General features: G+C 63.2%; 52 protein-coding genes, 1 pseudogene and 1 riboswitch (1 of these 54 running past the window's edge). Of the genes and pseudogenes, 25 read left to right on the forward strand and 28 right to left on the reverse strand.

What is annotated here, in order from left to right:
- Window positions 1–108 precede the first annotated feature (108 nt).
- Both FJ960_RS26660 and FJ960_RS26665 read right to left on the reverse strand, forming a co-directional pair.
- Window positions 109–558 carry an isoprenylcysteine carboxylmethyltransferase family protein gene (locus FJ960_RS26660; protein ID WP_140718046.1) on the reverse strand — a complete coding sequence of 150 codons (450 nt, stop codon included), beginning with the start codon at window positions 556–558 and terminating at the stop codon, window positions 109–111.
- Between the two features lie 16 nt (window positions 559–574).
- Window positions 575–1,573 (reverse strand): DUF1624 domain-containing protein, encoded by a 999-nt coding sequence (locus FJ960_RS26665; protein WP_140718048.1) that lies wholly within the window; start codon window positions 1,571–1,573, stop codon window positions 575–577.
- 234 nt (window positions 1,574–1,807) lie between these two features.
- On the opposite strand from FJ960_RS26665, the gene FJ960_RS26670 reads away from it, so the two are divergent.
- On the forward strand, window positions 1,808–3,007 hold the full coding sequence (locus FJ960_RS26670; RefSeq protein ID WP_140718050.1) for an MFS transporter: 1,200 nt from the start codon (window positions 1,808–1,810) through the stop codon (window positions 3,005–3,007).
- A gap of 4 nt (window positions 3,008–3,011) precedes the next feature.
- On the opposite strand, the gene FJ960_RS26675 is transcribed toward FJ960_RS26670, so the two are convergent.
- Complete coding sequence (locus FJ960_RS26675) at window positions 3,012–4,181, reverse strand: aromatic ring-hydroxylating dioxygenase subunit alpha (protein ID WP_140718051.1); 1,170 nt, start codon at window positions 4,179–4,181, stop codon at window positions 3,012–3,014.
- A 142-nt stretch (window positions 4,182–4,323) separates the two neighbouring features.
- Window positions 4,324–4,522, forward strand: a riboswitch (cobalamin riboswitch).
- Between the two features lie 35 nt (window positions 4,523–4,557).
- Here FJ960_RS26675 and FJ960_RS26680 point away from each other — a divergent pair.
- The 4 genes from FJ960_RS26680 to cobO are packed head-to-tail and all read left to right on the forward strand — an operon-like array spanning window position 4,558 to window position 6,680.
- Complete coding sequence (locus FJ960_RS26680) at window positions 4,558–4,737, forward strand: CbtB domain-containing protein (RefSeq protein ID WP_140502595.1); 180 nt, start codon at window positions 4,558–4,560, stop codon at window positions 4,735–4,737.
- A gap of 15 nt (window positions 4,738–4,752) precedes the next feature.
- Window positions 4,753–5,556 carry a CbtA family protein gene (locus tag FJ960_RS26685; RefSeq protein WP_140718053.1) on the forward strand — a complete coding sequence of 268 codons (804 nt, stop codon included), beginning with the start codon at window positions 4,753–4,755 and terminating at the stop codon, window positions 5,554–5,556.
- Entirely contained in the window at window positions 5,549–6,064 is a 516-nt protein-coding gene (gene cobU / locus FJ960_RS26690) for a bifunctional adenosylcobinamide kinase/adenosylcobinamide-phosphate guanylyltransferase (protein ID WP_140718055.1), read from the forward strand. Before FJ960_RS26685 ends, cobU begins: the two co-directional genes overlap by 8 nt.
- Before the next feature lies 1 nt (window position 6,065).
- Window positions 6,066–6,680 carry a cob(I)yrinic acid a,c-diamide adenosyltransferase gene (gene cobO, locus FJ960_RS26695; protein ID WP_140502599.1) on the forward strand — a complete coding sequence of 205 codons (615 nt, stop codon included), beginning with the start codon at window positions 6,066–6,068 and terminating at the stop codon, window positions 6,678–6,680.
- Here cobO and cbiB read toward each other — a convergent pair.
- Window positions 6,677–7,651: an adenosylcobinamide-phosphate synthase CbiB gene (gene cbiB, locus FJ960_RS26700; RefSeq protein WP_140502600.1), complete on the reverse strand. Its 975-nt coding sequence runs from the start codon at window positions 7,649–7,651 to the stop codon at window positions 6,677–6,679. The genes cobO and cbiB overlap by 4 nt on opposite strands.
- On the opposite strand from cbiB, the gene cobD reads away from it, so the two are divergent.
- A complete protein-coding gene (gene cobD, locus FJ960_RS26705; RefSeq protein ID WP_140718057.1) occupies window positions 7,650–8,696 on the forward strand; it encodes a threonine-phosphate decarboxylase CobD in 1,047 nt (348 codons plus the stop codon). The genes cbiB and cobD overlap by 2 nt on opposite strands.
- Complete coding sequence (locus FJ960_RS26710; protein ID WP_140718059.1) at window positions 8,693–9,202, forward strand: tyrosine phosphatase family protein; 510 nt, start codon at window positions 8,693–8,695, stop codon at window positions 9,200–9,202. Before cobD ends, FJ960_RS26710 begins: the two co-directional genes overlap by 4 nt.
- Window positions 9,203–9,206: 4 nt before the next feature.
- Here FJ960_RS26710 and FJ960_RS26715 read toward each other — a convergent pair whose 3' ends face one another.
- Both FJ960_RS26715 and FJ960_RS26720 read right to left on the reverse strand, forming a co-directional pair.
- Complete coding sequence (locus tag FJ960_RS26715) at window positions 9,207–10,010, reverse strand: creatininase family protein (protein ID WP_140718061.1); 804 nt, start codon at window positions 10,008–10,010, stop codon at window positions 9,207–9,209.
- A 56-nt stretch (window positions 10,011–10,066) separates the two neighbouring features.
- Window positions 10,067–10,450 (reverse strand): RidA family protein, encoded by a 384-nt coding sequence (locus FJ960_RS26720; protein WP_140718063.1) that lies wholly within the window; start codon window positions 10,448–10,450, stop codon window positions 10,067–10,069.
- A 268-nt stretch (window positions 10,451–10,718) separates the two neighbouring features.
- Here FJ960_RS26720 and FJ960_RS26725 point away from each other — a divergent pair, with 268 nt between their 5' ends.
- The 7 genes from FJ960_RS26725 (at window position 10,719) to FJ960_RS26760 (ending at window position 17,483) form a co-directional block, all read left to right on the forward strand.
- Window positions 10,719–11,723 carry an ABC transporter substrate-binding protein gene (locus tag FJ960_RS26725; RefSeq protein ID WP_140718065.1) on the forward strand — a complete coding sequence of 335 codons (1,005 nt, stop codon included), beginning with the start codon at window positions 10,719–10,721 and terminating at the stop codon, window positions 11,721–11,723.
- A gap of 11 nt (window positions 11,724–11,734) precedes the next feature.
- Complete coding sequence (locus FJ960_RS26730) at window positions 11,735–12,559, forward strand: ABC transporter ATP-binding protein (protein WP_140718067.1); 825 nt, start codon at window positions 11,735–11,737, stop codon at window positions 12,557–12,559.
- On the forward strand, window positions 12,546–13,394 hold the full coding sequence (locus tag FJ960_RS26735; protein ID WP_140502608.1) for an ABC transporter permease: 849 nt from the start codon (window positions 12,546–12,548) through the stop codon (window positions 13,392–13,394). Before FJ960_RS26730 ends, FJ960_RS26735 begins: the two co-directional genes overlap by 14 nt.
- Before the next feature lie 4 nt (window positions 13,395–13,398).
- Window positions 13,399–14,703 carry a cytosine deaminase gene (locus FJ960_RS26740; RefSeq protein WP_140718069.1) on the forward strand — a complete coding sequence of 435 codons (1,305 nt, stop codon included), beginning with the start codon at window positions 13,399–13,401 and terminating at the stop codon, window positions 14,701–14,703.
- Complete coding sequence (locus tag FJ960_RS26745) at window positions 14,703–16,106, forward strand: FAD-binding oxidoreductase (protein WP_140718120.1); 1,404 nt, start codon at window positions 14,703–14,705, stop codon at window positions 16,104–16,106. The genes FJ960_RS26740 and FJ960_RS26745 overlap by 1 nt, the downstream gene beginning before the upstream one ends.
- A 208-nt stretch (window positions 16,107–16,314) precedes the next feature.
- The gene (locus FJ960_RS26755; RefSeq protein ID WP_140718071.1) at window positions 16,315–16,896 is read left to right on the forward strand and encodes an NAD(P)H-dependent oxidoreductase; all 582 of its coding nucleotides are present in this window, start codon (window positions 16,315–16,317) and stop codon (window positions 16,894–16,896) included.
- Entirely contained in the window at window positions 16,896–17,483 is a 588-nt protein-coding gene (locus tag FJ960_RS26760; protein WP_140718073.1) for an NAD(P)H-dependent oxidoreductase, read from the forward strand. Before FJ960_RS26755 ends, FJ960_RS26760 begins: the two co-directional genes overlap by 1 nt.
- A gap of 203 nt (window positions 17,484–17,686) precedes the next feature.
- Here FJ960_RS26760 and FJ960_RS26765 read toward each other — a convergent pair whose 3' ends face one another.
- The 5 genes from FJ960_RS26765 to FJ960_RS26785 all read right to left on the reverse strand — a co-directional run bounded on the left by FJ960_RS26765 (window position 17,687) and on the right by FJ960_RS26785 (window position 25,346).
- Entirely contained in the window at window positions 17,687–20,137 is a 2,451-nt protein-coding gene (locus FJ960_RS26765) for an FAD-dependent oxidoreductase (protein WP_140718075.1), read from the reverse strand.
- Window positions 20,134–21,315 (reverse strand): pyridoxal phosphate-dependent aminotransferase, encoded by a 1,182-nt coding sequence (locus FJ960_RS26770; RefSeq protein ID WP_140718077.1) that lies wholly within the window; start codon window positions 21,313–21,315, stop codon window positions 20,134–20,136. The genes FJ960_RS26765 and FJ960_RS26770 overlap by 4 nt, the downstream gene beginning before the upstream one ends.
- Window positions 21,308–22,213 (reverse strand): homocysteine S-methyltransferase family protein, encoded by a 906-nt coding sequence (locus FJ960_RS26775; RefSeq protein WP_140718079.1) that lies wholly within the window; start codon window positions 22,211–22,213, stop codon window positions 21,308–21,310. The genes FJ960_RS26770 and FJ960_RS26775 overlap by 8 nt, the downstream gene beginning before the upstream one ends.
- Window positions 22,210–24,663 carry an FAD-dependent oxidoreductase gene (locus FJ960_RS26780; protein ID WP_140718124.1) on the reverse strand — a complete coding sequence of 818 codons (2,454 nt, stop codon included), beginning with the start codon at window positions 24,661–24,663 and terminating at the stop codon, window positions 22,210–22,212. Before FJ960_RS26780 ends, FJ960_RS26775 begins: the two co-directional genes overlap by 4 nt.
- Before the next feature lie 95 nt (window positions 24,664–24,758).
- A complete protein-coding gene (locus tag FJ960_RS26785; RefSeq protein WP_140718080.1) occupies window positions 24,759–25,346 on the reverse strand; it encodes an XRE family transcriptional regulator in 588 nt (195 codons plus the stop codon).
- Between the two features lie 180 nt (window positions 25,347–25,526).
- Here FJ960_RS26785 and FJ960_RS26790 point away from each other — a divergent pair, with 180 nt between their 5' ends.
- On the forward strand, window positions 25,527–26,231 hold the full coding sequence (locus FJ960_RS26790) for a nitroreductase (protein ID WP_027145870.1): 705 nt from the start codon (window positions 25,527–25,529) through the stop codon (window positions 26,229–26,231).
- A 21-nt stretch (window positions 26,232–26,252) separates the two neighbouring features.
- Here the strand turns inward: FJ960_RS26790 and FJ960_RS26795 are convergent, their stop codons facing one another.
- The 5 genes from FJ960_RS26795 to FJ960_RS26815 all read right to left on the reverse strand — a co-directional run bounded on the left by FJ960_RS26795 (window position 26,253) and on the right by FJ960_RS26815 (window position 32,993).
- Complete coding sequence (locus FJ960_RS26795; RefSeq protein WP_140718084.1) at window positions 26,253–27,695, reverse strand: MFS transporter; 1,443 nt, start codon at window positions 27,693–27,695, stop codon at window positions 26,253–26,255.
- Between the two features lie 162 nt (window positions 27,696–27,857).
- On the reverse strand, window positions 27,858–28,445 hold the full coding sequence (locus tag FJ960_RS26800; protein WP_140502622.1) for a sarcosine oxidase subunit gamma: 588 nt from the start codon (window positions 28,443–28,445) through the stop codon (window positions 27,858–27,860).
- The gene (locus FJ960_RS26805; protein WP_140718086.1) at window positions 28,438–31,431 is read right to left on the reverse strand and encodes a sarcosine oxidase subunit alpha; all 2,994 of its coding nucleotides are present in this window, start codon (window positions 31,429–31,431) and stop codon (window positions 28,438–28,440) included. The genes FJ960_RS26800 and FJ960_RS26805 overlap by 8 nt, the downstream gene beginning before the upstream one ends.
- On the reverse strand, window positions 31,428–31,724 hold the full coding sequence (locus FJ960_RS26810; RefSeq protein WP_140718088.1) for a sarcosine oxidase subunit delta: 297 nt from the start codon (window positions 31,722–31,724) through the stop codon (window positions 31,428–31,430). The genes FJ960_RS26805 and FJ960_RS26810 overlap by 4 nt, the downstream gene beginning before the upstream one ends.
- Before the next feature lie 9 nt (window positions 31,725–31,733).
- The gene (locus tag FJ960_RS26815; RefSeq protein ID WP_140718090.1) at window positions 31,734–32,993 is read right to left on the reverse strand and encodes a sarcosine oxidase subunit beta; all 1,260 of its coding nucleotides are present in this window, start codon (window positions 32,991–32,993) and stop codon (window positions 31,734–31,736) included.
- Between the two features lie 196 nt (window positions 32,994–33,189).
- Here FJ960_RS26815 and FJ960_RS26820 point away from each other — a divergent pair, with 196 nt between their 5' ends.
- The 8 genes and pseudogenes from FJ960_RS26820 (at window position 33,190) to FJ960_RS26855 (ending at window position 42,692) form a co-directional block, all read left to right on the forward strand.
- Window positions 33,190–35,679 (forward strand): mechanosensitive ion channel family protein, encoded by a 2,490-nt coding sequence (locus tag FJ960_RS26820; RefSeq protein WP_140718092.1) that lies wholly within the window; start codon window positions 33,190–33,192, stop codon window positions 35,677–35,679.
- Between the two features lie 146 nt (window positions 35,680–35,825).
- Window positions 35,826–36,089, forward strand: coding sequence for a hypothetical protein (locus tag FJ960_RS26825; RefSeq protein WP_027145877.1), 264 nt, complete (start codon window positions 35,826–35,828; stop codon window positions 36,087–36,089).
- 104 nt (window positions 36,090–36,193) lie between these two features.
- A pseudogene (locus FJ960_RS30315) lies at window positions 36,194–36,351 on the forward strand (FkbM family methyltransferase); the annotation flags it as partial.
- Window positions 36,352–36,502: 151 nt separating this feature from the next.
- A complete protein-coding gene (locus FJ960_RS26835) occupies window positions 36,503–39,064 on the forward strand; it encodes an FAD-dependent oxidoreductase (RefSeq protein ID WP_140718094.1) in 2,562 nt (853 codons plus the stop codon).
- Window positions 39,065–39,154: 90 nt separating this feature from the next.
- On the forward strand, window positions 39,155–40,003 hold the full coding sequence (locus tag FJ960_RS26840; protein WP_140718096.1) for a DUF1194 domain-containing protein: 849 nt from the start codon (window positions 39,155–39,157) through the stop codon (window positions 40,001–40,003).
- A 114-nt stretch (window positions 40,004–40,117) separates the two neighbouring features.
- Window positions 40,118–41,068, forward strand: coding sequence for an ABC transporter substrate-binding protein (locus FJ960_RS26845; protein WP_140718098.1), 951 nt, complete (start codon window positions 40,118–40,120; stop codon window positions 41,066–41,068).
- 68 nt (window positions 41,069–41,136) lie between these two features.
- Window positions 41,137–41,910, forward strand: coding sequence for an ABC transporter permease (locus tag FJ960_RS26850; protein ID WP_140502780.1), 774 nt, complete (start codon window positions 41,137–41,139; stop codon window positions 41,908–41,910).
- The gene (locus FJ960_RS26855) at window positions 41,907–42,692 is read left to right on the forward strand and encodes an ABC transporter ATP-binding protein (protein ID WP_140502631.1); all 786 of its coding nucleotides are present in this window, start codon (window positions 41,907–41,909) and stop codon (window positions 42,690–42,692) included. The genes FJ960_RS26850 and FJ960_RS26855 overlap by 4 nt, the downstream gene beginning before the upstream one ends.
- A gap of 32 nt (window positions 42,693–42,724) precedes the next feature.
- Here FJ960_RS26855 and FJ960_RS26860 read toward each other — a convergent pair whose 3' ends face one another.
- The 3 genes from FJ960_RS26860 to FJ960_RS26870 form a co-directional block, all read right to left on the reverse strand.
- Window positions 42,725–43,738, reverse strand: coding sequence for a GlxA family transcriptional regulator (locus FJ960_RS26860; protein ID WP_348642373.1), 1,014 nt, complete (start codon window positions 43,736–43,738; stop codon window positions 42,725–42,727).
- Window positions 43,739–44,002: 264 nt separating this feature from the next.
- On the reverse strand, window positions 44,003–44,137 hold the full coding sequence (locus tag FJ960_RS30225; RefSeq protein ID WP_013894968.1) for a hypothetical protein: 135 nt from the start codon (window positions 44,135–44,137) through the stop codon (window positions 44,003–44,005).
- 350 nt (window positions 44,138–44,487) lie between these two features.
- Window positions 44,488–44,673, reverse strand: a complete 186-nt coding sequence (locus FJ960_RS26870) for a hypothetical protein (protein WP_140718100.1) — start codon at window positions 44,671–44,673, stop codon at window positions 44,488–44,490.
- A gap of 217 nt (window positions 44,674–44,890) precedes the next feature.
- On the opposite strand from FJ960_RS26870, the gene FJ960_RS26875 reads away from it, so the two are divergent.
- Complete coding sequence (locus FJ960_RS26875; protein WP_015317416.1) at window positions 44,891–45,790, forward strand: LysR substrate-binding domain-containing protein; 900 nt, start codon at window positions 44,891–44,893, stop codon at window positions 45,788–45,790.
- Here the strand turns inward: FJ960_RS26875 and FJ960_RS26880 are convergent, their stop codons facing one another.
- Both FJ960_RS26880 and FJ960_RS26885 read right to left on the reverse strand, forming a co-directional pair.
- Complete coding sequence (locus FJ960_RS26880; RefSeq protein ID WP_140718102.1) at window positions 45,791–46,744, reverse strand: alpha/beta hydrolase; 954 nt, start codon at window positions 46,742–46,744, stop codon at window positions 45,791–45,793.
- Window positions 46,745–46,960: 216 nt separating this feature from the next.
- Window positions 46,961–47,146 (reverse strand): hypothetical protein, encoded by a 186-nt coding sequence (locus FJ960_RS26885; protein WP_140502635.1) that lies wholly within the window; start codon window positions 47,144–47,146, stop codon window positions 46,961–46,963.
- Window positions 47,147–47,441: 295 nt separating this feature from the next.
- Here FJ960_RS26885 and FJ960_RS26890 point away from each other — a divergent pair, with 295 nt between their 5' ends.
- On the forward strand, window positions 47,442–48,503 hold the full coding sequence (locus FJ960_RS26890; RefSeq protein WP_246672977.1) for an acyltransferase: 1,062 nt from the start codon (window positions 47,442–47,444) through the stop codon (window positions 48,501–48,503).
- A gap of 29 nt (window positions 48,504–48,532) precedes the next feature.
- On the opposite strand, the gene FJ960_RS26895 is transcribed toward FJ960_RS26890, so the two are convergent.
- From FJ960_RS26895 to FJ960_RS26935, 7 genes are all read right to left on the reverse strand, one after another.
- Window positions 48,533–50,662, reverse strand: a complete 2,130-nt coding sequence (locus FJ960_RS26895) for an ASKHA domain-containing protein (RefSeq protein ID WP_140502636.1) — start codon at window positions 50,660–50,662, stop codon at window positions 48,533–48,535.
- Window positions 50,613–51,587: a methyltetrahydrofolate cobalamin methyltransferase gene (locus FJ960_RS26900; RefSeq protein WP_027145888.1), complete on the reverse strand. Its 975-nt coding sequence runs from the start codon at window positions 51,585–51,587 to the stop codon at window positions 50,613–50,615. The genes FJ960_RS26895 and FJ960_RS26900 overlap by 50 nt, the downstream gene beginning before the upstream one ends.
- 82 nt (window positions 51,588–51,669) lie before the next feature.
- A complete protein-coding gene (locus FJ960_RS26905; protein ID WP_027145889.1) occupies window positions 51,670–52,761 on the reverse strand; it encodes a methylenetetrahydrofolate reductase in 1,092 nt (363 codons plus the stop codon).
- The gene (locus FJ960_RS26910; RefSeq protein ID WP_140502637.1) at window positions 52,758–53,354 is read right to left on the reverse strand and encodes a methylenetetrahydrofolate reductase C-terminal domain-containing protein; all 597 of its coding nucleotides are present in this window, start codon (window positions 53,352–53,354) and stop codon (window positions 52,758–52,760) included. Before FJ960_RS26910 ends, FJ960_RS26905 begins: the two co-directional genes overlap by 4 nt.
- On the reverse strand, window positions 53,347–53,649 hold the full coding sequence (locus FJ960_RS26915) for a virulence factor (protein ID WP_027145891.1): 303 nt from the start codon (window positions 53,647–53,649) through the stop codon (window positions 53,347–53,349). The genes FJ960_RS26910 and FJ960_RS26915 overlap by 8 nt, the downstream gene beginning before the upstream one ends.
- 407 nt (window positions 53,650–54,056) lie before the next feature.
- A complete protein-coding gene (locus tag FJ960_RS26925) occupies window positions 54,057–54,632 on the reverse strand; it encodes a DUF4893 domain-containing protein (protein ID WP_140718104.1) in 576 nt (191 codons plus the stop codon).
- Between the two features lie 568 nt (window positions 54,633–55,200).
- Window positions 55,201–55,526, reverse strand: the 3' portion of a protein-coding gene (locus tag FJ960_RS26935; protein ID WP_140502782.1) for a DUF1638 domain-containing protein. Its footprint extends 304 nt past the window's final position; the window shows 326 of its 630 coding nt (coding positions 305–630); its start codon lies off the right edge, out of view — the gene reads right to left on this strand; it ends in the stop codon at window positions 55,201–55,203.

A 55,526-nucleotide genomic window follows, 5' to 3' on the forward strand; every position in this document is an offset into this window, starting at 1 on the left:
AAAAGCCTCCAAAGCAACGAAAATGGCCGCCCTCAATCCTCACAACAAGCCTCCCGCAATATTGCGCAACGGGCCCTCTAGGGGGAGATTGGCAACTTTAACGCTGGCTCAAATCCAGCGCCGCACCCGCTTGGCATAGTCGCGGTATTTCTTGCCGAATTTCGCCGCCAATATCTTTTCCTCGCCCTCGATCGCGACCTTCTGGGTGACGAAGGCGGCGACGAAGGCAAGCAGGAAAAACCAGGCGATGCCCGAGACGAAGGCAACGCCGATCAACAGCAGCGTATTGGCCAGGTACATCGGGTTGCGGGTGATGCCAAAGGGGCCGGTCGTGACGAGATGATCGGGCACGGCGTTGGGATTGAGCGTTGTCCTGGCCCGCATCATGGTGCGGATCGCGGTGAACCAGAGTACGGCGACGGCGAACAACGCCACCCAACCAGCGGCGAACAGAATGTCGCCCAGGAGGTCTCCGATCCAGGGCAAGGGATAGAGCATGCCGAGGATGATGCTGATGGCGATAGCGGCAGCGTAGATCACCGGCGGCCACGGTATCATCCAGGCTTCGGCTCGGTCATTGTGTCCCTCCCTCGGTCATCTTGTCGTCCGTCTTGGCGGTGCAGGTTGCGGCAAGATCGGACAGATGCGCCCTGAAGTCCGCAGTCTGGTCGTTGTTGAAGAGCCGATCAAGAGATCCTTCGCCTTGCAGCGTATCAAGCATGCAGCCGCAATAGCTCGAACAGAAGGTTGCGTTGCGCATCTGCTCGCACGAGCGCTGGCAGGTTTTCAGGAAATTGACCTGCGGGGGCTCGACTTGCGCCGGCATCAGTTGCGAGAACAGCCAGACGCCACCGATCAGCAGCGGCTGGTGGATCAGGTAGAAGGCCAGGCTGTGGCGGCCGATGAAGACCAGTGGATTGGCCCAGCGGCCCGGCACGAGGCTCGCCAGGCGTGCCCGTATGCCGGAAGTGGAAGCGAGTTTCGCCACTCCGAGGCCGAGAAGCACCGCGCCGAACCAGGGGAACAGCGGCACGTAGTCGTTGGAGCGCGGATTGACGGCGGAAAGGCCGATCCACCACAGCCAAGGGTGATCGAGTGCCTCGAAGCGCAGGTAGACGGGCGCCGCGATGACCAGCGCGGCGGCGACAAGCGTCAGCAGCGCCGGCAGGCGCAGGAAGGCGAGGCCAAGCAGGCTGGCGAGCCCGATCTCATGCAGGATGCCGAAAAAAATGAATCCGTCAGGCGTGGCGATGCGGGTGACGACCGAGATGGCGACCGCCGCACCGGCGACCATGGCGAACCGTTTCCAGAAGGAGCTCCAGCGGATCTGTCGGCCATGGGCGAGATAGAGGCTGACGCCGACAAGGAACAGGAAGGTCGAGGCGATGCAGCGGGCGTAGATCTTCCACCAGCCGAAGGCGGTGAGACCGGGGTCGGTGTAACCGAAGAATTCCAGGTCCCAGGTGAAATGGTAGCTTGCCATCGCGATCAGCGCGATGCCGCGCAAAATATCGATGGCAACGATGCGCTTCGATGGCTGCGGAACGGGTGCGGTCGGCGTGTGGATGCTCATGGTCTCGCGATCTGATTCAGCCCTCCAAGACGACTATCACGGTTGCACTGGATAGAAGAAGACCGGTCGCCTTGGCCTGACCGCGCGGCGGAGCCCGCGCCAGCCGCCGAATTGGGCCAGCGCGGGAAAGCCTTTGACCGGCTTCGCTTTTTGCCGGGTGTGCGTCGGTTTCCTCTTAATGGGCCTGAAATGTCCACGGCAGATTTGACGCCGCGATTCTGCTTTGGGGAAGCAATGTCCACGCATGTGCGCCATCCGATCTGGCTTCCGGCCCTCAAGGCCGCGGATGCGCGCACCTTCGCCTCGCTCTACGCGGTCGAGTCCTTCGCCCGCGCCATGGTGTCGAGCGTCATCCCGATCCAGGCCTACGAGATACTCCACAACGAGCAGATCGTCTCGATCCTCTACACCGTCGTATCCATGCTCGGCCTGTCGGTGACCTTGTTCATGCCGATGCTGATCCGCCGCTTCGCGCGGCGCTGGGTCTACACGGCAGGCGCCTGCCTGCTCGCCATCGGCTCGCTGTTCTTCGTCACCCACACGCTCGCTGGACAACTCGCCGGCATGCTGTGCCGCGTCATGGGCGCCAGTGCGCTGTCGATCACACTCAACCTCTACATCATGGACCACATCCGCAAGACCGACTTCATGCAGGCCGAATCGCTGCGCATGGCGTGGTCGATGGTTGCCTGGACGGGCGGGCCGACGCTTGGCATTTTCCTTTATGCGCATTTCGGCATCTATGCCGCGCATGGCGCGGTGGCGGTTTTCGCCATGGCTTTGCTAGCGCTGTTCTGGACCTACCGGCTGGGCGACAACCCGTCGATCCGCCCGGGCAAGACGCGGCCGGCAAATCCGCTCGCCAACATCGGCCGCTTCGTGGCGCAGCCAAGGCTCAGGCTCGCCTGGCTGATCGCCTTCGGCCGGTCGTGCTTCTGGACGACGTTCTTCGTCTATGGACCGCTGTTCATGGTGATCACCGGCGAGGGTGAACTGGCGGGCGGCCTGCTGGTCTCGGCCGGCAATGCGCTGCTGTTCATGGCGATCTTCTGGGGCAAGGCAGGAAAACGCTTTGGCGGCCGACGCACCATGACGTTTGCCTATTTCGCCATGTCGGCGTCGCTGCTGGCGGCGGGCACGGTCGGAGCGGCAGAGCCGTTGCTGACCGGCGCCTTCCTGTTGTGCGGCGCTTTCTTCACCATCGCGCTCGACGCGCTGGGCTCGACCGCCTTCATGCGCTCGGTGCGCTTCTATGAACGCGCGCAGATGGCGGCGGTCTACCGCACCTATCTCGACTTTTCCGAATTGACGCCGCCGCTGGTCTATTCGGTGGTGCTGGCCTTCTTCGGATTGGGATCGGTGTTCGTCACGCTCGGCCTGCTGGCGGCGTTTTGTGGCCTCATGACCTGGCGCTACCTGCCTAAATCCCTCTAAAAAATCAGAGCGAAAGCTCAGCATGGCGCTCGCGCACCCAATTGTGGAAGCGGTGCAGCTCATATTCCTCGGGCATCAGCACGCCGGCTGTATGACGCATCGAGCGCAGGCCCTTCTGGTTGACCTCGCAGATCGCGGCATCCTCCTCCAGCACCTGTGTGCCGAAGGCGACGATGTTGTCGATATCGGTGGCGGCGAGCGCCTCGGGCGAGAACAGCCATTCGGCGGTCAATTCGGTCTGTTCGGGACCGAGCGGCACCAGCCGCACGGTCCTGACATAGTCGACATGGCCGACGATGAACATCGAGGGCAGGCTGGTGGCGTAGGTCTGGCCGGCGGTGCGTTCCGCCTGCGTCAAGCCGGGGAAAACCGGCCCATGCGTCTGCCCATCACGCGACCATGTTTCAGCCCCGGCGCGCAGGCCGCCGGAGAATTCCGGCGCATCATTGTCTGCATGGCGCGTCCATTCGGGATCGTCATGCCGGCTCATCAGGCCGCGGCCATAGATCGGCACCAGCCGCGACAGGTCCTTGTGGACGCCCGGGCAGTGCAGGCACTCGTTGAAGTTTTCCCAGAAAATCTTCCAGTTGCAGTTCATCACCTTGCGCAGCACATGGCCTGACACCAGCGTGTCCAGCGGCCAGTTGCCGAGGTCGCCGGAGGCCGGGTCGAAGGATGACTGCACTGAGCCGGCGGCATCTTCAGCAAGATTGACGAAGACGAAGCCCCGCCGCACCGAGAGTACAACGCGGTAAAGCGGGTGGTCGGCCTCGTCGAAGCCGTCAGGCAGCGATTTCGACGGTACACGCACCAGATCGCCACGCAGCGAATAGGACCAGGCATGGTACGGGCAGGTGATCAGCCGCGCCTTCAGGCGTCCTTCGCTTTCCTGGCAAAGCTGCGAACCGCGATGCCGGCACGTGTTGTGGAAGGCATGCAACTCGCCGGCGTCGTCGCGCAGCACAAGGATTTCCTGCGTACCGACGCGGAAGGTGCGGAATGCCAAAGGCTGGGCAAGGTCGGTCTCGCGGCAGACGAGCAGCCAATTTCTGTACCAGATGGCATCGAGATCACGCTGATAGTTCTCCTGGTCCCAATAGGCCGATGACGGCAGCGTCGGCTCGGTTCGGGTCAGGCCGTTATAGGGCTCGCGCTCGCTGGCATTGGGCTGCATGGCTGGCTTCCTGTGAGGGTTGCGAGCCGACACCCGACTAGAAAATTTGTCAATCAGGACGGGATGGAGCGGCTTCGCCGATACGACGCTCCTGCGCTGGCGACTGTCGGAATTTGGTTTGCCGCGCGCGGCAAATTTCCCTATAGTCACCAACGTCGTCGGTTCCTTTTTGGAGCCAAGAGGGAATGCGGTGCGGACAGGAATTCCTGTCCAATGCCGTGGCTGCCCCCGCAACTGTGTGCGGTAGTCCTCTCCATATGCCACTGAGGGTTTTCCTCGGGAAGGTGGGGAAGGGCGCTTATCCGCGAGCCAGGAGACCTGCCGGCGACAGGAAACTGACTTCGATGCCCTCGGGTGGAGGGCGAAAGGACAAGACATGACTACCGCTTCCGTCTCCCTCGGCGCCTCCGTCTCCTCGCAGTCGCGCTTCATGCAGCTCGCGCTCGCGGCGCTGCTCGGCATGTTCGTCGTCGGCTTTGTCGGTTTCTCGCATATCGATGCGGTCCACAATGCCGCCCACGACTATCGCCACTCGATGGCGTTTCCCTGCCACTAACGAGGATCTGACATCATGAATCTGTTTCGCAACGTCGTGTTCGTCGCGGCGATCGCGGGGCTCGTGGCGGGTGTCGTTCTCGCCTGCATGCAGGCCTATGCGACAGTGCCGCTGATCCTCAAGGCGGAAGTCTACGAACAGGCCGGCGGCGGCCATCACCATGACCACGCGGCTGCACCGGCGGCGAGCAACGATGCGGTGAGCACGGTCGCGCCCGCTGGGAATGCGATGAGTTCTGCCGCGCCAGCACCCGCCGAAGTCACGGCACCGGCGGAGGAAGATGAAGGCTGGGCGCCGGCCGACGGTGTCGAGCGTTTTGCCTTCAGCGTGGTTGCCAATATCGTCACCGGCATCGGTTTCGCGCTGGTCCTGGTCGCGATTTCCGAGTTTGCCGGCGGCGTCGGCAATTGGCGCCAGGGCGTATTCTGGGGGCTGGCCGGCTTTGCCGTGTTCACGCTGGCACCAGGCCTCGGCCTGCAGCCGGAACTGCCGGCGATGCCGGCGGCCGATCTGCTTGCGCGCCAGATCTGGTGGACGGCAACGGCCGCGGCGACCGCTATCGGCCTTGGCCTGATCGTGTTTCGCAGATCGCTGCCATTGACCATCTTCGCCGTCTTGCTGATCGTCGTCCCGCATATCGTCGGCGCGCCGCAGCCCGACAGTTTCGAGACGCCTATCCCGGAAGGCCTGCACCATCAGTTCGTGGTGGCGGTGACGGTGACCAATCTGGTGTTCTGGCTGGTGCTCGGCGCGGTCGTGGGCGTGGTGCGCAGGCGCTTCACCGGCACGGCGACCAGCTTGCGCGACAGCTTTGCCTGACCGCGGCAAGCTGACTTTCATCATCGGTGGCGCGCGCTCCGGAAAGAGCGCGCACGCCGAAACCCTGGTGACGGCATTCCCCCCGCCATGGGCGTATGTCGCCACGGCGCAAACCTATGACGATGAGATGCGCGAGCGCATCGCGGTGCACCGCTCGCGGCGCGGTGAGGGCTGGTCGACCATCGATGCGTCAATCGACCTTGCCGAAGCGCTGGAGGCCTTGCCGGATGATCGGCCGGTGCTTGTCGACTGCCTGACGCTATGGCTGACCAATCACATGCTGGCCGATTACGACGTCGAGGCGGAGTGCCGACGGCTCGCCGACGTGCTGTCGCGGCCGCGCGGACCGTGGTTCGTGGTGTCGAACGAGGTCGGGCAAGGCATCGTGCCCGACAATGCGCTGGCGCGGCGTTTTCGCGACGACGCCGGCCGGCTCAACCAGCGGGTCGCCGCGGTTGCCGACACGGTGCTGCTGATGGTGGCGGGGCTACCGCTCAAGGTGAAGTGAAATGACCGATATCGACGACAAGGATGAAGAGCGCCATCGCGCCAAGATGGCCAAGCGCAAGGCGGTGCAGGACGCCGAGGTTGCGAGCAAGACGGTCGAGAAGGGGTTGCTGATCGTCAACACCGGTCCCGGCAAGGGCAAGACCACGGCCGCCTTCGGGCTGGCGCTGCGGATGCTCGGCCACGGCAAGCGCGTCGGCGTCGTGCAATTCATCAAGGGCAAATGGCACACCGGCGAGAAGGATGCGTTTGCCGCCTTCGGCGACCGCGTGGTCTGGCATGCTATGGGCGAGGGTTTCACCTGGGAGACGCAGGACCTGAAGCGCGATATCGCCGCCGCCGAAGCCGCCTGGGCCAAGGCGCTGGAATTGATCGACGATCCCTCGATCAGCCTTGTCGTGCTCGACGAGCTCAACATTGCGTTGCGCTACGACTATCTCGATCTCGACAAGGTGGTTGCGGCGCTGAAGGGCCGGCGCGAGGGTCTGCATGTCGTCATCACCGGCCGCAACGCCAAGCCAGCGCTGGTCGAGGCTGCCGATCTGGTCACCGAGATGGGCGTCACCAAGCATCATTTCTCGGCGGGCGTGAAAGCTCAGCAGGGCATCGAGTTTTAAAAAACCAGAACAGCGATCACCGCGACCAGGCCGAACAAGCCAATCAGCAGGAAATCAGCGACACGGTAGAGTTGCAGCGCGCGCCTTATATCGCCGCTGTCGACATCGCTGCGGCCGCCTTCGCCCATGAAGATGTCGTCGACCATGACACCGCCATAGCTGCGTGGTCCGGCAAGCGCGAGCCCAAGCGCGCCGGCCATGGCCGCTTCGGGCCAGCCGGCATTGGGCGAGCGGTGTTTTTTCGCGTCGCGCCGTACCGCTTGCCAGCCGCAGTGGGGGTCGGCGCCCTCGACCAAGAAGGAAGCGAGCACGATCAGCAGCGCCGTCAGCCGCGATGCCGGCAGGTTGATCCAATCGTCGAAGCGCGCCGCCGCCCAGCCGAACGCCTCGTGGCGCGGGGTGTGGTGGCCGATCATCGAATCGGCGGTGTTGGCCGCCTTGTAGGCGGCGCCGCCGGCCAGCCCGCCAACGCCGGTCCAGAAGGCGGGGGCGACGATGCCATCGGAAAAATTCTCCGCCAGGCTTTCGATCGCCGCACGGCAGACGCCTGCCCGGTCCAGCGTTTCGGGATCGCGGCCGACGATCCGCGAGACGGCGGCGCGGCCCATGTCGAGGCCTCCACTGTCGAGCGCGTCGGCGACGGCTTCGACATGTTCATGCAGGCTCTTCTGCGACAGAAGCGATGTTGCCAGAAGGACGGCAATGATCCATCCCAAGGGGACGAACCAGAGCAGAACGAGCTGCACGCAAAGACCTGTCAGCGCCGGCACCAGCACGATGACCAAAAGCGCCTGGACACCACGTTGACGACGCAGTGCGTCGGGATCAGTGGCGCGGTTGAGCCTCAAGTCGAGAAAGGATATCAGCCTGCCGAACCACGTCACCGGATGGCCGATGGCGCGAAACAGCCAGTCGGGATAACCAAGGGCGAATTCGACAACCAATGACAGGAAAGCGATCAGGACAGACATGAAGCTTCTTGAAGGAGCGGTGGACCATGGTGGAAGTCTTGGCCGGGCAAGGGCGCTTTTCCCCAATGCCGTGCTGCCTTTCGTCGACCTCTCGACCGGTATCAATCCGCACTCCTACCCGCTTTTCGACCTGCCCGCCACCTCCCTGTGGCGGTTGCCGGAGGCCGCGCGTGGGCGCGAACTGATAGAGATCGCGGCCAACACCTATGGCGCGCCTTCCGCGGGAAACGTGGTGGCGGCGCCCGGGACCCAAATCCTGCTGCCGCGCGTGGCCTCGCTGGTGAGGCCCGGCAAGGCGATGGTGCTGTGGCCGACCTATGCCGAACACGCCCGGGCGGCGGCGATTGCCGGGCATGAGGTGGTCGAGGTCAGCGATTTCGCGGCGCTGGCGGACGCTGACCTCGCCATCATCGTCAATCCGAACAATCCGGATGGGCGCATCATCGAGCGCGACCGGCTGCTGATGCTGGCTGACGGACTTCGCGCCAAGGGCGGGCTGCTGGTCGTCGACGAGGCGTTCATGGATGTCGGTCCACGCGAACACAGCCTCGCCGCCGACGTCGGCCAGGCCGGCATTGTCGTGCTGCGTTCCTTTGGCAAGTTCTTTGGTCTGGCCGGCCTGCGGCTTGGGTTCGCACTTGCCGATGCGACGACGGCTGAACGGTTGCACATGCAACTCGGGCCGTGGGCCGTCGCCGGACCGGCGCTGGAATACGGCATTCGCGCGCTCGCCGATCTCGGCTGGCAAGATGCGATGCGGGCGTCGCTGGTGGATGAGGTGGTGCGGGTTGATGCGCTGTTTGGCCGGTTCGGCGTTCGCGTCGCGGGCGGCACCATATTGTTCCGCTATCTCAGCCTGCCCGATGCCGGCGGCCTGTTTTCCGCGCTTGGCGAGAGTGGCATCCTGCTCCGGCATTTCTCTGACCGGCCGCATGCCCTGCGCGCCGGCCTGCCGGCAAACGAGGAGGAATGGCGCAGGCTTGAATCCGCCCTTGCCGAATGGGCGTCGCGGCGTGAGGATCGGTCGAAAGGTTCGAAACAATGATCCATGTCTGCTCGCTGGCGAAGATCGAGGAAACCGTTGCCAGGACCGGCGCCGACCGCATGCTGTCGCTGCTTGCCGCCGGAACGGACGTAATTCGCCCAGCCTCGATCCCCCGGGAAAACCATCTGCATCTGGTCATGCACGACATCGCCGTGGCGCAAGAGGGGATGACCATGCCGGGCGAGGAGCATGTGCGCGACCTGCTCGATTTCGCGCGCCGCTGGGACCGCGCAAAGCCGATGATCGTGCACTGCTATGCCGGCATCAGCCGCTCGACCGCCTCGGCCTATATCATCGCCGCGGCTTTGGCGCCGAAACGCGACGAGGTGGAACTGGCGCAGACGCTGCGCGCGCTGTCGCCTTCGGCGACGCCCAATCCACGGCTGATCGCTGTGGCCGACACGCTGCTCGAGCGCAATGGCCGCATGATCGAGGCGATCGAAGCGATCGGGCGCGGCGCCGACGCCTTCGAAGGCACGCCGTTCGCACTCAAGATCGATATTTAGGCGGCTACTTCAGCCACTCGGCGAGCTTGGCCTTGCGCACGTCCCGCACCAGGCTGATGAAGCCATCGGCCTGATATTCCGCCGTCAATCGGCCTTTCTCTGCCGTTGCAATGCTGGCGTCGCCGACCACGCCGTTTGCGTTGAGATCGCTGGCGATCCAGGCGAAGGCATGCGTGCCGGTCTGGCGCAGAAGCGCGAATTCCTTCTCCGCGTCGGCGACGTTGGAAACGAAACTGTCGGCCTTGCTCATGTCGACGAGGTCCGGCCGGAAATGCAGCATCAGCGAAGTCTCGACATCGCCGCCATGGATGCCGTGGCGGTCCTCAAGTTCGGTGTACATGCCGGCCGGACGGCCAAAGCGCTGCCAACTGGTCTTCACCGCCAGCATCTTTTCGCGCACGCGCAGTTCGCGCGTGACGATACCCATGATCTCTTCATTGCCGCCATGGGAATTGACGACGATGAGCTTGCGCACGCCGGCGCGCGCTATCGACAGGCCAAGCTCGGTCCACGCCTCGATCAGCGTCGTTGCCGGCAGGGTCAATGTGCCCGGCGCGTGCAGATGCTCGTTCGACTTGCCCACCCCCTGGACCGGCAGGATGCGGATGTCGAGATCGTCGGGCAGGCGTGAAATCACCGTGTCGAGCATGCCGTTCATGATCGACGTGTCGGTCGAGACGGGCAGATGCGGCCCATGCTGCTCGATCGCCGCGACCGGCAGCACCGCGATCGTCGCCTCGGGATCGATCGAGGCATACTCGGTTGTCCGGTAATCGCCCCACCAGACGCGTCTTTTTGCTACGGTCATGTCACGCCTCTTCAAATGATCAGGGCAGACCTAGCGCGGTGTGCCCGGCCTGTCGATCACCCGGCCGCGATCGCCTCGACCTCGACCTTGAATTCGGGCCGGGCAAAGCCGGAAACGATCATCAGCGTCGAGGCCGGCGCCGGGCTCGAAAACAGCCGGTCGCGGACCTCCATGTAGGGCCGCAGATGCGCACGGTCGGTGACATAGGCGTTGATGCGCACGATGTCGCCAAGCCCCAGCCCGGCCTCGCTCAGGATCGCCGCGATGTTCCTGAAGCAGAGTTCGGCCTGCGCGCCGGCGTCGTCCGGTATCTGGTCGTCCGCCGTGATGGCGACCTGACCGGAGCATAGCACCAGCCGCTTGCCGGCCGCCACCTCGACGCCGTGGCTGTAATGGGCAAAGGGCGGCTTGATCGACTTCGGGGTGAGGAACTTGAACATGGCAATCTCCTGGATATCGCCAGCCTAAGACCAGATGCATTGCACCATCAAGATGGCGGTGCATGTCGCCGGTGCGATTGTGGACAGGCGTTCAAAAAATAGGCACGATGCCCTTCGGTGCAGCACGACCTTTCCGGATTTCGCAGATGGCTGTGGTGCAGGCGGGCGGGTCCCGGCGCGCGACGCCGGTGGCATGTGTCTTGCTTCTCGAATCTTTGGTGTCAAGCACGGCGCGCAGCGCGCTGGTGCAAATAAAGGGTGGTGGTCAATGTACGTGAAACAGAAGATTTCGGTCGCGGTGGTGGCTCTCCTTGCGGCCAGCACATTGGGCGCGGCGGCGAATGAAAAAGTGACTTTCGGCACCAACTGGCTCGCCGAGCCGGAACATGGCGGCTATTACCAGGCCGTGGCGGATGGCACCTATGCCGCCTGCGGCCTCGATGTCACCATCATGCAGGGCGGCCCGCAGGTCAGCGGCCGGCCGATGCTCCTTGCCGGCAAGATCGATTTCTACATGGGCGGCAATTTGCTGTCGGCCTTCGATGCCGTCCAGCAGGGCATTCCGATGCGTGTCGTGGCCGCCGATTTCCAGAAGGATCCGCAGGTCATCATGTCCCACCCCGGTGAGGGGCTCGACAAATGGGAAGACCTGAAGAATGCCGAGCAGTACATTCTGGGCGATGAAGGTGCGCAGACCTTCTTCCAGTGGATGGTCATCGAACTCGGTTTCGACGCTTCAAAGCGCGCGCCCTACACCTACAACACCGCTCCTTTCCTCGCCAACAAGAAGTCGATCCAGCAGGGCTACGTCACTTCGGAGCCGTTCGCGGTCAAGAAGGAAGGCGGCTTCGTGCCGAACCAGTTCCTGCTCGCCGACTATGGTTGGGATACCTATTCGACCACGATCGAGGTGATGCAGGACACGATCGACAAGAAGCCCGAGGTGGTCCAGTGCTTCGTCGATGGCTCGGCCAAGGGCTGGTACAAGTACCTCTACGGCGACAACAAGGCCGCCAACGATCTGATCAAGAAAGACAATCCTGACATGAGCGACGAGCAGATCGCTTTCTCGATCGACCAGATGAAGAAGTTCGGCCTTGCCGATTCCGGTGACACCGAGAAGCTCGGCATCGGCGCCATGACCGATGCGCGGATCAAGAGTTTCTACGACAAGATGGTCAAGGCCAAGGTCACGCCTGCAGGCATCGACATCACGAAGGCCTACACGCTGGCCTTCGTCAACAAGGGCGTCGGGCTCGAGCTGAAGAAATAGGCCGGCCCGGCATGATGCGGGAAAAGGTGGCGCAAACGCCCGCCTCGGACATGGCTCCGATCTTGCTGGCGCTGCATGGCGTCGGCAAGGTCTTTTCCAATGGCGTGACGGCGCTCAGCAATGTCGACCTGACGATCCGGGAAGGCGATTTCCTGAGCCTGCTCGGACCATCGGGCTGCGGCAAGTCGACGGCGCTGCGGCTGATTGCCGGCCTGTCGACGCCGACATCAGGTGTGCTCGACTGGCGTGGCGGCGGTTCGCTCGACCGCGCGAATATCGGCTTCGTCTTTCAGGAGCCGACGCTGCTGCCCTGGGCCAGCGTCTTCGACAATGTCTGGCTGCCGCTCAGGCTGAAAGGCATTTCCCGCGCCAAGGCAGCTCCAGCGATAACGGAGATGCTGGCGCGTGTGCACTTGACCGGTTTCGAAGACGCCGTGCCGCGCGAACTGTCGGGCGGCATGAAGATGCGCGTCTCGATCGCGCGCGCCATGGTGACCAAGCCGCGCGTGCTGTTGATGGACGAGCCGTTCGCGGCGCTCGACGAGATCACCCGCTTCAAGCTCAACAACGACCTGCTGGAACTGTGGCAAGACGAACGCTTCACCGTCGTCTTCGTCACCCACAGTGTGTTCGAAAGCGTGTTTCTGTCCAACCGCGTCGTCGTCATGGCCGCGCGGCCGGGCAGGGTGTTCGACGAACTCGCCATCGAGGCATCCTATCCGCGCGACGAGGCGTTTCGCACCTCGCCGGATTATGCGGCCCTTTGCCGGCAGGCCTCGGATGTGCTGGTCAATGCCATCAATTCAACTGCGGGCTCGCATCATGACGGTCATTGACGGCACGTTGAAACTCGACCCCGAGGAAGCGCGGCGCGTGCGCCAGGAGCGGCTCGAGCGAATCGGCCGCTGGGTGCTGCCGCTGGCAATCATGGTCCTGGCGATCTGGCTGTGGGACCGTATCTGCGTGTGGAACGCGATTCCGCAATACATCCTGCCGCGCCCCGGCGTGGTGCTGACAACGCTCTACAACGATGCCGGCCTGCTGTTTTCCGCACTGCTGGTCACCTTGCGCATCACCTTCCTCAGCCTGCTCCTCGCGGTTGTCGGCGGCGTCGGCCTGGCGGTCTTGTTCGCGCAGTCGAAGTGGGTGGAGATGTCGTTCTTCCCGTTCGCCATCGTGCTGCAGGTGACGCCGATCGTGGCAATCTTTCCGCTGATCAACATTTATGTCGACAATCAGACGACCAAGCTTCTGCTGTGCGCCTGGATCGTCGCCTTCTTCCCGATCCTGTCCAACACCACGCTTGGCCTGAACTCGGTCGACCGCAATCTGCGCGACCTGTTCAAGCTCAACGGCGCGACGCGGTGGCAGCAGCTGCGCTATCTCAGACTGCCGGCGGCGATGCCGTATTTCCTCGGCGGGCTGAAGATCGCTGGCGGCCTGTCGCTGATCGGCGCCGTGGTGGCCGAGTTCGTCGCCGGCGCCACCGGCCAGTCGTCGGGGCTCGCCTCGCGCATTATCGAGGCCGGCTACCGGCTGAATGCACCCAGGCTTTTCGCGGCGCTATTTTTGATTTCACTTACCGGCATCCTGATCTTCCTCGTACTGTCACTGATTTCGCATCTCATTCTGCGGCGCTGGCACGAGAGCGCACTGAAGCAGGAGCGTTAGTGCCTTGATACCAACCTCCGGTCCCTATCACCTCGCCAATGTCCGGCTTCACGCGTCGCTGACGCCGGGCCTTGCCGCGGCTTTCGACAGAGATGGTTTTGCGCTGACCGATATCACCGTCGCGGGCGGCAAGATTTCCAGCATCGCCGCTACGCATGCCGCATCGAAGGTATCGGCCGGCGCCATCGACCTTGGCGGCCGTGTCGTGCTGCCGTGTTTCGTCGACTGCCACACGCACATCGACAAGGGCCATATCTGGCCGCGAAAGCCCAATCCTGACGGTACGTTCATGGGCGCTCTGAACGCTACGGGCGCCGACCGCACTGCCCGCTGGAGCGCCGAGGATGTGGCGCGCCGCATGGATTTCTCGCTGCGCTCGGCCTACGCGCATGGCACCCGGGCGCTCAGAACTCATATCGACAGCGTCGCGCCGCAGGAGGAAATCTCCTGGCCGGTGTTCGAGACGATGCGCGAGGCATGGCGTGGTCGCATCAAATTGCAGGGTGCTTGCCTGCTCGGCATCGAGGGCGTGCGCGACAAAAAATGGTTCGACAGGCTGGCGAAACGCGTGGCCGCCGCCAAGGGCGTGCTTGGCGTCGTCACCTATATGGTGCCAGACCTGGAAGAGCTGCTCGACCACGTTTTCGCGCAAGCGATCAAGCATGAGCTCGATCTCGATTTCCATGCCGACGAGACCGACGATGTCGCCGCAATCTCGCTGAAGAAGATCGCCGAGGCGGCACTGTGGAACGGCTTCGAGGGAAAAATCCTCGTCGGCCATTGCTGCTCGCTGGCGCGGCAGCCGGATCTCGAGGTGCTGGACACGCTGGACAAGGTGGCGAAGGCTGGGCTCGCAATCGTGTCGCTGCCGATGTGCAATCTCTATTTGCAAGATCGTCGCGCTGATCAAACCACACCGCGCTGGCGTGGCGTGACGCTGCTGCACGAGATGAAGGCGAGGGGCATTCCGGTGGCCGTCGCTTCAGACAACACGCGCGATCCCTTCTATGCCTATGGCGATCTCGACATGCTGGAGGTCTACCGCATGGCGACACGTATCCTGCATTTCGATCATCCGGTCGCCGACTGGCCGCAGGCGGTCACCGCGACGCCGGCCAAGGTGATGCGGCTCGATGGCTTCGGCACGCTTGCCGCCGGAGGCGATGCCGACTTCGTGCTGTTTAAAGGTCGGAGCTGGACGGAATTGCTGTCGCGGCCCGAATCGGATCGCATCGTCGTACGCGCCGGACGCGCGATCGACCGGCAATTGCCCGACTATGCCGAACTCGACGAGTTGATGGTGGAATGATGAATGTTTCGGCGCTGAAACGCGATCTCGATGGGATGAAGCTCGACGACAATCCGGCCATCGTCCAGCAGAAGAGCCGCGACTTCTACTGGTACAGCCCGGTTCTGAAACAGCAGCTCGACCATGTCACCGGCGACTTGATCGTGACGCCGAAGACCGAAGCCGAGCTGATCCGCGTGCTTGCCGCCTGTCACCGCCATGGCGTGCCGGTGACGCCGCGCGGCAGCGGCACCGGCAATTACGGCCAGGCGATGCCTCTGTCGGGAGGCGTGGTGCTCAATCTTGCGGAGATGAACGAGATCAAGTCGATCGGCCCAGGCCGCGTGGTGACCGGACCCGGCGCGATCCTGGCCGACATCGACAAGGCGACACGGACGCATTCCGGACAGGAACTGAGGCTGTCGCCCTCCACCTACAACACCGCTTCGATCGGCGGCTTCATCGCCGGCGGTTCTGGCGGCGTCGGCTCGATCAATTTCGGCGGATTGCGCGATTTCGGCAATGTGCTGCGCTTGCGCGTGGTGACGATGGAGGCCGAGCCGAGGGTGCTCGAACTGACAGGCGAAGACCTGCACAAGGTGACCCATGCCTATGGCACCAATGGCATCATATCAGAGGTCGAGATGCCGCTGACGGCAGCCTATGAGTGGATCGACGTCATCGTCGGCTTCGACGCTTTCATGGATGCGGCCCGCTATGGCAATGCGCTGGCCTGCCAGGATGGCATCCTGACCAAGCTGATCACGCCGATCGCAGCACCCGTTCCGCAGCTCTATTTCAAACGCCACCAGAAATTTTTCAGGGAAGGCCAAAGCATCTGCGTCGTCATGGTGGCGCGGCATGGGCTGGATGCCTTCCTTGCCTTCACGCGCCGCGCCGGCGGTGAAGTGATCTTCAACGCCGCCCTTGCCGCGCCGGAGGAGAAAAAGGGCCTGCCGCCGGCCTATGAATTGGCCTGGAACCACACGACGCTCAGGGCGCTGCGCGTGGACCCAGCCATCACCTATCTGCAGTCGCTCTATCCCTTTCCCAACCAGCTGGCGCTGGTCGAGAAAATGGATGCGATGTTTCCCGGCGAGGTGTTCTCGCATCTCGAATTCGTGCGGCTGGACGGCAACATCACCTGCTTTGGCCTGCCACTGGTCAACTTCACCACCGAGGCGCGGCTCAACGAGATCATCCGCCTGCACGAGGACAATGGCTGCCCGATCTTCAACCCGCACCGCTACACGCTGGAAGAGGGCGGCATGAAGCAGACGGACGCGGTGCAACTCGCCTTCAAGCGTGAGACCGACCCGCAAGGCTTGCTCAACCCTGGCAAGATGATCGCCTGGGAAAACCCGGACTATGATTATCGTTCGGGCCGGACTTTTCTGTTCAAGGGGCTGCAAAAGGCAGGCTGATAACGATGAAGCGTTTGCGCCAAGCCATCCCCCTCTGGCCTGCCGGCCATCTCCCCCTCAAGGGAAATTGGATGTCGCTTGGGCTTTCGCCAATTGCCAACGCCGCAACGGATTGGGGACGTCGAAACTGCCAATCTCCCCCCTGGAGGGGGAGATGCCCGGCAGGGCAGAAGGGGGCGCCTCGCGCTGACCTGCGGGATGTCCTCCCATGAACATCCTCGTCCTCTACGCCCATCCGGTCGAGACCAGCTTCAATGCCGGCCTGCACCGGATGATCGTCGAGCGGCTGACGGCGGCGGGCCATACAGTCGATGACTGCGACCTCTATGCCGAGGACTTCGACCCGCGGCTGACGCGGGCCGAGCGGCTCGCCTATCACGACCAGCGTGGACCAGGCGATGCGGTCACCGGCTACATTCAGAGGCTACAGGCAGCCGAGGCTCTGGTGCTGTCGTTTCCGGTGTGGAACTACGGCTATCCGGCGATCCTGAAAGGGTTTTTCGACCGCGTCTTCCTGCCCGGCGTGTCGTTCAAGCTTGTCGATGGCAAAGTGCAGCCGACGCTACACAACATCCGCAAACTGACGGCTGTCACCACCTATGGCGGCAGCCGATTCCGCGCCATGCTGATGGGCGACCCGCCGCGCAAGGTTGTGAAGTGCATGCTGCGCGCCACGATCAAGCCTGGCGCTCCGGTCTCCTATCTCGCCCACTATTCGATGAACCTGTCGACCGACGGGACGCGGAAGTCCTTCACGGCGAAGGTCGCGGCCAGCATGGATGCATTTTGATGCGTGCGCTTGTGGTCTATTGCCATCCGGTGCCGGAGAGTTTTTGCGCTGCGGTCCGCGATACCGCCGTGGAAGTGCTGACGCGGCGAGGCTGGGACGTGCGGCTGCTCGACCTTTATGCGGAAAAGTTCGATCCGGTGATGAGCTGCGAGGAGCGGCGTTCCTACAACGATCAGGCGCCGCGGGATCCGGCACTGAAACCGCATTTCGAACTGCTCAACTGGGCCGAGGCGATCCTGTTCGTCTATCCGACCTGGTGGTACGGGCTGCCGGCGATGTTGAAGGGCTGGCTCGACCGCGTGTGGGCGACCGACATCGCTTTCAAGCTGCCGGCTGGCAAGGGAGGGATCAAGTCGCTGATGACGCATGTGACCAAGGTCGGCGTCATCACCACCTGCGGTGCGCCGACCTGGTGGAGCGTCGTCGTCGGCCAACCCGGACGCAAGACCTTGCTGCGTGGCATGCGGGCGCTATGCGCCAGACGCTGCAAGACGTTCTTCCTGGCGCATTATTTAATGGACGCGTCGACGCCGGCGACGAGGGCGGCGTTTCTGGTGAAGGTGCGGGCGAAGCTGGAGCGGTTTTAAGCGCGGGACTTGCCTTCTCTCCTTGTGGTTAGAAGGTGGCCTCGCGAAGCGAGGTCGGATGAGGGGTGTTCCAGAGAACACCGACATCTCACTCCGCTGGAACACCCCTCAACCGTCTCGGCGCTACGCGCCGATCCACCGCCCTGGGCGAGTCACGGGCCTCGCCCGCCCTTCGGGCCCCACAAGGGAGAAGGAAGAAAGCGCTACATCTTCGTTCGTTCCGCCTTCGGATCATACATCGGCTTCAGCGATGCCTCCGCCGCAAACCGCTCGCCGGCGATTTCGATTTCGTAGGTCGAGGCCAGCACATCTGCCTCGCTCTCGCCCTGGCAAGGCACATAGCCCAGCCCGATCGCCCCGCCGAGATGGTGACCATAGTTGCCGGAGGTGATCGGACCGACGATCTTGCCGTCGCGCAGGATCGCCTCGTTATGGAAGAGCAGGGGCTGCGTATCCTTCAGGCGGAACTGGACCAGACGGCGGTCCAGTCCAGCTTCCTTCTTCTTCAGCACGGCATCTCGGCCGATGAAATCGCCCTTGGCCGTCTTCACCGCGAAGCCGAGGCCCGCCTCCAGCACGTTGTCTTCATCGGTGATGTCATGGCCGAAATGGCGGAAAGCTTTTTCGATGCGGCAGGAATCCAGCGTGTGCAACCCGCACAGCTTCAGCCCGACATCCGCGCCGGCATCGTCGATCGCCTCGAAGACATGGGCGGCCTGGTCGCTCGAGACATAAAGCTCCCAGCCGAGTTCGCCGACATAGGTGACGCGATGCGCCCGGGCGAGGCCCATGCCGATTTCGATCTCCTGGAAGGTGCCGAACGGATTGTTCTCGTTGGAGAAGTCGTTGGGGCTGACCTTCTGGATCAGTTTTCGCGCATCCGGGCCCATCAGGCAAAGCACGCTTTCGGCGGCGGTAACATCGGTGATGACCACGAACTGCTCGCCGGCATGCCGGCGCAGCCAGGCGAGGTCGCGCTGCAGCGTGGCGCCCGGCACGACGAGGAAATAGGCAGTCTCCGAAAGCCGCGACACGGTGAGGTCGCTCTCGATCCCGCCGCGCTGGTTGAGCATCTGGGTATAGACGATCTTGCCCGGCGCCACGTCCATGTCGTTGGCGCAGAGCCTTTGCAGGAAGGCGCAGGCATCGCTGCCCTCGACGCGGATCTTGCCGAACGAGGTCATGTCGAACAGGCCGACCTTATTGCGGACGGCTAGATGTTCCTCGCGCTGGTTGTCGAACCAGTTCTGCCGCTTCCAGGAATAGCGATATTCGCGTTCCTGTCCTTCGCGCGCGAACCAGTTGGCGCGCTCCCAGCCGGCGACTTCGCCGAACACGGCGCCACGCGCCTTCAGATGCTCATGCAGGGGCGAGCGGCGCACACCACGCGATGTCGCCATCTGGCGGTAGGGGAAATGGTCGGCATAGAGCAGGCCGAGCGTTTCGGTAACGCGCTCCTTGAGATAGCGGCGGTTCTTCTGAAACGGCTGGGTGCGGCGGATGTCGACTTCCCAGAGGTCGAACGGCGCTTCGCCATCGTTGATCCACTGCGCCAGCGCCATGCCGGCGCCGCCGGACGAGACGATGCCGATCGAATTGTAGCCGGTCGCCATCCAGTAGCCGCGCAGCTCCGGCGCCTCGCCGAGATAGTAGCGGTCGTCGGGAGTAAAGCTTTCGGGGCCGTTGAAGAAAGTGTGGATGCCGGCGGTGGCCAGCATCGGCATGCGGTTGACGCCCATTTCGAGGATCGGCTCGAAATGGTCCATATCCTCGGGCAACTGATCGAAGCAGAAATCCTCGCGAATGCCCTCCATGCCCCATGGCTTTGCCACCGGTTCGAAGGCGCCGAGCATCATCTTGCCGGCGTCTTCCTTGTAGTAGGCGCACTCGTCCGGCACGCGCAGCACCGGCAGCCGGCCGAGGCCGGGGATCGGCTCGGTGACGAGATAAAAGTGCTCGCAGGCGTGCAGCGGGATGTTCACGCCGTTCCGGGCGCCGAGGTCGCGCGCCCACATGCCGGCGCAGTTGACGACGATGTCGGTTTCGATCGTGCCCTGGTCTTCGCCTTGCGCCCAGGACACGCCGGAGACGCGGCCATTTTTCGTATGGACTTTTGTGACCTTCACATTCTCGGCGATGGTGGCGCCGCGCTGACGCGCACCCTTGGCCAATGCCATGGCGATGTTGGCGGGGTCGCACTGGCCGTCGAGCGGCAGATGCACGGCGCCGACCACGTCGGAGACGTTGAGATGCGGGTACATCTCTTTGACTTCGTTGGGAGAAATCTCACGCACGTCGACATCGAAGGCGCGGGCGAGCGACGCCTGCCTGTAGATCTCGTGCTTGCGCTCTTCGGTCAGCGCCACGGTGATCGAGCCGACCTGGCGCATGCCGGTGCCGACCTCGGTCTCGGCTTCCAGCTTGACGTAGAGGTCGGCCGAATATTTCGCCAGCCGGGTCATGTTCTGCGAGCCGCGCAACTGTCCGATCAGCCCGGCGGCATGCCATGTCGTGCCCGAGGTCAGCTGCTTGCGCTCTAAAAGCACGATGTCGGTCCAGCCGAGCTTGGCCAGATGGTAGGCGACCGAGCAGCCGGAGACGCCGCCGCCGATGATGACCGCCCGCGCTTTGGTGGGAAGGGTCCTGGCGGTCATGCGGCCTCACGGCGGTAGCTGGAAACGAAACGGCGCAGCCGGGCGGCTGCTTCCCTGAGCACGGGTTCGGGCTGGCACAAGCTGATGCGGATATGGCCGGCGGCGGCTTCGCCGAAGCTGGAGCCCGGCATGACGCCGACCTTTTCCTTGTCGAGGAGGGCGAAGGCGAATTTCTCGTCGTCGGGTTCGACAGCCGAAATGTCGAGCATGACATACATGCCGCCTTCGGAACCGCGCACGGTGACATCGTTCATTCCGTGTACCGCATCGAGCAGGACGGTGCGGCGTGCGGCGTAGCGTTCGGCGATGTCCTTGACGCCATAGTTCTGCTCCAGCGCCTCGGTGCAAGCGATCGAGATGAAGGCGGGCAAGCCGTAGGTCGTCACCAGGTTGAGGTTGATCAGCAATGTGATCATTTTCTCAGGACCGGTCAGCCAGCCCATGCGCCAGCCGGTCATGCCGTGGCTCTTGGACATGGAATTGATGACCAGCGTGCGCTCGGCCATGCCTGGCAGCGAGCGCGGCGAGATGTGCTCGCCGCCGCCCAGCGTCCAGTAGACCTCGTCGGACAGCAGCCACAGGTCATGCTCGCGGCAAACCTCGGCCAATTGTTCCAGCCGCTCGCGCGAATACACCGCACCGGTCGGGTTGTTCGGCGTGTTGATCAATATGGCGCGCGTGTTGGGCTTGAGTGCCGCGCGGATCATGTCCGCGCGGGGTTGGAAACCATCCTCGGCCGGTGTCTCGACAACGGTGAAACTGGCACCCGCCGCACTGAAGGTGTTGGGATAAGTGGCATAATAAGGGGCGACGACGATGGCGTGGTCGCCCGGGTCGAGAACAGCCTGCACGGCCGCGTAAAGTGCGGCCTGGCCGCCTGGCGTGGCGATGACCTCTTCCGGCATCGTCTCGACGCCGGTGCAGGCGCTGGAGGCCGCCGCCATCGCCTTGCGCAGGCGTGGCAAGCCAGGCAGCGGCGTGTAGTGATGGTTGCTGCCACGGACCGCTACCACACAAGCTTCGATCGTTTCCGAAGGCGTGTCGAAATCATGGTCGCCGGCCGACAGCATGATGATGTCCTCGCCGGCTTCCTTGCGGTTCCAGGCGGCGAAATGAACCTCCCAGCCGTCCTTGCCCGATGGCACGATGCCGGTAATGCGCGATGATGGTCTAGGCATGTGAGACTCCCGAGATCGCGTAGCCGTTCCGTTGCAGCCGGTCGCGCAAGGCGGCGATATGGGCAGGACCGACCTCGCAGCAACCGCCGACGATGTCCGCACCCGCTTCCACCCAGCCGACAGCCTGTTCGGCATAAGCGTCCGGACCGAGGTCGTGGCGGGCATGCAGTACATCCACCGTGCCGCCATGCTTGAGCGCTTCGGTGGAGGTGAAGCCATTGGCATAGGCCCCGACTGGGCCGCCCAGCTCGATCAGTTCCGGCAAGGCCGCCGCGATCGCTTCCGGGCGGCAGCAGTTGAGCAGCCGCGCCGCCACCGGCAGATCGCCAAGCGCCTCCGCCGCCGACGCAATCGTCTCGCCACTGCGCAAGCGTGGCGTGCCGTGATCGGCCAGTGTCCATGACACCCAGACAGGCTTGCCGCTTTCCGATGCCGCGGTGACCGCGGCCCGCGCTTCCTCTGATGACGCCATGGTCTCGCACAGGAACAGGTCGACACCGTCCGCCTGCTCGGCGACGATACGGCGGTAGATGTTGAGCGTGTCCTGGTAGGAGATGGTCAGCGCCGGCGCGTAGCTGCCGAAAAGCGGCGACAGGCAGCCGGCGATGGCCGCATCGCCCGCCTCGTCGCGCGCTTGCCTGGCCAGCTCGATGCCACGCTTCTGCAATGGCTTGAACAAGTCTTCCGCGCCTTCGCGCACCAAGCGTTCGGGCGTCGCCGAATAGGTGTTTATGGTGATGACACGGGCACCGGCGCGGATGAATTCGGCATGCAGGCCGCGCACGAGGTCCGGTTCGTCCATCAGCACCCTGGCCGACCACAGCGGCGTCGGCTCGGACTTGCTGCGCCGCACCAGCTCCTGACCCATGCCGCCATCGGTGAGGATAACGCTCTTCATGCCCGCAGCCTTTCGTTCCTGGGATCCCACAAGGGCTCGTCCTGCTGCACGACCGCCTTGAAGCGATCGCCGAAGATGTCGACCTCGACGGCGGTACCGGGTTCGGTCAGGTCGGCGCGCAGCATGCCGAGCGCGATCGACTTGTCGACGCGATGGCCCCAGCCCCCCGATGTCGTCTCGCCGACGATCTGGCCGTCATGCCAGAGCGTCGACATGTAAGGCGCGTCGCAATCGCCGGGACTTTCGACCACGAGCGTGACGAAGCGTTTCTTCACGCCTTGCTGTTTCTCGTTCTGGAGCGCCGACTTGCCACGGAAGTCGGGCTTTTCCCATTTGACGAAACGCTCCAGCCCGCCCTGCAGGATAGAGTAGTCCGTCGACAGGTCGCCCTTCCAGGTGCGGTAGCCCTTTTCCAGACGCAGCGAATCCAGCGCGTACATGCCGAACGGCTTCAACCCATGATTCTGCCCGGCGGCGCAGATCGCATCGAAGATCGCGGCGGTGTCGTCGACCCTGGTGTGGATCTCCCAGCCGAGCTCGCCGGCGAAGGAGACACGGACCAGCTTGGCCCAGCGGCCGGCAATCCTGGTCTCCTGATGGGTCAGCCATGGCAGGGTCAGGTCGGCACCACAGACATCGGCAAGGATTTTTCGCGAATTGGGACCGGCCAGGATCTGCGTGGAGAATTCCTCCGTCCGGTCGATCAGCTTGAGCGCCGCATCACCGGGCATGTGCGATTTCAGCCATTCGAAGTCATGCCACTGCGCCACCGCCGCGGTGATCAGCGTCATGGATTCCTCGCCATGGCGTACCACCGACATTTCGGTGACGATGCGGCCCTTGTCGTCGGAGAAATAGACGAGGCCGATGCGGCCAGGCTTCGGCACCAGGCCGGTCACTTGCCGGCTCAACCACTCGGCGGCACCTGGGCCCTCGAGGTTGAAGCGCGAGAAGCCGGGCAGGTCGAGGATGCCCGCGGCGTCACGCACGGCCAGGCACTCTTCACGGACGCGATGCTGCCAGGGTCCGTCGCGGCGGAAGGTCAACGTGGCTTCCTCGGAGACGTCGTCGCCGTCCTGCGCGTACCAGATAGCGCGCTCCCAGCCATTATAGGCATCGAAGCGGGCGCCGAACGCCTTGATGCGATCGTGGATCGGCGACAGTTTTCTGTCACGTCCTTCCGGCCAGGCGTGACGCGGGAACTGGATGGCGTATTCATTGCCATAGATTTCCATGCCCTTGGCCACGCAATAGTCCGGCGCGGAAGCAAAGGAAGTAAAGCGGCGCGGATCGCACGACCACATGTCCCATTCGGTCCGGCCTTGCGTCACCCATTCGGCCAGCACCTTGCCGGCGCCACCGCCCTGGGCGATGCCGAAAGTGAAGACGCAAGCCTCGAAGGCGTTGGGAACGCCCGGCATCGGACCGATCAGCGGATTGCCGTCCGGCGCATAAGGGATCGGGCCGTTGATGACCTTGGAGAGGCCCGCGGTGCCCAGGATCGGCACGCGGGCGACCGCGTCGGCCAGGTAATGCTCCAGCCGGTCGAGATCGTCGGGGAAGAGCTGGAAGGAAAAGTCCTCCGGCATGGGGTCGCTGTGGGTGGCCCAATGCGCGCGGCAATTGCGCTCATAGGGGCCAAGATTCATGCCGGCCTTTTCCTGGCGCAAATAGTATGAGGTGTCGACGTCGCGCAGCAGCGGCAGCTTCTTGCCCTGTTCCTTCGACCAGGCGGCGAGTTCGGGGATTTCCTCGAACAGTATGTACTGGTGGCTCATCACCATCATCGGCACGTCGCGGCCGAACATCCTGCCGACTTCGGCGGCACGGTAGCCGGCTGCATTGACGATGATCTCGCAGCGGATCTCGCCTTGCGCTGTTACGACCACCCATTCGTCCTTCTCGCGTCGCACGCCGGTGACGGGGCAGAAGCGGATGATCCTGGCGCCCATGTCGCGCGCGCCTTTAGCCAGCGCCTGCGTCAACTGTGCCGGGTCGATGTCGCCGTCGCTCGGATCGTAGAGCGCGCCCTTCAACTCGTGCGTTTCGAGGAAGGGGTAGCGGCGCTTGATCTCGTCGAGCCCGACCACGTCTATGTCCATGCCCTGGTGGCGGCCCATGCCCTTGGCGCGCTGGAATTCCTGCATGCGCTCGTTGGAGTGGGCGAGCCTCAGCGAGCCGGTGACATGGTAGTTCATGGGATAGTCGACCGCGTCGGCGAGCCCACGATAGAGCTCGGTCGAATAGCGCTGCATGTTCATCAGCGACCAGGAGGAGGAGAAGGTCGGCACATTGCCGGCAGCATGCCAGGTCGAGCCCGAGGTCAGCTCGTTCTTTTCCAGGAGCACGCAGTCGGTCCAGCCGGCCTTGCCCAGATGATAGAGCGAGGAGGTGCCGACAACGCCACCTCCGATGATCACCACGCGCGCCGAGCTCGGCAAACCCGCCATGTTCTTCTCCCAATCTTCAAGCGCGCCGCGCTTTATTTTTGTTTGATGCATGTCGTTATCCCAAAACCGCTCCACGGGTTTGGGGCGACATGCACTCAATAGACTGGTGGCGAAACCACCCAGATGACGACCGCCGGCTCGCTACCCGGATTGCGCCAGCGGTAAGGCTTGCCTTCGAAGCGGAAGGAGTCGCCTTCGCCAAGCCGGTGCCAGACCCCGGCTATTTCGATGTCGAACTGCCCGGACGCGATGTATCCGGCCTCCTCGGTCGGCCGGCGGGCCTCGCTCTTCAACTCCGCGCCCGGCGCGAAGACCGACCGCACCATCTCGAAGCTACCACCGAGGTCGGGTGACAGAAGCTCCTCCACCAGGCCGGATTCGCTGGTGCCAAGCGTGCGACGCTTGCCGGCGCGCACCACCACGCCGCGCTCGCTTTCCACGGGCACGTCATGGCTGAAGAACAGGCTGATCGGCACGCCGAACAACTCGGCGAAGGCCCTGAGGTCACTGAGCGATGGCGTCGACAGGCCGCGCTCGACCTGGCTGACCCAGCCGACTGACCGGCCGAGTTTCAGCGCGATCTCGGCCAGCGTTAGCCCGCGCACCCGGCGCAAGGCCCTGATATCGCCGGCCAGGACTCGTTCGTCAGCTCCCTGTAATGTTCGTACGGTAGGGGAGGCCAAATCGCTCACTTCATGAAAAATTGCAGTCGAATTTCATGAGAAATGAAGCTCATGAAAAAATCAAGTAGATTTTCACCAATGCTCAAGATTTGCTTGCAGGATTTTGACGGTTCATGCAAAGGCTCCGCCGCGAGCGGCGAGTGGGGACGTCCGATCGACATAATGGCTAAGGGACGGCCCATGCTGGAAAAGAAGGCTCGAATCGCGGTTGATGCCGAGATCGTCGACGATGCGATCATGTCGCGCCGTTCGGTGCGCGCATTTCTGCCCGACATGGTCGACGACGAGACGATCCGAGACATACTGACTGTTGCTGCGCGGGCTCCCTCCGGCACCAACATGCAGCCGTGGCGGGTCTATGTCACCAAGGGCGGGACCAAGCAACGGATCACGGATGCCATCATGAATTCCGGCATCCGCGCGGAAAAAGCCGACTGGGACGAATACCGCTATTATCCCACCCAGTTCTTCGAGCCTTATCTCACCCGCCGCCGTGCCAACGGGTTCGGCCTCTACGGCGCGCTCGGCATCGGCCGCCGGGAAGTCGACAAGATGCGCGCCCAGCACGACCGCAACTTCGTCTTCTTCGACGCGCCGGTCGGCATGATCTTCACCATCGACCGCCGGCTCAACCAGGGTTCGTGGATCGATTACGGCATGTTCCTGCAGAACATCATGGTCGCGGCGCGCGGCAGGGGGCTGCATAGCTGTCCGCAAGCGGCCTTCGCGCCCTATCACCGGCAGATCCGGCCGGTGCTCGACATTCCCGACGAGGAGATCGTCGTCTGCGGCATGGCGCTCGGCTATGAAGACACGTCCAAGCCCGAGAACGCCTTCCGCACCGACCGTGAGCCGCTCGAGGAATGGGTGACGTTCAGCGAATAGGTTTCGTCCGGCGCAGCTCCGCTACTCTGTATTCATGTGCGCGCCGTGGCCGCTGACATGGGCGCCGTCCTGCGGCGTCAGCTTGAGATAGGCGAGCAGCGCGCAGAGCGTGATGATGCCCTCGATCACGAACAGGATCCGGAAATCGCTGGCGGCGGCCGGCCCGCCGCCGGCGAGAAACGACAGCATCGCAGCCGCCAGGCCGACGCTGATCGCGACCGCCAGCTGCCAGAGAATATAGTAGAGCGCGCTGAAGCGGGCGAGTTGTTCGGGCGCGATGTCGGAATAGGCGAGATTGCCGGTCGAAGCCCATTGCACCGAGCGAAAGACGCCAAAGACGAAGATGTAGGTGAGCGTGATCCAGACCGGAGTCGTTGCTTGCATCAAGGCGAAGCCCGCGACCATGGCGGCAACAACGGGTGTGTTGAAGACCAGCACGCGGCGAAAACCGAAACGGTTGAGGACGCGTGGCATGAAGACACGCATACCCACCGAACCGACCGCCGCCACGAAGGTCAGCGATCCCGCCTGCACCGCGCTCATGCCGAAGCCGAGCTGGAACATCAGCGGCAGCAGGAAGACGACGGAGCTGAGACCGATCGTGTCGAGCCCGCCGCCAGTAAGGAAGGAGATGCGGAAGGTGCGGATGCGCAGGAGCTTGAGATCGAGCAGGGGATTGCGCACACGCAGGCAGTAGAAGGAGGCGGCCGTCAGGATGATGAGCGCCAGCGCAAGCTCGGCGGCGATCATGCTGCCGGCGGCGTCTTTCGCCGCGAGCGAGTCCATGCCGAAGACCAGCAGGACCATGCCGCCGCCGACCAGCACAAAGCCTGGAAAATCGAACCGCGTGCGCGCCGGCTTGGTCATTGTCGGAAACAATGAGGCGGCAAGAATAGCCGCCGCGAGCGCGAACGGCACGTTGATGAAGAAGATCCAGCGCCAGGAGATGTAGGTGGTCAATGCGCCGCCGACGAGCGGACCGACCAGCGGCCCGGACTGCCCGGCCAGTGAGATATACATGTTGATCTTCAAGGTCCGGCTGCGCGGGAAGGTCGACAGGATCACTACCTGGCCGAGCGTGCCCATCAGAGCGCCACCGAAGCCCTGCAGCGCGCGGGCGCCGACCAGCATCCAGATGTCGTTCGACAGCCCGCACAGGGCCGATGAAGCGGCAAACACCAGCAGGGCAAAGCAATAGACATTGCGCAGGCCGAAACGGTCGGCGGCCCAGCCGCCGAGCGGCATCGAGATGATCAGGCTGGCGACGTAGACGGTGATCAGCAGGCCGAGCTGGCTTGGCGGACGGCCAAGGCTTTCGCTGATGCCCGGCAGCGCCGTCACCACGACATTCTGGTCGAGGCTGGTCATGAACACGCCGCAGGCAACGGTCAGCGGCAGCAGGAGCAAGGCTCTGGCCGACACATCGGCGCGATCGGTGGCGCCGGCGGATAATTCAGCGGTCATGGGGATGTTCGAACCAAATATGCCGACTCTGAGATGGGATTTTCATCCCCTTGGACCGGTTGAACGGGCCACGTTGCCATCATGGGCGCCCGCGGCGGGATTCTCTAGCGGCAGAACCAGCCGGCATTGAGGCCAGAGGCAGCCGCTCTAAGGCCACACCGCCTACTGTGCCTCGTAGCCGACCTCCTCGCTGGCGTGGCAGAGCGCCTTCCAGAACGAGCGGGCGAAGGAGCGGAAGACATAGATGTCGAACTGGTCGGTGCCGGTGCGCTGGATCTGGGCGAAGACATCGTGATGCGTTGTCGAGCGGCCGGCGCCGACCGGAAAGGCGGGCAGGGCGAAGTCGATGGCGAAGAATTTCGACAGCACCCATTCGGCTTTCGGCCCGGCGATCCGGATGGCGGTGCGGCCATGCGACAGGTCCGTCACCGTGCCGATGGCCGGCGTCACCGACTTGGCGAAGGCCGCGGCCAGTCCTTCGGCCTCATCGGTTACCGTGAATTTTCCCGGTGCGAAGCCGAACACCGATTTCACGCCGTCGCTCAAGCCGCCGCCAGCGCCGTCGGGCAGCGCAAGCCCGGTGACGCCGCGGATGGCCGCGATCAGTTTCTTCTCTTCGCCCGGCCATGCTGCGAGTTGCACGATCGAGCCCGGCCGGGTTTCGGTGAGCAGTATCTCGACGCCATGTTCGAAATTCCCATGCGAGCCGACATGGAACTCCGGCTCGAGGGGCGATTGACGCTCAGCCATGCATGCGGGTCCCTTCCGGATCGTAGAAGTGGTTGGAGACGATCTCCACGGGGCCGAAGCGGTTGCGCAAGGGATCGGAGACATGGGCGCGCGTGCCGTGCCTGGCCTTGCCGCCCTTGACCAGCGCCAGCGCGATATGCTTGCCGAGCGCCGGCGAATAGCAGCAGGCGGTGATGTGCCCGACCGAGCCGTGCGGATTGGCTTCGTCGACCTCCTCGACGATGTGCGCGCCGCCATTGAGCGGCCGGTTGTCGAGCGCGACCAGGCCGACCAGTTCCAGCCGCTCGGACGCAACGAGACCTTCGCGGTCCATCATCGCCGAGCCGATGAAGGGCTTCTTCTTCGACAGCATCCAGTCGAGATGCAGGTCGCGCGCCGTGGTGCGGCCGTCGATCTCGGCGCCGGTGACATGGCCCTTCTCGATGCGCATCGTGCCCAGCGCCTCCAGCCCGTAGGTGACCAGCCCGAACGGCTTGCCGGCTTCGATCAACGCTTCCCAGACATGGGTGCCGTGGCCGGCGCCGCAATAGACCTCGAACGCCATTTCACCGGAGAAGGATAGCCGGCAAATCATCACCGGCACAGCTGAAATGTCGCCGTGCACGATGCCCATGAAGGGCAGCGTCGCATTGTCGACAGCCGTGCCGGTGACACAGGCGGCCAGAATCTGCCTCGCTTTCGGCCCGCCGATCGCGGCTCCCGCCCATTCGTCGGTCACGGAGGTGACGTGGACCTTGAGTTCCGGCCAGATCACGTCGAGGAAATATTCCAAATGCTGCATCACCTTGCCGGCGTTGGCCGTGGTGGTGGTCATCAGGAAATCCTGTTCGCCGAGCCGCCAGGTGGTGCCGTCGTCGAAAGCGAAACCATCCTCTCGCAGCATCAAACCGTAGCGCGCCTTGCCAACGGCGAGGGTCGAGAACATGTTGGTGTAGACACGGTCGAGGAACGTGGCGGCGTCGGGGCCCTGCACGGCGATCTTGCCCAACGTCGAGACATCGACGATGCCCGCACTTTCGCGCGTCGCCTTGGCTTCGCGCACGTAGGCCTGTTCGATGGTTTCGCCTGAAAGCCCGTAGATCATCGGCCGGTACCAGAGGCCGGCCGAATACATGGTCGCGCCATTGGCGACATGCCAGTCATGCATCGGCGTCAGCCGTTCGGGCTTGAGGTCGCCGAAGCGCTCGGCTGCCAGCGAGCCGATCGACACCGGTGCGAAGGGTGGCCGGAAGCGCGTCGTGCCGACTTCCGGGATTGGCTTGCCGAGCGCTTCCGCCATGATGGCAAGACCGGGGACGTTGGAGCTCTTGCCCTGGTCGGTGGCCATGCCGAGCGTGGTGTAGCGCTTCAAGTGCTCGACAGAGACGAAGCCTTCGCGATGCGCCAGGCGGACATCCTCCGCCGTGACGTCGTGCTGGAAGTCGACAAAGCTCTTGCCGCTGCCCTTGATTTCGAACACGGGCGCGGGATCTGGATCTCCAGGGGTTGCCTCGACAGCGGGCAATGCTACAGGCGCGGCGGTTCCGCCAGCCGCGGCAGTGCCTGCGGCGCGCCCTTCGGCGATCGCCTCGACCGTCGAAAAGCTGCCGGTGAAGGCGCCCGCGCCGATCCAATTTTGCGTCGGCTTGGGCGGCAGGAAGGCCTGCCGGGCGGCGTTCCATTCCGCCTTGGCGCCGGCCTGGCTGGCCAGATGGATGGTCGGCGACCAGCCGCCAGACATCAGCAGGCAATCGGCATGGACGCTGCGCGCATCGCCGCTCAGCGCACCGGCGACCATGTCGAAACGCTGGACCTTGAGGCCGGACAACGACTTGCCGCCTTCCGTGGCGACCACCGCATGACCGGAAAGCAATTCCGCCTCGGCTTCGCCGGCCAGGGCGCTCATCTCGGCGGACGGTTGCGGGCGCACGTCGACGATGGCAACGATCGCCGCACCTGCCTGCTTCAGCGCCAGCGCCGACCGGTAGGCGCTGTCATTGTTGGTGAACACCACGACGCGCTGCCCCGGCAGCACGCCCAATTCGTTGGCGTAGCGCTCCGCCGCATGCGCCAGCATCACGCCGGGCCGATCATTGCCGGGAAACACCAGCGGCCTTTCGAAGGCGCCGGTAGCCAGCACGACGGATCCCGCGCGGATCGCCCAGTAGCGATGGCGCGGCTCACCCTTGGCGGGCTGTGCCTTGTGGTCGCTGACCCGCTCGAGCGCGGCAAGCGTGTTGTTGTCGTAGTAGCCCCAGACCGTGGTGCGCGGCAGAAGCCGGACGTTGTCGCGCGCCTCGAGCTGAGCGACGGTGCGGTGCACCCAATCAGCCGCGGGTGCGCCATCGATGGTTTCGCCGGACCAGTTGGCCGAACCGCCGAAACGCGGCTCGAGATCGGTCAACATGACGCGGGCGCCTTGGTCCGCGGCGGCCTTGGCGGCCATCAGGCCGGCTGGGCCGGAGCCGACCACAAGCACGTCGCAAAAGGCGTTCATGCGCTCGTAGCGGGCCGGGTCCTTTGCCGATCCGGCGCTGCCGAGGCCGGCGGCGCGGCGGATGAAATGCTCGCAGAACATCCAGAAGCGCGTGCCTTTCAGCGGGCCGATAACCGGCCCCATGAAGGTCTTGTAGTAGAAGCCGGCCGACAGCAGCTTGCCCCCGAGCTGGTTGACGGCATGGATGTCCCAGGTGAGCGAGGGGAAACGGTTCTGGCTGACGGCAATCAGCCCGTCATGGATCTCGACCATGGTCGCCGGGATGTTGGGTTCCCGCACCTCGCCCTTCAGCACCGTTACCAGCGCGTTGGGCTCCTCGACGCCTGCGCTCAGCAGGCCGCGCGGGCGATGGTATTTGAAAGAACGCCCGAAAAGGGTGACGCCATTGGCCAGCAGCGCGGATGCCAGCGTGTCGCCGCCATGCCCGGTATAGGGAACGCCGTCGAACGTGAAGCGGATCGTCTTCAACCGGTCTATGCGGCCGCCGGTGACGGTGCGGCGCGGGCTCATGGCTTGTCCTCCGCCTTGCGGCGCGCGGCCGAGCTGTGATCGGCGCGCACGAAGGCGACACTGGAAATCTCATGCGTCAGCGTGTTGCGCACGACCCTCAGGTGAGCCCGGCAGCCGCCGGAATGCTGCCAGATCTCGTTGTGGTCGCCGGCCGGGTTCAGCCGGTCGTAGACGTAGGCGTTCCAGGCCTCGAAATTCTGCGAGGCAGGGTCGGGACGTTCGCGGTTGCCGTCACCCTGATAAGTGAACTCGATGACGTCGCGCGGGCCGCAATAGGGGCAAGTGATCAGCACTGAATGTTCCTAATGAAGCCGCGGGTTCGCGCCCTGGCCCTTGTCGTCGATCACCAGGCCGCGATGAAATCGGTCCAGCGTGAAAGGGGCGTTGAAATCGTGCGGCTGGTCCTTGGCGATTGTCCAGGCAAAGCACCACCCGGAAGCGGGCGTCGCCTTGAAGCCGCCATAGCACCAGCCGCAATTGAGATACATGCCGGGCAGGGGCCCGATGGTGATGATCGGCGAACCGTCCATCGACATGTCGCAGACGCCGCCCCAGGAGCGCAGCATGCGCACACGCGCTAGGCCCGGGAAAAGCGCCAGCATCTCGCTCATCACTTCGTCGACGATGGGCAGGTTGCCGCGCTGGGCGTAGCTGTTGTAGCCGTCGATGTCGCCGCCATAGACAAGGCCGCCCTTGTCGGACTGCGACATGTAGAAATGGCCCATGCCGAACGTCACGACCGTGTCGATGAAGGGTTTCAGCGATTCGGTGACGAAGGCCTGCAGCACATGGCTCTCGATCGGCATTGTCTCGACGCCGGCCAGTTGCATGACGCGGCCGGTGCTGCCGGCCACCGCGACCGCTACCTTCTTGGCCCTGACATCGCCGCGCGATGTGGTAACGCCGGTGATGCGGTCGCCGTCGCGCAGGAAGCCGGTGACCTCGCAATTCTCGACGATGTCGACGCCGCGCCGGTCGGCGCCGCGTGCATAGCCCCAGGCGACCGCATCGTGCCGGGCGGTGCCGGCGCGTCGCTGCATCAGGCCGCCAACCACCGGAAAGCGTGCATCATTGGAGATATCGAGCGCCGGGATCAGGCGCTTGATCTCGGCTGGCGTCATCAGTTCCGCATCGACGCCGAGATGGCGCATGGCGTTGCCGCGTCTTGCGTAGTCGTCGAACTGAGCCGGCGTGTGCGCCAGGTTCAGGCAGCCGCGCTGCGAGAACATAACGTTGTAATTGAGTTCGTGCGACAGGTTCTCCCACAGCTTCATCGAATGTTCGTAGAAGCGGGTATTGGCGGGCAGGAGATAGTTCGAGCGAACGGCCGTCGTGTTGCGGCCGACATTGCCGGAGCCCAGCCAGCCTTTCTCCAGCACCGCGACATTGGTGATGCCATGTTCCTTGGCTAGATAGTAGGCGGTCGCCAGGCCGTGACCGCCGCCGCCGATGATGATGACGTCGTAGGATGCCTTCGGATCCGGCTTGCGCCAGGCCGGCTTCCAGTCCTTGTTTCCCTTGAACGCGTTCGCGAGCAGCGAAAGGGCTGAGTACTCTGCCATGTGTAAGGTGTCCGTTGCGGCGATGCGGCAGACTATAGAGCAGGGGGCTGATAGAAAGCCAATATTGCGCCATCGCCTTTCGACTGGCCGACGCTTGATGAGTGCGATCGTCGCGGTGACTTGCCCCATGATATGGCCGTCTTTATCAAGGACAGGCTTTTGAATGCCTTTGCCGCCCGCGAGTCGCCGATCCATCATGTTTTTTCGATTGCTTCGCCTCATTCTGGTCCTGGCGCTTGTCGTTGCGCCGCCGCTGTCGTTCGAGGCGGCGGCGCAAGGCGTTGGCCAGGCGCCCGCCGGACTGATCGCCGACCAGCAAAAGATCATCCAGGGCCTGACGACCAAGGCCGACAATTTCGAGAAGCAGACACAGCAGGATGGCGAGGACGACAGCAACCTCGTCGATATCCGCCTGCAGCTCGAGGAATTGTCGCGGCAATCGCTGACCAGCGCGCTGGCGTTCCGCACGCGCCTGGGCGAAATCAACAGCCGGCTCGAACAGCTCGGGCCGCCGCCTGCCGCGGGCCAACCGGCGGAGCCCGACATCGTCAGCGGCGAGCGCCAGGCGCTGACGTCCGAAAAGGCGGAGATTAACGCGGTCATCGCACAAGCTCAGACCTTGTCGATCCGCATCAGCGGGCTGATCGACAAGATCGGCAACATGCGCAGCGCGCTGTTTCGGAATCTGTTGACCAAGCGCTACGTACTCTCGGACGCCTTGAGCCCGCAGGTGTTTTCCGATGCGCGCGACGAGTTCGGCAATTTCTACAAGGCGGTGTCGTCCTGGCTGAGCTTCGCCATCAAGTTCAAGTTCCAGGCCATCCTGGCGGCGACCTTCGTGGCGCTCGGCCTTGCGCTGGTGCTGCTGGTCGGCGGGCGGCGCCTGTTCGGGCGGGTGTTCGAGGCCGACTCCAGCAATGAGGACCCGTCCTATCTCAGCCGTCTTTCGGTGGCGTTCTGGTCGACCTTGCTGCCGACGGTGGCGGTTGCCGCCTTTCTCGGCTCGACGATCTTCTTCTTCAACTATTATAATGTTTTGCGCGGCGATATCGGGCTCTTCCTGAATGCGCTGGCGGCCGTCATCGGCGTGGTGTTTTGCGTCAATCGGCTGACCAACGCTGCGCTCGAGCCGCGCCTACCGAACTGGCGGCTCATTCCCGTCGAAACCGGCCCGGCGCGCTGGCTGGTACGGCTAGCGACAGCCATGGCCGTGGTCATCGGCGCCAACTATTTCCTGTCGATCGTCAACGACAAGATGGGCTCGCCGCTGTCGCTGACCATCGCCCGCAGTTTCGGAGCCGCCATAACCGTCGGCGTCATCCTGATGCTGATGGCGATGCTGAGGCCGTTCAGGGCGCGTGACGGAAGCTGGCGACCATGGCCGGCATGGCTGCGCTATACATCGCTCGCCCTTGGCCTGTTCACCATCGTCGCGGCGTTGCTCGGTTATATCGGCCTTGCGCTGTTCGTCTCACAACAGGTCGTGGTCACCGGCACGGCGCTGATAACAGCCTATATCGGCTTCCTGTCGGCGCAGGCGATCGGCGAGGAGGACGCTTTCGCCAACACGTCGGTCGGGCGCTGGCTGTCGGCCAATTCCAGCTACGAGGACACCGCGCTTGACCAGCTCGGCCTTGTCGTCAGCATCGCCATCAACGTGATGATCGTGCTGGTGTTCCTGCCGCTGATCCTTTTGATGTGGGGCTTCCAGCCTGGCGATATCGAAGCGTGGGCGTACAAGCTCGCAACCGGGATCAATATCGGTTCGGTGACGATTTCGGTCACCGGCATCCTGTCGGGCATCGTCGTCTTCGTCATCGGCTATTTCCTGACGCGCTGGTTCCAGGGCTGGCTCGACGGCTCGGTCATGGCGCGTGGCAAGGTCGATACAGGGGTGCGCAACTCGATCCGGCTGGCGGTCGGCTATGCCGGCGTTGCTCTTGCGGCGCTGGTCGGTATTTCGGCGGCCGGCATCGATCTCTCCAGCCTGGCACTGGTCGCCGGCGCTCTCTCCCTCGGTATCGGCTTTGGCCTGCAGAATGTGGTGTCCAATTTCGTCTCCGGCTTGATCCTCTTGGCCGAGCGGCCGTTCAAGGTCGGCGACTGGATCGTGGCCGGCGACGTCAGCGGCACGGTCAAGAAGATCAGCGTGCGCGCCACCGAGATCGAGACTTTCCAGCGGCAGTCGGTGATCCTGCCCAATTCGAACCTGATCAACAATGCCGTCGGCAACTGGACGCACCGCAACAAGCTCGGCCGCATCGACATTAAGGTCGGTGTCGCCTATGGCAGCGACGTCAAGCATGTCCACGCCGTCCTGCTGGAGATCGCGCGCAGCCATCCGCTGGTGCTGAAGAACCCCGAGCCGTTCGTGCTGTTTTCCAATTTCGGACCCGCCGCGCTCGAATTCGAGATTCGTCTGTTCCTGGCCGATGTGATGAACGGCAACATCGTGCAGAACGACGTCCGCTTCACCGTGCTGGAGAAATTCGACGATCAGCACATCGAAATCCCTTCAACGCCTCGCGCGGTCGTCGAGGCCAAGAAGCACGTGGCATGGCCCACCGATGACGACAAGATCGAGGCCGATTTCGCCGAACAGCAAGAGGCTAAGGCGCAAGCCGAGGCCGAAGCGAAGCGTCAGGCCAAATCAGGCCGCAGGACACGCAAGCCCGATCCGGATTAGATTGGAGGCGTTGCACGTCGCCAAGACCAATTGCGGCATGAATGCGGCATTCAGTTGCGGTTCAGCTTCCATCTCATATAAGCTCCATGCAAAGGCGAAAATGCCTTGTGAAATGCAACAGAGGCGGTGGGAACACCGATATTGCAATGTGGAAGTCTCTCGTCGCCGCCGTGGCTTTGCTCGCCGTGAGCGGCTCCGCCCATGCCGCAAGCGCGGTCAACAAGGACGCCGAGACGCGCACGCTGGTCGTGACCGAGGGCGGCAGCAAGACCGAGCTTGCGCTGGCCGGCGGCGAAACCGTCGAGTTCTGCCAGAACGGTTGCTTCGTCACCTTGCCCAATGGCGACCTCGAAGCCCTGACCGGTTCGGAAACCGTCGAGATTTCCGGCGGTGTCGCCCGCATCAAGTAATCTCGGTGGCATGATTGGAAAGGCCGGGCGTTTGCTCGGCCTTTTATCATTTCCGGTAGCTGTCTAACAATGACGCTGAAAATCCCGCCGCGTCAGCCGTTTGCATCGTGTTCGAGCAGCTCGACCTCAAGCGCTATCGTCCCGGCATGATCAAGGTCGAGGTCGGCGCGCCGCCCTGTAGATAGGCCAGGTCGTGGTCAAGTTGAAAACGGCGGGCTACCAGCTTGGCTTCCAGGCCCAGGACGTGTGGGCGTTTGCCTGATGGGTAGCTGTTTTCCCTGATTTGGGAAGGGTCGCGCCGCATCTTTGGCGTGTCGCAAACAGGCGGTGGCGCCGTGCCCGTCGCCTGCATATTGTGCGCCGATCAAGCGGGCGGCGACGCCGCCCGCAACAGCATTCTGGAGTCGCGGGCAATGGCAGAGTTTCCGAAAAAGGCGAAGGTCGTCATCATTGGCCTCGGCGGCATTGTCGGCGCATCGATCGTCCATCATCTGATCGAACGCGGCTGGGACGACATTGTCGGCATCGACAAGTCGGGCATCCCGACCGATATCGGCTCGACCGCGCATGCGTCGGACTTCTGTTACACCACCAGCCATGATTTTCTGTCCTGCTGGACGACGCTCTATTCCATCGATTTCTACGAGAAGATGGGCCACTACGCGCGCGTCGGCGGCCTTGAGGTCGCCCGTGTCGGCGACGACGGCCGCATGGACGAGATCAAGCGCAAGATCGCTTCGGCCAAGGCTTTCGGCACGCGCGCCCGTTTGATCGAGCCCGCCGAGATCAAGGAAAAATTCCCGCTGATCGAACAGGACCTGGTGCAGGGCGGCCTGTGGGATCCGGACGCCGGTCTCGTCATTCCGCGCTCGCAGACCGTTGCCGGCAAGCTGGTCGACCAGGCCGAAGCGTCCGGCAAGCTCAAATCCTTCGCCAACACGCCGGCGAAGTCGCTTGTCGTCAAGGATGGCCGCATCAGTTCCGTGGTGACGGACCGCGGCACGATCGAGGCCGACTACGTCATCGTCTGCGCCGGCATCTGGGGCCGGCTGATCGCCGAGATGGTCGGCGAGGACCTGCCTGTCATGCCGATCGACCATCCGCTGACCTTCTTTGGCCCGTACACCGAGTTCGCCGGCACCGGCAAGGAGATCGGCTGGCCGCTGCTGCGCGACCAGGGCAACTCGGCCTATATGCGTGACACTGGCGATCCCAAGACCGCCGAGGGCGGCCAGATCGAATGGGGCTATTACGAAGAGACCAATCCGCGCCTCTGCCACCCGCGCGACCTGCTGGAGAAGGACCAGGCGCGGCTGTCGCCGTCGCAGCGCGATCTCGACATGGAGCAGATCCTGGCGCCGCTCGAACGCGCCATGGAACTGACGCCGATCCTGGGTGAACTCGGCTATAACGAAAGCCATTCGTTCAATGGCCTGCTGCAGGTGACGGCCGATGGCGGCCCATCCATGGGCGAAAGCCAGAAGGTGAGGGGGCTTTGGTATGCCGTCGCCATCTGGGTCAAGGACGGCCCGGGCATGGGCAAGCTGATCGCCGATTGGATGACCGACGGCCGCACCGAGATCGACCACCACGCGATCGACTATGCGCGCTTCTATCCGCACCAGACCAAGGAACAGTTCATCTGGGATCGCTGCACCGAGACGGCGATGAAGGTCTACAATCCGGCGGTGCATCCGCGCGAACCCTTCTCCAAGGCCCGCAACATCAGGCGTTCGCCGTTCTGGGAGCGCGAGAAGGAACTCGGCGGCTATTTCATGGAACTCGGCGGCTGGGAGCGCGCCCACGGCTACGCCGCCAACGAGCATCTGCTTGAAAAGTATGGAAACCGGGTGCCGGTGCGCGAGAACGAATGGGACAACCGCCATTTCTGGCGCGTCTCCAACGCCGAGCATCTGGCGATGAGCGAGGATTGCGGCATCGTCAACCTCTCGCATTTCTCCATGTATGATATCGAAGGACCCGACCATGTCGCGCTGCTGGAATGGCTGTGCGCGGCCAAGATCGGCGGCGACAACAACATCGGCAAGGGCATCTACACCCACTTCCTCGACGAGGAAGGCATGGTGCGCGCCGACTTCACCGTGATCCGCATGGCCGACCGCTGCCGGCTGATCGACGGCGCCGACGCGGGGCCGCGCGACTTCCAGTACATGCGCCGCACGGCTCAGGACAAAGGTTTTGATGTTACCATCACCGATGTGACCGAGAAGTACGTCACCATCGGCATCTGGGGGCCGAACGCGCGGGCGACCTTGCAAAAGGTGGTCGAGAACCCGGATGGGCTTTCGCCGGAGAATTTTCCATTCGCGGCGATCAAGCCGGTCAGGATCGGCGGCAAGGACGTCACCGCGTTCCGCATCTCCTATGTCGGCGAGCAGGGCTGGGAACTGCATATGCGCTACGAGGACGGTCTGGCCGTCTGGGACGCGCTGCGCTCGACAGGCGTCATGCCGTTCGGCGTCGAGACCTATGCCAATACGCGCCGCATGGAGAAGAGCCTGCGGCTGCAGAATGCCGACCTCTTGACCGAGTATAATCTGCTCGAGGCCGACCTTGCCCGACCGAAGGTCAAGGAGAACGATTTCTGCGGCAAGGCCAAGCATGTGGAGTATCGCGAACGCGCGCACCAGCCCGCCATGCTGTGCACGCTGGTGATGACCGAGAATACGGACTCCAAGGGTGTTGCCCGTTATCCCGTCGGCATCATGCCGGTGATGGACCCCGAGAGCGGGGATACACTGGTCGACGAACTCGGCCGCCGCTCCTTCACAACATCGGTCGCCTATGGCCCGACCATCGGCAAGAACATCGCGCTCGCCTATCTGCCCTGGGCCTATGCCCAGGAGGGCCGCAAGCTCACGGTCGAGTATTTCGGCGAGACTTATCCGGTCGAAGTCGCCAGCGTTGGCTACAAGCCGCTTTACGACCCGGAGAATCTCAAGCCGCGGAGCTGATCGCCCGCGGCCGGGCTCGCTATTGGATCAGCGCGGCCACGGCCGGGCTTTTCTCTTTTTCGGTGGGCGATTCTGGCTTAACCTTGCGCAATGTCTGGTTTGCCCTGCGCGAGACATCTGCTTTCGGCCACTGCCGCACTGGCGCTGACGCTCTGGCTGGCGCCGAGATCCCACGCCGACGAGCCGGTCGATGTCGAGCTGGTGCTGGCGGTGGACGTTTCGCTGTCCATGTCGGCAGAGGAGCTGGAGATCCAGCGCCATGGCTACGCGGCGGCGCTGACGCATGACAATGTGCTGCAGGCGATCGCCGATGGCGCCTATGGCAAGATCGCCGTCACCTATGTCGAATGGGCCGGCACCGGCTGGCAACACGTCATCGTGCCGTGGACGGTGATCGCAAGCCGCGCCGACGCCGAGCGGGTGGTGGCGCAAATGTCGGCCCAGCCGCCCAACAGCGCACGGCGCACCTCGATCTCCGGTGCATTGGAGTTCGGCAGCGATCTTTTCGCCGAAAGCGGCTACCAGGGAACCAAGCGCGTCATCGACATTTCGGGCGACGGGCCAAACAACCAGGGCGCGCCGGTCAATCTCGTCCGCGACGGGGTGGTCAGCCAAGGCATCGTCATCAACGGCCTGCCGCTGATGACCCGGGGCGGCTTTTCCGGCGTCTATGACGTGAACGATCTCGACCGCTACTACAGCGACTGCGTCATCGGCGGCGCCGGTGCCTTCATGATCCCGGTCAATGACTGGACACAATTTCCCGAAGCCATCCGCCGCAAGCTTGTGCTTGAGCTTGCCGGTCCAGCGTCACCCTATTGGGTGGCGGAGGAGGCGGACTATCCGCCAGTGGAGCTGGCGCAGGACAAGCCCGCCGCCGACTGCCAGGTCGGCGAGAAAATGTGGCGCAACCGCAACTGGATGCACGACAGCAGGTAGAGCAATTCCAAACCGGGTTGCCGGCTGCTTTGTGCGCAAACACGTTCCTGTTGATTGACAAGCCCATCGGCCTCTGTGAACAATTTCCCCCAGAAAAACAAAAGGGGAACTGACATGAACAGGATAACCGTCTTTGCCGCTACATTGACGCTTGCCGCGGGGTTGACCGCGCCGGCGATGGCCGCCACGTCACTCACCATCGGCATCAGCGGCTGGACCGGATTCGCGCCGCTGACGCTCGCCAAGCAGGCAGGGCTGTTCGAGAAGCATGGCCTCGACGTGACCTTGAAGAAGGTGCCGCAGGCCAGCCGACCGCTCGCCATCGCCAGCGGCGACCTGCAATGCGCCGCCACCACGGTCGAGACCTGGCTGGTCTGGAACGCCAGCGGGGTGACCACCAAGCAAATCTTCCAGCTCGACAAATCTTACGGCGCCGACGGCATCGTCGTGCGCAACGACATCAAGACCGTCGCCGACCTCAAGGGCAAGAATGTAGCGTCCTCCGCGCCGGGAACCTCGCCCTATTTCATGCTGGCCTGGGTGCTGAACAAGAACGGCATGTCGACCAAGGACGTGACGGTCGTCAATCTCGAGCCTGACGCGGCGGCGCAAGCCTTCCTCGCCGGCCAGAATGACGCGGCCGTCACCTACGAGCCCTTCATCTCGGCCGTGCGCGACAAGGCCGATCAGGGTCATATCCTGGCGACCACGCTCGACTATCCGATGGTTCTCGACACGGTCGGCTGCACGCCCGAATTCCTCAAGGCTAATCCCGACGCCGCCAAGGCGCTTGCCGACAGCTATTTCGATGCCCTCGACATGATCAAGAAGGATCCGCAGAAATCCTACGAGATCATGGGCGCCGACGTGAAACAGTCGGCCAAGGAATTCGAGGATTCGGCGAAGTACCTGAAATGGGCCGACAAGGCCGCGAACAAGCAGTTCTTCACCAAGGAATTCCAGGACTTTTCCAAGACCGCCGGCGACCTGCTGCTGCAGATGGGGCTGATCAAGGAGGCGCCCGACGTCGCCACGTTGGCCGACACCAGCGCCGTGGCGAATTGACGGTTCAACCCTTGGATACCGTGCGGCGGCGCAGTGCGCCGCCACTTTCCCGCTGACAAAGGATGAAGATGCGCCCCTTGCATCCTGTCTCACCGAGCCTGCGAACAGTGCTCGGTATCTCCTTCTTCGTGCTGTTCGTGGCCTTCTGGGCCTGGATCACACTTGGCGGCCACGTCAACCGCATCTTCCTCGCCGACCCGCTGTCGATGCTGCGGGACGGCTGGCGGCTGCTGGTCGAGGACCGTTTCTGGCTCGACATACTGATCACCATCTGGCGGGTCTTCGGCGGTTTTGTGCTGGCCTCGGTCGTCGCCGTGCCGCTCGGCATCGCCATGGGCGCCTGGAAACCGGTGGAAGCGTTTCTGGAACCCTTCGTCTCCTTCGCCCGCTACCTGCCGGCCTCGGCTTTCATTCCGCTGCTCATCCTGTGGGCCGGCATTGGCGAGCTGGAAAAGCTGCTCGTCATCTTCGTCGGCTCGGTGTTCCAGGTCATCCTGATCATTGCGGTCAAGGTCGGTTCCACACGGCGCGATCTGGTCGAGGCCGCCTATACGCTGGGCTCGACCAACAATGGCATCGTCAGGCGGGTGATCATGCCGGCCAACGCGCCCGAGATCGCCGAGACGCTGCGGCTGGTGCTCGGCTGGGCCTGGACCTATGTCATCGTTGCCGAACTGATCGGCTCGTCGTCGGGCATCGGCTATATGATCATCAACAGCCAGTCGCGGCTGGCGACCGGGCAGATCATCTTCGGCATCATCGTCATCGGCCTGATCGGGCTGTTGTCCGATTTCGCTTTCAAGGCGTTCAACCGCTGGCTCTTTCCATGGAGCCTGGCGTGAGCAAGCTTCTCATCGAGGGCGTTGCGCGCACCTTTGCCGGCGTGCGCGGCGGAGAGCCGGTCAGGGCGCTGATGCCGGTGGATCTCGCGGTCGCGGCAAATGATTTCATCACCATACTGGGGCCGTCCGGTTGCGGAAAGTCGACGCTGTTGAGGATCGTCGCCGGCCTGGAAGCGCCAAGCGAAGGTCGCGTTCTGCTCGACGGCAAGGCGGTGACGAGACCCGGGCCGGACCGCGGCATGGTCTTCCAGTCCTACACGCTTTTCCCATGGCTGACGGTCGCCGAAAACATCGCTTTCGGCCTGCGCGAACGCGGCATGGCCGAGGAGGAGAGGGATGGGATCGTTGCCTCCTATGTCGATCTCGTCGGGCTGAAGGGGTTCGAGAATCATTGGCCGAAGCAGCTTTCCGGCGGCATGCAGCAGCGCACGGCGATAGCGCGGGCACTGGCCAACGATCCGGAAATCCTGCTGCTGGACGAGCCGTTCGGAGCCCTCGACAACCAGACGCGCGGGCTGATGCAGGAATTGCTGCTCGGCATATGGGAACGGCGCAAGAAAACGGTGCTGTTCGTCACCCACGACATCGAGGAGGCGATCTTCATGGCCTCGCGGGTTATCGTGATGACGGCGCGGCCCGGCCGCATCAAGTCGGATGTCGCCATCGACCTGCCGCATCCGCGCCACTACACGCTGAAGACCAGTCCGGAATTCTCGGCGTTGAAGGCACGGCTGACCGAGGACATCCGCGTCGAGGCGATGCGGACCGCAGAGGTGCACTAACCGTTCACGGCTCGGTCGTCTGCGGTTTGGGGTCAAGCCGCCAGCAACTGCTTGCGGTCCACGCGCTCCTGCTGCGGCGAGCGGGCGTAGAGCTCGCGGTAGCATTTCGAGAAATGCGAGGCCGAGACGAAGCCGCAGGCGACCGCCACCTCGACCACCGGGAGCGACGACTGGATCAAGAGATGCCGGGCGCGGTCGAGGCGGATTTCGAGATAGTAGCGGGCTGGGGAGCGGCCCATCTCGGTGCGGAACAGGCGCTCGATCTGGCGGCGCGACAGGTCGACATGGTCGGCGATCTCGATCAGCGATAGCGGCTCGGACAAATTGGCCTCCATCAGTTCGATGATGGTCAGCACTTTCGAGTTCTGCACGCCAAGGCGGGCGCGCAGCGGCAGGCGCTGGCGGTCGGTGGGGCTGCGCACACGGTCGGTCAGCACCTGCTCGCACACGCGGTTGACGAGGTTCTCGTCGAAATCGTCGCCGATCAGCTTCAGCATCATGTCGAGCGCGGCGGTGCCGCCGGCGCAGGTGTAGATGTTCTGATCGATCTCGAACAGGTCGGCAAAGACATTGGCCTTCGGGAAGGCCTCGGAAAAGCCCGGCAGGTTTTCCCAATGGATGGCGCAGCGCTTGTTCGACAACAGCCCGGCGGCGGCCAGGATATGCGCACCGGTGCACAGACCGCCGACGGCGACGCCGCGGTTATATTCCTCGCGCAGCCAGGCAAAAGCCGACTTGTTCTGATAGCGCTCGACATTGGTGCCGCTGCAGACGATGGCCATGTTCGGGCGGTCCGGCCCGGCCATCTTCTTGCGTTCCTCCTCCAGCGAGGTGTTGACCGCACACTCCACGCCGTTGGAGGCGCGCACCGGCTTGCCGTCAATGCTGGCAAGGCGCCAGCGATAGGCCTCGTAGCCGAGCATCCGATTGGCGGAGCGCAACGGGTCCAGCGCGGTCGCAAAAGCGATCATGGTGAAATCGGGAACAAGGAAGAACACAAACGACCGCTTGATCGGATGCTTGACGGCGTTCACGGGTAACCTCATCTGGCCATGACGCGAACAGGATGTCGCGAATAGCATAGCGTCATCAGGAAAAACCATTCCTGTCAATCGGCTAGGCGGCTTTGGCAAGATTAAATTTGCGACATGGGTCGCAAATGGGCAATCGCAGCGCGGTGCTGCTCAAACCAGGCCACCGTCAGGTTGTGAAAAGGTGATGGAAGCGCAACAGATAAACGCCGCCTCGGCGGAACCGAAGCGGCGGCTGTCAACTCTGAAGCCGTGGCACGGAGCGCGGCTGTGGAGGTATCAGGCGACGAAGCCGAGACGCGCCGCAGCCATGGCCCCGGTCTGGCCGGGCATGGTGTTGGCAAGACGCTGACGCTCGAGAGCGGTGGTCAGGTTCATTTCGCGGCGGGCGAAGAGGCGGGCAAAAAGCTTCATGATCATCTCCAATCGGTTGCTCAGACGGGTCGCCTTCGCTTGATGGAGTGGGGCAGCTCGTTTGCTGACGGTGATATAGGCTTGTGTGAGCAGGAACTAAATCGTAAAAGCGAAGCGCTTGATATGAAAAGCGACACCGGATGCGACAAATTTTGGCAGGCTACGAGCAATATGCCTAGGATTCATGAATATTTACAGCGAGTTAATCTGAAAATCGAGCTGCTATGCGGCTTGCTCATATGCGCCCTGCAGCGGCGGCATGGCTCCTGAATTCGTTTGAATACAAATGAAATAGAGAAGGCCTGCCGGGCGGGTCGCGCGGCAGGCCTTCAGCACGGGGTACACACGATCTACTTTGCTCCAGCCCAGGATCCGATGCCGCTGCGAATGCCGGCCTTGGCGTCGGACGCTTCCGGCCAGCCGATATCCTTCTGCAACTCAATCGGCAGCGAACGGATGGCGCGTTCGGTCTGGTAGCGGGCGCGGGCCGCGTTGAATTCGGTCGCGATGCGGCCGAGGGACGAGAGGATAGACATTTCGATCTCCTTTGCTGCGGCGCGGAGGCGCCGGCAATGCATTACGTCAGGTCTGTTTCAGCTACATTACACGTCGAATGCAGGTCTGCGCCGTGGTCGTTTCGTGGCCGCTTTGGCAGCATGCTGCTTCGATGGAGTTGACTATGCTCCTGATCTGATGTTCAATCAAACGAAATGGAATGATGTTTTGTATCAGAAAAATTGAAGGTCGATCGTCATGAACGCCCCACTCAATCATCCGCTGCCGCTGCTCGACCTCGACGTTTTGCGCACCTTCGTGGCGATTGCCGAGACCGGCAGCTTCACCACCGCGGCCAATGCGGTGTTCCGGACCCCGTCGGCCGTCTCCATGCAGATCAAGAAGCTGGAGGATATTCTCGGCCGCTCGGTGTTCGCGCGCGACGCGCGTTCGGTGACGCTGACCACGGACGGCGAAATGCTGCTCGGCTATGCCCGGCGGCTTCTGTCGATCAACCGCGAGGTGGTGTCGAAGTTCATCATCCCCGATATTGTCGGGGTGGTGCGGCTCGGCTCACCTGACGACTATGGCGAGCGCGTGTTGCCGCATGTGTTGAAGCGTTTCGCGCAGTCGCATCCCTCGATTGCCGTCGACGTCACCATCGACCAGAGCAGCAATCTGCGCCGGCGCATGGACGACCGCGCGCTCGACATCACGCTGTTGACGAACTCCTATAAGACCAGCGCGCTTGGCGCCGAGGTGCTTTTGACCGAGCCCATCGTGTGGGCCGGCGCCAAGGGCGGCTGCGCGCATCTACGCGAACCGCTGCCGGTCTCATTGTGGGAAGAAGGCTGTGCCTGGCGGGCCGGTGCGCTCGAGGCATTAGGCCGCGAGGGCCGCAACTATCGCGTCGCTTACATGAGCGCCCATACCGCAGGCCAGCGAGCCGCGATCATGGCAGACCTTGCGGTCGCGCCGCTGCCGCGATCGTTCCTCGGCAACGACATGGTCGAACTCTGCCCAAAGGACGGCATGCCCGATATCGGCACTTACAATCTTGCCATGGTGGTGGCGCCGGACGCCAGTGCGCCGGTCAAGGCCGTCGCCGACCACATCCGCGCGACTTTCGAAGTATTTAGGGAAACCGGCAAGTTCTGATCATCCGGGATAGTCGGACCGAAGGCGCTGCTCCGCCGCCTCTGCGGAGGCGGCGATCGGCGAAGGGCTCTGGCTCAGGAAAGCAACGATGTGTTGGCGCGCGCGCCGCGCTTCCGGCATGTCAATCAGCGGCCAGACGTGGAACATGCCTTCCTCGTAAACCAACTCCACCTCGACACCGGCGGTGCGGGCTTTTTGTGCAAAGATCAGATTGTCGGGCGTGAGAAGATCGCGGGAGCCCGTCAGGAGCAATGTCTTCGGCAGCACCGACAGATCGCCATAGACCGGGCTGATGCGCCAGTCGGTCGGATCCATACCGGCACTATAGAGCCGGATCGCCTCCCGCCCACCGGCAATGCCCAACCATGGATCGTTCCGCTCCGCCTCGAATACTTCGGGGTTTGCGAGCGAGACGTCGAGGCCGGGTGAAATCAGCACATGGCGCGAGGGCAGGGGCAGGCCCGCTTCCGCGGCCATCATGGTCAGCACCACGGCCATGTTGCCGCCGGCGGAATCGCCCATGAAGATGATGTCTTCCGCCTCTGTCTCCTCGAGCATCCGGCGATAGACAGCGCCGACCATGCCGAACATTGCGTGGAAGTTGTGCTCGGGCGCGATTGGATAGATCGGCACGGTGATGCCGTAGCCCAGCCGGTCGGCCATGTCGGCGATCAGATACCAGTGATAAGGCGTGATCTCAAAGACATAGGCGCCGCCATGCAGGTAGAGTATCTGCTTGTGTTCTCCGGCCCTGGGCGCGATTTCGTAGACCGGAAACCCGTCAACGCTGCGCGTCTGGATATCGTAACGCTGCTGCAGCAAGGCCGGCGGACGGTGATCCTCGGTCTTGCGCGCGGCCGCTATCCAGCGCTGCAGGTTTTCCGGGCTGGAAAAGGCCTGCTTGCGGCTGTGCCTGAGCACGAAGGACACGACGTGGCTTTTCAAACTTGGCATGCGGATACACGGACTTCGGCGGCAGCCGACTAAGAGAATTCCCCTTCATTCTTGAAGATCGTGCCCTGGCCAAAGATGTCAAGATCAGCGCCTTGTCCACACGCTGGTGTGATCAGTGGCGCGGTAGAAGTGCCGCGCGCAGCCGGTTGTGGGCCGTCGGGGACGTACGAGGTCCCCGACGAAGGCCGAGCAATTTGCATTTGTCGGTGAAGGTCATCAGCGCGTCGTACCCAGAAGCAGCGAGGCGAGCGTGGCCTGCGGATCGTTCGGCGGCGATGCCGGCCACCCGATGTCCTTCTGGACATGCGCCGGCAAGCTGTTCAGCGCGCGGATCGCCTTATTCCTGGCATGAGCTTGCCTGACGGTCACACCGAAGCGGCCGAGACTTTCGAACATCGACATTTTCATCTCCCTTGAAGAACGGCAGTGGCCAAGGACTTCTCGGCCGCCGTTCGATGCGGGGTAAATGCGCCTGCCATGTATCGGATGGATTTCGCGGAAATAGCGCGTTCGTTTCCAGATCGGCCTAATCTGGAAACATTGCATACAAATGAGTTTTCGAGGCGCCGAAGTCGTTTTCAGGTCCCGGTAAATTGGACGTCCTCGGGCGGTGGTGCGCTGCGACTCGAATAGAAAATAGTTGACAAGTCGCCCCGCAACTGCCTGTAATTGTGCAGCGCAGCAGCAGAAGTGTGCGTTGCAGCACAACGCGGAAACCATGACTGGGGTCATCGTGCCGAGTATCCACAGCATTCAGTATCTGCGGGCGCTAGCTGCGAGTGCTGTGGTCTGCTTCCACGTCAGCGAGCAGTTCGACGGCCCGTTCTCGGTCGGTGCTGCCGGGGTCGACGTCTTCTTTGTGATCAGCGGTTTCATCATGTGGGTGACGACGGCGAGCCGCCCGGCGGATCCAGTGGGCTTCATCGGCCGCCGGATCACCCGCATCGTGCCGCTCTATTGGATCGTCACCTTCATGACTGCCGCAGCCATGCTGATCAAGCCACAGTTTTTTTACGATCAGTTGCTCAGCCCGCTGAGTCTCGGCCGCTCGCTGTTCTTCTTGCCGCTTCTGCAAGACGGCGCATTGCATCCCGTCGTCCTCCAGGGTTGGACGCTGAGCTACGAGATGATGTTCTATCTCGTTTTCGCCTTGACTCTTTTTCTGGGCGAACGATGGCGTCTGCGCGTGCTCGTCGGCAGTCTCACCATCATCGTCGCGCTGCATTTTGTCTTGCCCGACGGATATGCGCGTTCCTTCACCAGCCCAATCGTGCTCGAATTCGCTGCCGGCGTCATTCTCGCACGCCTGTGGCTCCAGGACGTTAGGCTCTCGTTTGGGCTGGCCCTGACGCTGCTTAGTGGTGGGTTTCTTCTGCTCGCCGTCATCCCGTTGGTCGACGCCGATATGCCGCGCGTATTGCGCTGGGGCATCCCGGCCATGCTGATCGTGGCGGGTGCGGTCTTTGCCGAACGCGCTCGGCCGTTCAGGCCTGTGGCCTTGTTCAGTTTCCTCGGCGAAGCCTCCTATTCGATCTATCTTTGGCACGCCCTGGTCGCCGTCGCGGTGACGGGCATCACCTTGCGGCTCGGCGTGCTGCCGGCATTGCAGCCGGCGCTGATCGTCGTTCTCAGCCTGGTGTTCTCGGCGATGCTTTATCCGGTCGTTGAAAAGCCGCTCATCCGGGCGCTGCACCCCTCACGCCCCAAAGGCGTCAAGCGCGGAAAAGAGACCCCGCTTACCCAGGCTGCAGACACATGAATCCGATCGCAACGGCCTGAAGCGGTTTGTCAGTCGCGGCTGCGCCGTGCGGCGTGGCCTTCGCGCGAGCGCCTTCGCGGTGCTGAATCTCCGGCGATGCCATCCTCGCTGACCGTCTTGCGTGGCGGCAGTTTCACCGCCGCCGACAGTTTCGGGAAGGGATCGACCTTGTTGGGCAACGCCATGGCATAGACGAAATGCTCCTGGAATTTCGGCTCCAGCGCGGTCTCGATCTTCTCGATCTGGCTCACCGTCTCCTCAATCTCGCGACGATAGCCGCGATTGAGCAGCGCCATACGGGCACCGGCGCCGGCGGCGTTGCCGACGGCCGAGACCTTGTCGAGATCGCAATCGGGGATAAGGCCGAGCACCATGGCGTATTTCGGATCGATGAAGGAGCCGAACGCACCGGCGAAATGGATGCGGTCGACGTGCTCGGTGTTCTGCTTTTCCATCAACAGCTTGGTGCCGGCATAGAGCGCCGCCTTGGCAAGCTGGATGGCGCGTACGTCGGTCTGGGTGATGGTGATCTTGGGTTCGCCTTCCTTCAGCACGTAGGAGAAGGTGCGGCCGTTGGCGACGACGCGCGGCGAGCGCGCGGCCAGCGAACCGTCGACGACACCATCCTCCGAGATGATGCCGGCGAGATACATTTCGGCGACGATCTCGATGATGCCGGAGCCGCAGATGCCGGTGACGCCGGTCGCCTGCACGCTGTCGAGGAAGCCCGGTTCGTCGGACCACAATTCCGAGCCGATGACGCGGTATTTCGGCTCCAGCGTGTCGGGATCGATGCGCACGCGCTCGATGGCGCCGGGCGCAGCCCGCTGGCCACCGGAGATTTCGGCACCTTCGAAGGCCGGACCGGTGGGCGAGGAGGCAGCCACGACACGCGCGCGATTGCCGAGTACGATCTCGGCATTGGTGCCGACATCGACGATCAACATCATCTCGTCCTGGCGATGCGGGCCTTCCGACAGCGTCACCGCCGCCGCATCGGCGCCGACATGGCCGGCAATACAAGGCAACATATAGAGGCGCGCGCCCTGGTTGAGCTTCAGCCCGATATCGGATGCCTTGATGCGCACGGCGCCCGAGACGGCAAGCGCGAAGGGGGCTCCGCCGAGTTCGGTCGGATCGATGCCGAGGAACAGGTGATGCATGATCGGATTGCCGACGAAGACGGAATCCAGGATGTCGTTGCGCTGGACATTGCCTTCCGCGCAGACCTTGTCGACGAGGCCGGAGATCGCCTCGCGCACGGCCACCGTCATGCCTTCGCGGCCATCCGGGTTCATCATCACATAGGAGACGCGGCTCATCAAATCCTCGCCAAAGCGGATCTGCGGATTCGACGTTCCGGACGAGGCGGCGACGCGCCCCGACAGCAGCGATACCAGATGCATGGCGATGGTGGTCGAGCCGATGTCGCAGGCCAGCCCATAAGCCTCGTTCTTGAGGCCCGGCCACAGCGCGATGACGCGCGCGATGTCACTGTCGGCATCCTTGTGGATGGCAGCGGTAGCGGTCCAGTTGCCCTTGCGCAATATGCCTTGCACCTGCGGCAGCAGATAAAAGTCGAATTCGAGGTTTTTAAAGCCCCAGTCCTTCATCAGCGCGATCTTGAGCCGGTCCAGGTCGCCTGATGGGTTGTGCATGTCGGGCTCTTCGATCTCGACATAGCACATGCGGATCGCCGTATCGCGGGCGATCACCCTGGTGTCGGCATCCTTGCGGATGGTCTGCGCGTTGATGACGGTGTCCTGCGGCACGTCGATGACGAGATCACCGAGGATCTGCGCCGAGCAGGAGAGGCGGCGCCTTTCGGGCAGGCCGCGCACGCGTTCGTAGCGCTCTTCCTTGGGACCTTTGGGCGAGATGTGGTCGTTTGAGGAGGTGATCTTGTGCTTGGCGAAATTGCCTTCCTGCACCTCGATCTGGCAGCGCCCGCAAGTGGCGCGTCCGCCGCACACGCTCTCGACATAGACGCCGAGCTGGCGCGCGGCGTCGAGCACCGGCGTGCCGACAGGGAACCGCCCGCGCTTGCCTGACGGCATGAACAGCACGAGCGGATCGGTAATGTTTGCAGGTGAATTCACGATTGCGCGCTTATCCCCGGCCCATCCGGGCTTCACGACCGCCGCGCCGGCGGCTGCCATTGCCGCCGCCTTCGCCCGGTGCATTGACCGCTGTCGGCGCCGCCACCGCGTGGCCGCCTTCGGCCGGCTTGTAATCCTTGTAGGTCTTGATCCATTTGGTGCAGTTCTCGTCGGTGCCGTTCAGCACGTTGGCGCCGCGCACGGCTTCCATTTCCTGCGGCCGCACCGGGTTCATGATCGCCGAAGTCATGCCGGCGCCGATCACCATCGGGATGAAGGCGGCGTTGATGCCGTGGCGGTGCGGCAGGCCAAACGAGATATTCGACAGGCCGCACGTGGTGTTGACCTTGAGCTCTTCGCGCAGGCGGCGCAGCAGCGCGAACACCTGGCGGCCGGCATCGCCAAGCGCCCCGATCGGCATGACCAGCGGGTCCACGACGACGTCGTGCGCCGGGATGCCGAAATCGGCGCAGCGCTGCACGATCTTCTTGGCGACGGCGAAGCGCACGTCCGGGTCCATCGAAATGCCGGTCTCGTCGTTGGAGATGGCGACGACGGGCACGTTGTATTTTTTGACCAGCGGCAGGATGGCTTCGAGTTTTTCCTCCTCGCCGGTGACGGAGTTGACCAGCGGCCGGCCCTTGGCGACCTTCAGCGCGGCCTCGATCGCGGCACTGACGGAACTATCGATCGACAGCGGCAGGTCGACCAGGCCCTGGACGATTTCCAGCGTCTGCACCAAAAGACCAGGTTCGGTTTCGTTCGGGTTGACCGAAGTGACGCCGGCATTGACGTCGAGCATGGTGGCGCCGCAGGCGGCCTGCTCCAGCGCGTCCTTGATGACGGTCTCGAAATTGCCAACCACCATCTCGGCGGCGAGCTTCTTGCGGCCGGTCGGGTTGATGCGTTCGCCGATCACGCAGAAGGGCTGGTCGAAGCCGATGATGATTTCTCGTGTCGCCGAGGCAACGATGGTCCGGGTCATGAAATCTCTCCGTCGTGATATAAAGAGTTCTTTATATCGTTATCTCTTGTCGATCAAGCGAATGGTGGTCGTTCCGCGCGGGTCAATGCGCGGTCTTCACCATATCCACCTGGGTTTCGGTAATCTCGTCGTGCAGGATATGGTCCAGCCGGTCGGCGACCATCTGGTCGTCGCGGCGGATCTCACGCTTCCATGGCTGGCGGCCCTTCAGCACACCCGATTCATCGACGATCTCGGCGACATATTCCTCCTGGCGATAGGCCATCACGTGGATGCCAGAGACGCCGGGAATTTCCTTCACCTCGTTGATGATGTCGGTGCAGAGCTGCTTGCCTTCCTTCTTCTGGTCCTGGGCGCCTTCCAGCCGCTTGATGATGGCGTCAGGGATATGGATGCCGGGCACGTTGGAGCGGATCCATTTTGCCGTCTTGGCTGAAGCGAGCGGGCCGACGCCGCACAGGATGAACACCTTTTCAGTGTGGCCGAGATCGCGGGCCTTCTGCATGAAGGTCTTGAACATCGGCACGTCGAAGCAATACTGCGTCTGCACGAACTGCGCACCGGCGGCGATCTTCTTGCCGAGATGGATCGGGCGAAAGTCGAAGGGCGGCGCGAACGGATTGACGGCAGCGCCCAGGAACAGCTGCGGGGGCGTCGTCAGCTTGCGGCCGGACAGAAACTTGCCGTTGTCACGCATGATGCGGCAGGTCTCCAGCAGAGACATGGAATCGAGATCGAACACCGGCTTGGCGCCCGGCTGGTCGCCGGCCTGCACGCCGTCGCCGGTCAGGCACAGCATGTTGGCGACGCCCATCGCAGCACCGCCCAGCACATCGCCCTGGATGGCGATACGGTTCTTGTCGCGGCAGGCGATCTGCATGATCGGGGCGTAGCCCATGCGGGTCAGCAGTGCGCAGATGCCGACCGACGACATATGGCAATTGGCGCCGGACGCGTCGACCGCGTTGATGGCATCGACCCATCCGTCGAATATCTTCGCCCTGTTATAGACATCCTCGGGATCGGCGCTGTCGGGTGGGTTGAGCTCGGTGGTCACCGCGAATTCGCCGCGCCTGAGCACGCGCTCCAGCCGGCCGCGCGAGGTGTGGCCGGGCAGGGGATCGAGCGGCAAATGGATGCCGGCCGGATTTTCATCGAGCTGGCGGCCGATCATGCGGAGGCTCCGGTCTTCGCGGCAGCGGCGGCTTCACGGGCTGCCGCGGCCTGCGCGGTCACCCGCAGCCAGGCTGAAGTTTCGCGCAAGGACTGGTCGACCGGCTTCTGCACGGTGAGGATCCTGTCGGAATTGACCATGTTCTGCGAACCTTCCCAGGCCTTGACCCAGACGCAGGGCATATCGGGCTCGACCTCGCAATTGCCGTTGGCGCGCACGCCTCCGCAGGGGCCGTTGCGCAACTGCTTGGGGCAATTCATCGGGCACGACATGCCGGTCGAGGACAGGATGCACTGGCCGCACATGCGGCAGTCGAACATGAAGCCCTTGACGCGCTTTTCAACGAATTTGATTGGAGCCTCGACGCGGCCGTAGCCGATACCCTTCCACAAGGGATGCAGCAGCAGGAACATGTCGGCAAAACGGGCATAAAACCATTCGAGCAATCGCGAGTGCCGAACAGACCATAGTCTCACCGCGAACGAGCGCTGCACGCGGCGCTGTGGCGACACGTCGGCTGGCTTGTAGTCGGATTTCGGCGCGGCCTTCTTGACCAGCGTGGCCTGGGTAACCGCCGGGTTCTCGTCAGACATTTTCTTTTCCGCCCGCCTTGACCAGAGCGACCAGCCGCTCGCGGTCGTATTTCGTGTCGAGCTCGTGGAATGCCTTTTCGACCTCGGCTTCGAGATCGTCACCGACCGGAACCGGTTCGGCCTTGCGCCATTCGGCGAGATAGTCGTCAGTGCCACCGGCGCCGGTGCGCATGGCACACATGTCGATCGCCTCGGTGAAGCGCAACGGCAATTCGCGCTTGGCGTTCTGCCGGCCTTTCCTGACGATGACCTGGGCAGGGATGTCGCGCCAGTAGACGACGATAAGATCGGCCATGAATTCTCGCTCCTCGATATTCCGAGCATTGCCGAAAGCGTCGCAAGGCTGCTTGTTATGGGACGACGCGCGCGCATTCAAAAGCGACGCATTTGGATGTCGTAAAATGAAAGGGGGGTTTATTCGTTTGCGACCTATGTCGCGACGGGGTCAATGCAGCAGGAATGGCGGCGAAGTTTGCGCTGTTCCCGACGCTGGATGCGTTATCAGATGCCGGTTCTCAGCCCTCCAGACGTAGAACCAGATCGTTGGGTGGTACCATTGTTTCGATAGCAGCCCTGGATCGAACGTCGCGACGCCGCCATTGATCTTGCCATGCTCCAAGGACCGGCTGATGTGGCCGGACTTTAGGGCAGGCGGGTTAATCCTTGGTATGCCGGAAGCCTACCACGGCATGAAGACCCCGGTCAGCGCTTGAACTCCATGATGTCGAGCTTCGATTCGTAGTAGGGCGCGGGGAATTCGATGCGCCATTCCTTGGCGCTGTTGCGGAAGGCGTAACCGACCTGGTCGGTTTGCGGGCCGCTGCCATAGGGCTTTGCCAGGTCGTCGTTGACGGAGCCGGAGCCAAGATAGATCGAGCGCTTGTCGCCGTCGTCGAAGAAGCGGCCCTGGGTGCGCTGCGAACCGCTGATCTTTTCCAGCCGCCAGCCGGAGCCATCATCGGTGACCCTGCATTTGAACCAGCCATAGATCACGAGCGGGCTCGGTCCGCCGATCTTGATCGTGCGGCACCGCCAATTGCCGGTGAGATCCTTGTCGGAGAAGGCGACCAGCGGCTTGCCCAGCAGCGTGTCGAGTTGCTTGAGCTCGGCGGGTTTGCCCGCCTTTGCCTCGGCGAGCGCCGCCTTGCGGGTGTCGCCATATTTGTCGAGCCGCGCCTTGTCGGCGGCGGTGATCAGTTTCTGCACCTGACCGTCGGCAAAGGCGGGCAAAGCGCAGCAGAGCAGGCCGACAACGGCAAGCAAGGGGCGGAGGTTCATCAAAGGATTCCCTGTTTTTGTCTGGGGCTAACTTACCGGGTCGCTGGCGCCTGTCATCCGTGCTTAACAGCGTCACGGTCGAAATTCATGGTGTGACGAATGCGAATCTTGCTCACGGGGTCGTCGGGTTGGCTGGGTGGTGGTGCTGCGCGCACGGCACGTTTCTTCCCCCGAGGCCGACGACATGGCGCATGCGATCGAGGAGTCGGACGCCAACACCAAGGCGAACGAACTGCTGTTTCGGCGGCTGACGGTGGACGACGCGGCGCAGGCGCATGTCGCGGCATTGGAGAAGGCACCGGAACTCGGCTTCGACATCTTCATCGTCTGTGCGCCAACGCCGTTCCAACCCGACGATTGCGCCGACTTGATCGCCGACGCTCCATCGGTCGTGGCGCGTTATTTTCCCGAATTTCCGGCACTTTATGCGCGCAAAGGCTGGACGATGTTTCCCTCGATCGACCGGGTCTATGACGCGTCACGGACGAGGGACAGGCTGGGCTTTGCCTGCAGGACAAGTTTGCCGACGTGCTGGCGGCGCTGGCGGCCGAAGACGGGACCTGAGCCGTCAGGCGTTCGCGGCCGCCCGCGCCAGGCCTGGCGTCAGGTCGCCAAAACCGGTGGAGCGGCGCTCATAGGCAAGGCCAAGGAGGGCAGCGGCCTTTTCCGCGACCTTGTCGAGCTCGGGGTCATCGGTCTGCGCGAGATAGATCAGCTTCTGGTAGTTGCCGAAATAGTCCTTGATCAGCTCCGGGTGCTTGTCCAGGCCGAGCGGCTTCATGAAGAAGGCATCGAATTGACGGCACAGGAAATCCGTCATGTAGAACGACATCATGTCGTCGTCGCCGACCTTGTCGTAGGCCTCCATGCCTTGATAGAAGGCGAAGCAATGCG

This window comes from Mesorhizobium sp. B2-3-11, assembly GCF_006442215.1.
Taxonomy (GTDB): domain Bacteria; phylum Pseudomonadota; class Alphaproteobacteria; order Rhizobiales; family Rhizobiaceae; genus Mesorhizobium; species Mesorhizobium salmacidum.

What these genes read in the sequence shown, in the direction of transcription:
- FJ960_RS26660 (WP_140718046.1), bottom strand. Translation starts at nt 558, where the DNA reads ATGATACCGTGGCCGCCGGTGATCTACGCTGCCGCTATCGCCATCAGC.
- FJ960_RS26665 (WP_140718048.1), bottom strand. Translation starts at nt 1,573, where the DNA reads ATGAGCATCCACACGCCGACCGCACCCGTTCCGCAGCCATCGAAGCGC.
- FJ960_RS26670 (WP_140718050.1), top strand. Translation starts at nt 1,808, where the DNA reads ATGTCCACGCATGTGCGCCATCCGATCTGGCTTCCGGCCCTCAAGGCC.
- FJ960_RS26675 (WP_140718051.1), bottom strand. Translation starts at nt 4,181, where the DNA reads ATGCAGCCCAATGCCAGCGAGCGCGAGCCCTATAACGGCCTGACCCGA.
- FJ960_RS26680 (WP_140502595.1), top strand. Translation starts at nt 4,558, where the DNA reads ATGACTACCGCTTCCGTCTCCCTCGGCGCCTCCGTCTCCTCGCAGTCG.
- FJ960_RS26685 (WP_140718053.1), top strand. Translation starts at nt 4,753, where the DNA reads ATGAATCTGTTTCGCAACGTCGTGTTCGTCGCGGCGATCGCGGGGCTC.
- cobO (WP_140502599.1), top strand. Translation starts at nt 6,066, where the DNA reads ATGACCGATATCGACGACAAGGATGAAGAGCGCCATCGCGCCAAGATG.
- cobD (WP_140718057.1), top strand. Translation starts at nt 7,650, where the DNA reads ATGAAGCTTCTTGAAGGAGCGGTGGACCATGGTGGAAGTCTTGGCCGG.
- cbiB (WP_140502600.1), bottom strand. Translation starts at nt 7,651, where the DNA reads ATGTCTGTCCTGATCGCTTTCCTGTCATTGGTTGTCGAATTCGCCCTT.
- FJ960_RS26710 (WP_140718059.1), top strand. Translation starts at nt 8,693, where the DNA reads ATGATCCATGTCTGCTCGCTGGCGAAGATCGAGGAAACCGTTGCCAGG.
- FJ960_RS26715 (WP_140718061.1), bottom strand. Translation starts at nt 10,010, where the DNA reads ATGACCGTAGCAAAAAGACGCGTCTGGTGGGGCGATTACCGGACAACC.
- FJ960_RS26720 (WP_140718063.1), bottom strand. Translation starts at nt 10,450, where the DNA reads ATGTTCAAGTTCCTCACCCCGAAGTCGATCAAGCCGCCCTTTGCCCAT.
- FJ960_RS26725 (WP_140718065.1), top strand. Translation starts at nt 10,719, where the DNA reads ATGTACGTGAAACAGAAGATTTCGGTCGCGGTGGTGGCTCTCCTTGCG.
- FJ960_RS26730 (WP_140718067.1), top strand. Translation starts at nt 11,735, where the DNA reads ATGATGCGGGAAAAGGTGGCGCAAACGCCCGCCTCGGACATGGCTCCG.
- FJ960_RS26735 (WP_140502608.1), top strand. Translation starts at nt 12,546, where the DNA reads ATGACGGTCATTGACGGCACGTTGAAACTCGACCCCGAGGAAGCGCGG.
- FJ960_RS26745 (WP_140718120.1), top strand. Translation starts at nt 14,703, where the DNA reads ATGAATGTTTCGGCGCTGAAACGCGATCTCGATGGGATGAAGCTCGAC.
- FJ960_RS26755 (WP_140718071.1), top strand. Translation starts at nt 16,315, where the DNA reads ATGAACATCCTCGTCCTCTACGCCCATCCGGTCGAGACCAGCTTCAAT.
- FJ960_RS26760 (WP_140718073.1), top strand. Translation starts at nt 16,896, where the DNA reads ATGCGTGCGCTTGTGGTCTATTGCCATCCGGTGCCGGAGAGTTTTTGC.
- FJ960_RS26765 (WP_140718075.1), bottom strand. Translation starts at nt 20,137, where the DNA reads ATGACCGCCAGGACCCTTCCCACCAAAGCGCGGGCGGTCATCATCGGC.
- FJ960_RS26770 (WP_140718077.1), bottom strand. Translation starts at nt 21,315, where the DNA reads ATGCCTAGACCATCATCGCGCATTACCGGCATCGTGCCATCGGGCAAG.
- FJ960_RS26775 (WP_140718079.1), bottom strand. Translation starts at nt 22,213, where the DNA reads ATGAAGAGCGTTATCCTCACCGATGGCGGCATGGGTCAGGAGCTGGTG.
- FJ960_RS26780 (WP_140718124.1), bottom strand. Translation starts at nt 24,663, where the DNA reads ATGGCGGGTTTGCCGAGCTCGGCGCGCGTGGTGATCATCGGAGGTGGC.
- FJ960_RS26790 (WP_027145870.1), top strand. Translation starts at nt 25,527, where the DNA reads ATGCTGGAAAAGAAGGCTCGAATCGCGGTTGATGCCGAGATCGTCGAC.
- FJ960_RS26795 (WP_140718084.1), bottom strand. Translation starts at nt 27,695, where the DNA reads ATGACCGCTGAATTATCCGCCGGCGCCACCGATCGCGCCGATGTGTCG.
- FJ960_RS26800 (WP_140502622.1), bottom strand. Translation starts at nt 28,445, where the DNA reads ATGGCTGAGCGTCAATCGCCCCTCGAGCCGGAGTTCCATGTCGGCTCG.
- FJ960_RS26805 (WP_140718086.1), bottom strand. Translation starts at nt 31,431, where the DNA reads ATGAGCCCGCGCCGCACCGTCACCGGCGGCCGCATAGACCGGTTGAAG.
- FJ960_RS26815 (WP_140718090.1), bottom strand. Translation starts at nt 32,993, where the DNA reads ATGGCAGAGTACTCAGCCCTTTCGCTGCTCGCGAACGCGTTCAAGGGA.
- FJ960_RS26820 (WP_140718092.1), top strand. Translation starts at nt 33,190, where the DNA reads ATGTTTTTTCGATTGCTTCGCCTCATTCTGGTCCTGGCGCTTGTCGTT.
- FJ960_RS26825 (WP_027145877.1), top strand. Translation starts at nt 35,826, where the DNA reads ATGTGGAAGTCTCTCGTCGCCGCCGTGGCTTTGCTCGCCGTGAGCGGC.
- FJ960_RS26835 (WP_140718094.1), top strand. Translation starts at nt 36,503, where the DNA reads ATGGCAGAGTTTCCGAAAAAGGCGAAGGTCGTCATCATTGGCCTCGGC.
- FJ960_RS26840 (WP_140718096.1), top strand. Translation starts at nt 39,155, where the DNA reads ATGTCTGGTTTGCCCTGCGCGAGACATCTGCTTTCGGCCACTGCCGCA.
- FJ960_RS26845 (WP_140718098.1), top strand. Translation starts at nt 40,118, where the DNA reads ATGAACAGGATAACCGTCTTTGCCGCTACATTGACGCTTGCCGCGGGG.
- FJ960_RS26850 (WP_140502780.1), top strand. Translation starts at nt 41,137, where the DNA reads ATGCGCCCCTTGCATCCTGTCTCACCGAGCCTGCGAACAGTGCTCGGT.
- FJ960_RS26860 (WP_348642373.1), bottom strand. Translation starts at nt 43,738, where the DNA reads ATGAGGTTACCCGTGAACGCCGTCAAGCATCCGATCAAGCGGTCGTTT.
- FJ960_RS30225 (WP_013894968.1), bottom strand. Translation starts at nt 44,137, where the DNA reads ATGAAGCTTTTTGCCCGCCTCTTCGCCCGCCGCGAAATGAACCTGACC.
- FJ960_RS26870 (WP_140718100.1), bottom strand. Translation starts at nt 44,673, where the DNA reads ATGTCTATCCTCTCGTCCCTCGGCCGCATCGCGACCGAATTCAACGCG.
- FJ960_RS26875 (WP_015317416.1), top strand. Translation starts at nt 44,891, where the DNA reads ATGAACGCCCCACTCAATCATCCGCTGCCGCTGCTCGACCTCGACGTT.
- FJ960_RS26880 (WP_140718102.1), bottom strand. Translation starts at nt 46,744, where the DNA reads ATGCCAAGTTTGAAAAGCCACGTCGTGTCCTTCGTGCTCAGGCACAGC.
- FJ960_RS26885 (WP_140502635.1), bottom strand. Translation starts at nt 47,146, where the DNA reads ATGTCGATGTTCGAAAGTCTCGGCCGCTTCGGTGTGACCGTCAGGCAA.
- FJ960_RS26895 (WP_140502636.1), bottom strand. Translation starts at nt 50,662, where the DNA reads ATGGCAGCCGCCGGCGCGGCGGTCGTGAAGCCCGGATGGGCCGGGGAT.
- FJ960_RS26900 (WP_027145888.1), bottom strand. Translation starts at nt 51,587, where the DNA reads ATGACCCGGACCATCGTTGCCTCGGCGACACGAGAAATCATCATCGGC.
- FJ960_RS26905 (WP_027145889.1), bottom strand. Translation starts at nt 52,761, where the DNA reads ATGATCGGCCGCCAGCTCGATGAAAATCCGGCCGGCATCCATTTGCCG.
- FJ960_RS26910 (WP_140502637.1), bottom strand. Translation starts at nt 53,354, where the DNA reads ATGTCTGACGAGAACCCGGCGGTTACCCAGGCCACGCTGGTCAAGAAG.
- FJ960_RS26915 (WP_027145891.1), bottom strand. Translation starts at nt 53,649, where the DNA reads ATGGCCGATCTTATCGTCGTCTACTGGCGCGACATCCCTGCCCAGGTC.
- FJ960_RS26925 (WP_140718104.1), bottom strand. Translation starts at nt 54,632, where the DNA reads ATGAACCTCCGCCCCTTGCTTGCCGTTGTCGGCCTGCTCTGCTGCGCT.